This is a genomic window from Pirellulales bacterium (assembly GCA_019636335.1).
Lineage (GTDB): Bacteria > Planctomycetota > Planctomycetia > Pirellulales > JAEUIK01 > JAHBXR01.
This window is the reverse complement of sequence record JAHBXR010000010.1, coordinates 1-57671: the sequence shown is the minus strand read 5'-3', so window position 1 is coordinate 57671 and position 57671 is coordinate 1. Positions and strand designations below refer to the sequence as shown.

At 63.0% G+C, this 57671-nt stretch carries 40 protein-coding genes and 1 tRNA gene (1 of these 41 running past the window's edge); 23 read left to right on the top strand and 18 right to left on the bottom strand.

Features of this window, described 5'->3' with window-relative positions:
- The 5 genes from KF708_11725 to KF708_11705 form a co-directional block, all read right to left on the bottom strand.
- Window positions 1–240, bottom strand: partial view of a DUF1559 domain-containing protein gene (locus KF708_11725; GenBank protein MBX3413350.1) — the 5' end (the start) only. Its footprint begins 843 nt before the window's first position; only the first 240 of its 1083 coding nucleotides appear in the window; the start codon lies at window positions 238–240; its stop codon lies off the left edge, out of view.
- A 9-nt stretch (window positions 241–249) separates the two neighbouring features.
- The gene (locus tag KF708_11720; GenBank protein MBX3413349.1) at window positions 250–1263 is read right to left on the bottom strand and encodes a hypothetical protein; all 1014 of its coding nucleotides are present in this window, start codon (window positions 1261–1263) and stop codon (window positions 250–252) included.
- 535 nt (window positions 1264–1798) lie between these two features.
- On the bottom strand, window positions 1799–2344 hold the full coding sequence (locus tag KF708_11715) for a hypothetical protein (protein MBX3413348.1): 546 nt from the start codon (window positions 2342–2344) through the stop codon (window positions 1799–1801).
- 12 nt (window positions 2345–2356) lie between these two features.
- Entirely contained in the window at window positions 2357–3007 is a 651-nt protein-coding gene (locus tag KF708_11710) for a hypothetical protein (protein ID MBX3413347.1), read from the bottom strand.
- A gap of 4 nt (window positions 3008–3011) precedes the next feature.
- Window positions 3012–4841, bottom strand: a complete 1830-nt coding sequence (locus KF708_11705) for a glycosyltransferase family 39 protein (protein ID MBX3413346.1) — start codon at window positions 4839–4841, stop codon at window positions 3012–3014.
- Window positions 4842–5229: 388 nt separating this feature from the next.
- Here KF708_11705 and KF708_11700 point away from each other — a divergent pair, with 388 nt between their 5' ends.
- Window positions 5230–7263: a M48 family metallopeptidase gene (locus tag KF708_11700; GenBank protein MBX3413345.1), complete on the top strand. Its 2034-nt coding sequence runs from the start codon at window positions 5230–5232 to the stop codon at window positions 7261–7263.
- Window positions 7264–7273: 10 nt separating this feature from the next.
- On the opposite strand, the gene KF708_11695 is transcribed toward KF708_11700, so the two are convergent.
- Both KF708_11695 and KF708_11690 read right to left on the bottom strand, forming a co-directional pair.
- Window positions 7274–7753 (bottom strand): hypothetical protein, encoded by a 480-nt coding sequence (locus KF708_11695; GenBank protein MBX3413344.1) that lies wholly within the window; start codon window positions 7751–7753, stop codon window positions 7274–7276.
- A gap of 81 nt (window positions 7754–7834) precedes the next feature.
- A complete protein-coding gene (locus tag KF708_11690) occupies window positions 7835–8377 on the bottom strand; it encodes a DUF2007 domain-containing protein (protein MBX3413343.1) in 543 nt (180 codons plus the stop codon).
- A 261-nt stretch (window positions 8378–8638) separates the two neighbouring features.
- Between KF708_11690 and KF708_11685 the strand changes: the two genes are divergently transcribed.
- Window positions 8639–11173 (top strand): DUF1549 domain-containing protein, encoded by a 2535-nt coding sequence (locus tag KF708_11685; protein ID MBX3413342.1) that lies wholly within the window; start codon window positions 8639–8641, stop codon window positions 11171–11173.
- Between the two features lie 50 nt (window positions 11174–11223).
- On the opposite strand, the gene KF708_11680 is transcribed toward KF708_11685, so the two are convergent.
- From KF708_11680 to KF708_11670, 3 genes are all read right to left on the bottom strand, one after another.
- A complete protein-coding gene (locus tag KF708_11680; protein ID MBX3413341.1) occupies window positions 11224–12723 on the bottom strand; it encodes a HAMP domain-containing histidine kinase in 1500 nt (499 codons plus the stop codon).
- A 421-nt stretch (window positions 12724–13144) separates the two neighbouring features.
- Window positions 13145–14059, bottom strand: a complete 915-nt coding sequence (locus tag KF708_11675; protein MBX3413340.1) for an alpha/beta hydrolase — start codon at window positions 14057–14059, stop codon at window positions 13145–13147.
- Between the two features lie 148 nt (window positions 14060–14207).
- Window positions 14208–15212: an amidohydrolase gene (locus KF708_11670; protein MBX3413339.1), complete on the bottom strand. Its 1005-nt coding sequence runs from the start codon at window positions 15210–15212 to the stop codon at window positions 14208–14210.
- 131 nt (window positions 15213–15343) lie between these two features.
- Between KF708_11670 and KF708_11665 the strand changes: the two genes are divergently transcribed.
- The 4 genes from KF708_11665 (at window position 15344) to KF708_11650 (ending at window position 19339) form a co-directional block, all read left to right on the top strand.
- A complete protein-coding gene (locus tag KF708_11665; protein ID MBX3413338.1) occupies window positions 15344–16021 on the top strand; it encodes a sigma-70 family RNA polymerase sigma factor in 678 nt (225 codons plus the stop codon).
- Between the two features lie 88 nt (window positions 16022–16109).
- Window positions 16110–17450: a zf-HC2 domain-containing protein gene (locus KF708_11660; protein ID MBX3413337.1), complete on the top strand. Its 1341-nt coding sequence runs from the start codon at window positions 16110–16112 to the stop codon at window positions 17448–17450.
- A 112-nt stretch (window positions 17451–17562) separates the two neighbouring features.
- Window positions 17563–17781 (top strand): CDGSH iron-sulfur domain-containing protein, encoded by a 219-nt coding sequence (locus KF708_11655; protein MBX3413336.1) that lies wholly within the window; start codon window positions 17563–17565, stop codon window positions 17779–17781.
- Between the two features lie 154 nt (window positions 17782–17935).
- Window positions 17936–19339, top strand: coding sequence for a phenylacetate--CoA ligase family protein (locus KF708_11650; protein ID MBX3413335.1), 1404 nt, complete (start codon window positions 17936–17938; stop codon window positions 19337–19339).
- 41 nt (window positions 19340–19380) lie between these two features.
- Here the strand turns inward: KF708_11650 and KF708_11645 are convergent, their stop codons facing one another.
- Window positions 19381–19830 (bottom strand): hypothetical protein, encoded by a 450-nt coding sequence (locus KF708_11645; protein MBX3413334.1) that lies wholly within the window; start codon window positions 19828–19830, stop codon window positions 19381–19383.
- 322 nt (window positions 19831–20152) lie between these two features.
- On the opposite strand from KF708_11645, the gene typA reads away from it, so the two are divergent.
- Window positions 20153–21967 carry a translational GTPase TypA gene (gene typA, locus KF708_11640; GenBank protein MBX3413333.1) on the top strand — a complete coding sequence of 605 codons (1815 nt, stop codon included), beginning with the start codon at window positions 20153–20155 and terminating at the stop codon, window positions 21965–21967.
- A gap of 26 nt (window positions 21968–21993) precedes the next feature.
- Here typA and KF708_11635 read toward each other — a convergent pair whose 3' ends face one another.
- On the bottom strand, window positions 21994–26433 hold the full coding sequence (locus KF708_11635) for a trypsin-like serine protease (GenBank protein ID MBX3413332.1): 4440 nt from the start codon (window positions 26431–26433) through the stop codon (window positions 21994–21996).
- A gap of 500 nt (window positions 26434–26933) precedes the next feature.
- On the opposite strand from KF708_11635, the gene KF708_11630 reads away from it, so the two are divergent.
- A complete protein-coding gene (locus KF708_11630; GenBank protein ID MBX3413331.1) occupies window positions 26934–27752 on the top strand; it encodes a dienelactone hydrolase family protein in 819 nt (272 codons plus the stop codon).
- A gap of 30 nt (window positions 27753–27782) precedes the next feature.
- Here KF708_11630 and KF708_11625 read toward each other — a convergent pair whose 3' ends face one another.
- Window positions 27783–28904 carry a flippase-like domain-containing protein gene (locus tag KF708_11625; GenBank protein ID MBX3413330.1) on the bottom strand — a complete coding sequence of 374 codons (1122 nt, stop codon included), beginning with the start codon at window positions 28902–28904 and terminating at the stop codon, window positions 27783–27785.
- Between the two features lie 91 nt (window positions 28905–28995).
- On the opposite strand from KF708_11625, the gene KF708_11620 reads away from it, so the two are divergent.
- The 3 genes from KF708_11620 to KF708_11610 all read left to right on the top strand — a co-directional run bounded on the left by KF708_11620 (window position 28996) and on the right by KF708_11610 (window position 30760).
- Window positions 28996–29068: transfer RNA gene (locus KF708_11620), tRNA-Ala, on the top strand.
- A gap of 190 nt (window positions 29069–29258) precedes the next feature.
- On the top strand, window positions 29259–29951 hold the full coding sequence (locus tag KF708_11615) for a hypothetical protein (GenBank protein ID MBX3413329.1): 693 nt from the start codon (window positions 29259–29261) through the stop codon (window positions 29949–29951).
- Window positions 29952–30004: 53 nt separating this feature from the next.
- The gene (locus KF708_11610) at window positions 30005–30760 is read left to right on the top strand and encodes an SDR family oxidoreductase (GenBank protein ID MBX3413328.1); all 756 of its coding nucleotides are present in this window, start codon (window positions 30005–30007) and stop codon (window positions 30758–30760) included.
- Between the two features lie 72 nt (window positions 30761–30832).
- Here the strand turns inward: KF708_11610 and KF708_11605 are convergent, their stop codons facing one another.
- A complete protein-coding gene (locus KF708_11605) occupies window positions 30833–32485 on the bottom strand; it encodes a tetratricopeptide repeat protein (GenBank protein ID MBX3413327.1) in 1653 nt (550 codons plus the stop codon).
- A 356-nt stretch (window positions 32486–32841) separates the two neighbouring features.
- On the opposite strand from KF708_11605, the gene KF708_11600 reads away from it, so the two are divergent.
- The 3 genes from KF708_11600 to KF708_11590 all read left to right on the top strand — a co-directional run bounded on the left by KF708_11600 (window position 32842) and on the right by KF708_11590 (window position 36717).
- Window positions 32842–33852, top strand: a complete 1011-nt coding sequence (locus KF708_11600) for a hypothetical protein (GenBank protein MBX3413326.1) — start codon at window positions 32842–32844, stop codon at window positions 33850–33852.
- A gap of 132 nt (window positions 33853–33984) precedes the next feature.
- Complete coding sequence (locus KF708_11595) at window positions 33985–35562, top strand: glucose-6-phosphate isomerase (protein ID MBX3413325.1); 1578 nt, start codon at window positions 33985–33987, stop codon at window positions 35560–35562.
- Window positions 35563–35643: 81 nt separating this feature from the next.
- Window positions 35644–36717 carry an SGNH/GDSL hydrolase family protein gene (locus tag KF708_11590; GenBank protein ID MBX3413324.1) on the top strand — a complete coding sequence of 358 codons (1074 nt, stop codon included), beginning with the start codon at window positions 35644–35646 and terminating at the stop codon, window positions 36715–36717.
- A gap of 11 nt (window positions 36718–36728) precedes the next feature.
- Here KF708_11590 and KF708_11585 read toward each other — a convergent pair whose 3' ends face one another.
- The 3 genes from KF708_11585 to KF708_11575 are packed head-to-tail and all read right to left on the bottom strand — an operon-like array spanning window position 36729 to window position 42732.
- Complete coding sequence (locus tag KF708_11585; protein MBX3413323.1) at window positions 36729–38234, bottom strand: oxidoreductase; 1506 nt, start codon at window positions 38232–38234, stop codon at window positions 36729–36731.
- Window positions 38231–39622: an oxidoreductase gene (locus KF708_11580; GenBank protein ID MBX3413322.1), complete on the bottom strand. Its 1392-nt coding sequence runs from the start codon at window positions 39620–39622 to the stop codon at window positions 38231–38233. The genes KF708_11585 and KF708_11580 overlap by 4 nt, the downstream gene beginning before the upstream one ends.
- On the bottom strand, window positions 39619–42732 hold the full coding sequence (locus KF708_11575; GenBank protein ID MBX3413321.1) for a DUF2309 domain-containing protein: 3114 nt from the start codon (window positions 42730–42732) through the stop codon (window positions 39619–39621). Before KF708_11575 ends, KF708_11580 begins: the two co-directional genes overlap by 4 nt.
- Window positions 42733–43211: 479 nt before the next feature.
- On the opposite strand from KF708_11575, the gene KF708_11570 reads away from it, so the two are divergent.
- The 4 genes from KF708_11570 to KF708_11555 all read left to right on the top strand — a co-directional run bounded on the left by KF708_11570 (window position 43212) and on the right by KF708_11555 (window position 50597).
- Window positions 43212–45257 carry a SulP family inorganic anion transporter gene (locus tag KF708_11570; protein MBX3413320.1) on the top strand — a complete coding sequence of 682 codons (2046 nt, stop codon included), beginning with the start codon at window positions 43212–43214 and terminating at the stop codon, window positions 45255–45257.
- 82 nt (window positions 45258–45339) lie between these two features.
- On the top strand, window positions 45340–47214 hold the full coding sequence (locus tag KF708_11565) for a chloride channel protein (GenBank protein MBX3413319.1): 1875 nt from the start codon (window positions 45340–45342) through the stop codon (window positions 47212–47214).
- A 107-nt stretch (window positions 47215–47321) separates the two neighbouring features.
- Entirely contained in the window at window positions 47322–49616 is a 2295-nt protein-coding gene (locus KF708_11560) for a bifunctional SulP family inorganic anion transporter/carbonic anhydrase (protein MBX3413318.1), read from the top strand.
- Window positions 49617–49733: 117 nt separating this feature from the next.
- Window positions 49734–50597, top strand: a complete 864-nt coding sequence (locus KF708_11555) for a hypothetical protein (protein ID MBX3413317.1) — start codon at window positions 49734–49736, stop codon at window positions 50595–50597.
- A 960-nt stretch (window positions 50598–51557) separates the two neighbouring features.
- Here KF708_11555 and KF708_11550 read toward each other — a convergent pair.
- On the bottom strand, window positions 51558–51824 hold the full coding sequence (locus tag KF708_11550; GenBank protein ID MBX3413316.1) for a hypothetical protein: 267 nt from the start codon (window positions 51822–51824) through the stop codon (window positions 51558–51560).
- Between the two features lie 48 nt (window positions 51825–51872).
- Between KF708_11550 and KF708_11545 the strand changes: the two genes are divergently transcribed.
- Genes KF708_11545 through KF708_11525 form a run of 5 tightly spaced genes read left to right on the top strand, consistent with a single transcriptional unit; the run spans window position 51873 to window position 57650 of the window.
- On the top strand, window positions 51873–53363 hold the full coding sequence (locus KF708_11545) for a nicotinate phosphoribosyltransferase (GenBank protein ID MBX3413315.1): 1491 nt from the start codon (window positions 51873–51875) through the stop codon (window positions 53361–53363).
- On the top strand, window positions 53360–55351 hold the full coding sequence (gene nadE, locus KF708_11540; GenBank protein MBX3413314.1) for an NAD(+) synthase: 1992 nt from the start codon (window positions 53360–53362) through the stop codon (window positions 55349–55351). The genes KF708_11545 and nadE overlap by 4 nt, the downstream gene beginning before the upstream one ends.
- A gap of 19 nt (window positions 55352–55370) precedes the next feature.
- Window positions 55371–56060: an NUDIX hydrolase gene (locus tag KF708_11535; protein ID MBX3413313.1), complete on the top strand. Its 690-nt coding sequence runs from the start codon at window positions 55371–55373 to the stop codon at window positions 56058–56060.
- 29 nt (window positions 56061–56089) lie between these two features.
- A complete protein-coding gene (gene pncA / locus KF708_11530; protein ID MBX3413312.1) occupies window positions 56090–56689 on the top strand; it encodes a bifunctional nicotinamidase/pyrazinamidase in 600 nt (199 codons plus the stop codon).
- A 25-nt stretch (window positions 56690–56714) separates the two neighbouring features.
- Window positions 56715–57650, top strand: a complete 936-nt coding sequence (locus KF708_11525) for an ADP-ribosylglycohydrolase family protein (GenBank protein MBX3413311.1) — start codon at window positions 56715–56717, stop codon at window positions 57648–57650.
- Window positions 57651–57671: the final 21 nt, after the last annotated feature.

Genomic DNA, 57671 nt, shown 5'->3' with positions numbered 1-57671 from the left:
TTCCGAATTGCTCCCCAGCGGACCCTGCACCTCGACCGTAATCGCCGAGGGGAACCGCGTTCTCGCCGCCTCGAAATTCAACAGGCCCACCCCATACTGCCGCAGGTTGTTCTGGCACTGCGTGCGCCGCGCTGCCTCGCGAGTACCTTGCACGGCGGGAATCAGCAACGCAATCAACAGCGAGATGATCGCCACCGCGATCAGCACTTCAATCAACGTCATGGCCGGGCGGCGATGCATGGCGACTCCTCAAGGTGCGGGACGCGGCCGAAATTTTCGCCGCAAGATGACCGCCAAAACGGTACCCACCACCAGCAAGTTGATGCCAATGAGCAGCAACTTCCAGGGCGAGGGAGGCCCTTGCACGTTGATCCCCGGACAATCGGGCAGTCCGAGCGACGGCAGATAAAAGTCAGAGGACGGAATTGGGGCGTTTGACAATGCGGAAAAATCCACCGTGTTGGTCAGGTAGCCCGAGCCATCCTTGAGGTGCCATGCAATTCTGGAAATATTGGCCTCCTCGGCCGCGCCGTCGGAATAGGTGACCTCCATATCGGACGATACGGACTGGCCATCGCGCCGAACGTATTGTGATTCGCTGCGGACCACTCGCCAGTGGGCGTCTGGATCGAGCAGCAACGTGGCTGTTGTCGGGCCGGGGTGCTGCTCGGCAGCCAGGCCGATGGGATTGAACTGACACTTCACCTGCACCAGCTCGCGGCCTTCATGAGGCACCGAAGTGCATTTGAGAATCTTGAACCCTTCGCTTTGCACGATCTCCTGCAGCGTTCGGACATCGGACTCGATACCGAACGAACTTCGCACCAAGTTGATACCAGCAAACAGGATGATGTTCTCGATATCATCTCTCGTCTTTCCATTGCCGCACTCGGTGATATAGTAGTCCCCTCCTTGAACTGTCTGGGCTGCCTTGAACGCATAGTCTGGGTTCATGCCATGCACGCGCCGCGATTCCCATTTCCCCGACTCGTCCCAAAAATCTGTCACTACCTTTTTTGCATCGGGGGAGATGTGGAATTCCACAACTACCTTTATAGGGCGGTGTTTGCTGCTATTTCCTTTGTTGGGGATCGTATCGGACACCTCGACAAATGAGCCTGACAGCCGGCTTATCTTGCCTTCGAGCGCCTGCCATCCAAGCGGCGCCTCTGATTTAAAACTCGCCTCCAGAGCGTCTTGGCCGCTAGCGACACCGGCGAACGAAACCATCAGTAGAAATGTAGACTCACGTAATAGGATCATGACTTGCAGCCATTCACATTGTTGGTGTACGCATTGGAGACTCTTCGACCTTGTTTGCCGTGCGCGCAGCCAATGAGCCACAGTTTTTTTCGGACGTGCATTTACGCGCCATGGATTTCTATTGGTGCCCTCGGCTCATTGACTGCGCGGACCGGAGTTCAGGCGTAGTCATTCGCTGGACGACGGCGCGGCACTACAGATAGCACTGCTGCACGCCACCGCTTTTATTGCATGTACAGTTGTCGCATTGGCAATTCCCCGTGCATTTCGCATTGTTTTGCGTGCAACAAGGATCACAGGCTGCACTGCTGCACGGTCTAAGGATGTCTTCTTGCGCAATAGCGAGTGAAGACGTGAAGGATGCGCAGATCAGGAGTAAGCCGCACACCTGGAAGGATAGCGAAGCCAATCGGATCGTCGAGTACATCATCTCAATCTCCAATCAAAGGAAAAAGTGGGAAACAAACGGAAACGACAATTGCCGTTTTTAAACGTGATCCGTACTGCTGCCTTACTTCTCGAGTCAACGTCCACGTCAATCCTCCTGGCTTGGGAGGAGCGGGATCACCACGTTCACCGGGACTCTGGGCTGTACCGCATCGTCGGTCAAGAATTCGACGGAGGCCGTTCGTTCTTCGGATCCCGCTTTGCCCTCCACCACCAATGTCACCCGTTCGTGCGGGCGGATTACCAGTGGCAATCCAACGATGCGCACACAAAGGCACGGGTTGTTGTAGCCCACGATCCGAATCGCTTCATCCGAGAAATTGGCGATCTCGATGGTTCCCGACGCCTGGCGCGTTGCCGTGTCGCCGTTCCATTGAATCGGACCCGTTGCGGCTGCAAACAGGCGATCTCCGCGCAAGTAGGCGAGACCTGCGCGCATGGAGCCAGTTTTTTGCGCGGCCCAGAGGCACACGCCGGCGACCAATGAGATCGCGACGAGGGACGGTATGCCTAGGAGCTTAAGCATATATAGACTGTCGCGCGACGCGCGAGCCGCGTCACCGACGGCGGCGCTGTCCTGTAATGTGCCCACCGTATGATGAGCGTCCTTCAGAATGATGTCGGAGCCAGTCATCGTGTTATATCCTCACCAAGGGGCAAGCTTCTCGTGTTCAATTAATGAAGCGGATCGCGTGTTACTGAAAAAATACGACGGGATATCGCGACGAGCGCGATCAAGACGCGTCATCATGGGGTGTCCCGTTTCACGCTCCACACTTCGTGGGTCGCTGTTCGTTACGAGGAATGCGAACCATGCGCCGTTCGCGATCGAAATCGCGAGCATAGCAATGATCGGACGTCGCGATCGCAATCCCCACGTTTGCCCTCGAAAGCAATCTGTGCCGCGAGTGATACGCCACCCCAACGCTCCAACAGCGATCAAGTCCACAAGAAACATGGACCATGGGGAGACGCGAGCAGTCCCGAAGCATCCGCACGACTGCCGCCCCAAGAGACCCTCGGCAAAGGCCACGCATTGAAAGGCACAGAAGGATGCGAAGCACGCGGCCAGCGCCGTATCAAGATACACGCCTGAGATAAGCCACAATGCCAAGAGCAACTCGAACTCAATCGTGGCTAGCATGAACCACGGCGATGAGAAAAGAGTTGCGCTGGCCTCGATCTCGTTCGTCAGCAGAAGATGGTGTGCCTTGAATCCGGCAGCCACCAGTAAAATGGCAGTCATGCTGGCTCGCACGATGTCGAAACGCGCGAGAGCGCGGAAGTGCGCGATCATGATACTACATGTCAACAAATGCGTCGGAGGTGTTTTTCGTTTTCAGTTCGTAAATCCAGAACGAGTAGCCCGCGCGCGCCACAGGTGAGTGCGCGCGAAGTGTGCCAAGATCAAGCTCGGAAGCACGCTGGAAGTCCCCCATGCCGTCAGGGGTGAAGAGATCCGCACCCTTCAAAAAGTTTACGTCGATGGCATACCAGCCCGGCTGCTGGCCGTTACCTTGCGCATTCTTGACAGTGACAGAGGATCCCGACACTTCTTTCAGAGCGAATGGTGGAAGGCGGACGTGCATACCCAACTGTCGTGGGTTAATGCGTGTGGACGCGGCCAAATAGAACGGCCGTGCCTCGGGGTGCGCGTCGTGCCACTCCTTCAAGTACAGCAGGTCTTGCCCCCAGGCGATGCTGCTATCGAGCAGGTGTTCGTGACCATGTTCCGGGCCACCCACTAGCTCGTTAAAATACGAGAGGCTGTGCGGGTAGTACCACAAGCTAGACGCCACCGACCAGGCGAGCGCCACGACCGACATACCGACCAAGAGTGGCCGCCGCGCGGCTTGAACAAATGGCAAGGGTTCGCTCCACCGCTGCCCACTGCTCACTGTCCGCTGGCCACCGGCGAAGGCAAAGGGCTTGCTGGCCCAAATGAACAAGAACGGCAGCGCCGGCAACACGTAGCGAAAATGGACGCTGAAGCCGTTCTGCGAGCTGACCAGGACAATGATCGCCGCGCACGGCGCGAGTAGCGCGAGGTCGTCGCGCCATGACGCACGCCCCTCGCGCAAACAGATAGCGGCGAGCGCAGCCAGCCCCACGAGCGCCAGCGTCCCGAGCGGCAGCTTGATCCCCAGGCCGTAGAGGTAGTAGTACCACCAGCCGCGGTCGCTCCACTGGCCGCGCAGATAGGAGGGCATGCCGCGCTCGAAATCGAGTTTTTGCGCGTCGATGCCCTGCAGATAATCGCGCGGTAATGGAACGGGAAGAGCCGCGAGCGGCGTTTCCGCGAAACGATTGCCCGGCGCAAACGCTCGATCGTCGGCCGGCGCGCCCGTCAACAAATGGCTCTTGAACGTGTAATCGCGCAGCCGCTCGAAACTTCCCTCGAAGCCATAGCCGAGGTTGATGACGTAGAGGCCGACCACGAGCGAAGCGGCGAGCATGGTGGTTTCGCGCTGCCAGCGGCGCGGCTCGCGCGACCAACCTTGCGACCATCGGTAGGCGATCCACACGAGCGGCCAAAGCGGAAAGAACACGAGGAGCGTGGTCTTTGTCAGCTCGGCCACGCCCAACACGGCGCCGGCGGCGAGACCGCCGAACCACGTGGGGGATTGCAGCCAGCGCCAAAACAGATAACACGCTGCGGCCCCCAAGGCAGCCGCAGGCACGTCGGGCATCACCAGCGCGCCGTTCCCCAAGACGTTGGGGCAAAAGCACCACAGCGCCAGCGCCGCGAGTCCCGAGGCCGAACCATACAACGCACTCGCCCAGCGATAACAGACCCACGCGCCGATCAAGCTGAAGGGGATGCATGCCCAGCGTCCGAGCGTATAGAGCCAAAAGGTGCGCGCGCCATTGGCGTTCACAAAGTCGATGCCGACCTGCGTTTCGCTCCGCACGAGCGGGTCGGTGCTGTAGTGGTTCCAGTAGGTGGCCGGCCGCGCGTAGAGCACCGGCAGCGCGGCCACCATCCTGACCAGCGGAGGATTCACGCGATAGAGATCGAAGCGGCCGAATCTCCAGTGGCTGATGCCCGCCGGAAGATGACCGACCTCGGTATTCACCGGGCTATGGCGATAGGCGCTCCACGCGAGCAACGCCACGTGAACCGCGAGCATTGCGGCGACTAGGAACGACGCAGCGCAACGCGACTTGCCATCACCACAGCCTGCTAGCCGGCGTCGAAGCACGCCCAAGAGAAATAGGAACACACCGCGCCAAGCGACGCTGCCCCCGTACGAACCCATGCTCAGTGAGTTTCGCATGCCCATTGCCCTTCTTACCGAAGACGGTTGTACCCCCCCCCTTCAACTTGCATCAAGAAATAACTATGAAGTAGGCGGACGCCCGCCACCGCTTGGTGTTGACTTGTTGATGCGTGGCACGGCTGCCTCCCATAGAACTCGACGCCGGATCTGGTAGCCTGCCGTCGTCCGCATTGTCTTTGGGACGCGGAAAAATCATTTCTTTCGTGTCGCGATTTGCTGATTCGACGGTCGCCTTCGCATGGCCATGAACTTCTTCGAGCATCAGGATGTTGCCCGGCGTAAGTCGGGCCGGCTGGTGATGCTCTTCGTCCTGGCCGTCGTCTCGATCGTGGCCGTGATCTACGCCGTGGTGATGATCGCCCTGGGCACGACCGACGAGGGGTTGGCTCGTGCCACCGGCGTCAACGGAGTGTGGAATCCCTACGTCTGCGGCATCGTGACCGTCTCGACCCTCAGCGTGATCGTGGCGGGCAGCCTGTTCAAAACGATCGAGCTGGCGCAAGGGGGCGAGCGCGTGGCCTTGCTGCTGGGGGGGAGGCGGCTCGACTCCAACTCAAAGAAGCCGGCCGAGCGACGGCTCTTGAACGTCGTCGAGGAGATCGCCATCGCCTCGGGCGTGCCGGTGCCCTCCGTCTACGTGCTGGACCGCGAAACGAGCATCAATGCCTTTGCCGCCGGTTGGGAGCCGACGAGCGCCGTGATCGGCGTGACCCGCGGAACGCTCGAGTATCTGAACCGCGATGAGCTCCAAGGGGTCATCGCGCACGAGTTCAGTCACATATTGAATGGCGACATGCGGCTCAACATCCGCCTGATCGGCCTGTTGAATGGCATCTTGATCATCGCGCTGATCGGCTACTACGTGCTCCGGTTTGCGCCACGCAGCTCGGGGAGTAGCGATAGCAAGAAGGGGAACGGGATCGCCGTCGTCACGATCATCGCCCTCTCGCTGGTCATCATCGGTTATGTCGGGGTCTTCTTCGGCAAGCTGATCAAGGCGGCGGTCTCGCGGCAACGCGAGTATCTGGCAGATGCATCGGCCGTGCAGTTCACGCGTAATCCGGAGGGAATCGCCGGGGCGCTGAAGAAGATCGGCGGCGTTGCCGAACACGCGCGCATTGCCGATCCGCACGCGGAGGAGGCGAGCCACATGTTCTTTGGCGATGCCCTCGAGGGATCGTTCTTGAATCTGTTTTCGACGCATCCCCCGCTGGCCGAGCGCATCAAGCGGATCGATCCTGCGTTCAATGGGCGTTTCCCGCGTGCCGAGCAGGCAGGCGAGCAGGCTGCTGCGGCCACGGCCGGCGCTGCTGCCGCAAGGCAGGGGGCGCAGGCCGCGGCGATGGGGTTTGCCGTGGGAGCGGACGTAGCAACACACGCCTCGCGCAGCGCCGCGGAGCGTTCGCGGCAGGAGCTTGCCTCGCTCCGCGCACAGGCGAGAAATCGCCAGCTCGATCCCACGCAAGCGGTCGAGCAGGTCGGAACCATCAGCGCCGCGCAGCTCGATCACGCGGCCGCGTTCATCGCGGCGCTTCCGGCCGAACTCGATCGCGCCGCGCGAGAGCCGCACGGCGCGCAACTGGTTGTCTATGCCTTGCTGGTCGACCGGGATGAACAAGTGCGAGGAGCGCAGTTGAAGCTGCTCGAATCAGTGCTCGACGGAGCCTCGTGGCAGGAGTTTGACCGCTTGCTCCCCGAGGTCGATGCCCTGGGGCCTGGCTATCGCATGCCGCTTTTGGAGCTGGCGCAGCCGGCGCTCAAAGCACTGTCGGCGCGGCAGTACGATCTCTTTCGCGCCAGCGTCGAGCGTTTGGTGAAGGCGGACGAGCAGGTCGATCTGGCAGAGTACGTGTTGTGGACGATGATCGTGCGGCATCTCGATCAGCACTTTGGCCGCCGTCGGCCGCCGAAGGTGCAGTACCAATCGCTCGACGCGGTGGGCAATGCGGCCATCGGAGTGTTGGCGACGTTGGCTCACGTCGGCCATCACGACGAATCGGTGACGCAGGGCGCCTTCGAGGCCGGGATGCAGCGTCTGGGTAAAGGGGCCTCCTTGCCGCGGCGAGAAACCTGCACGCTGGCGGCGCTCGACCGCGACGTAGCCACCCTGGCGGCAAGCGCTCCGCAGGTCAAACGCCAGATGATCGAAGCCTGCGTGGCCACGATCGCGGCTGATGGGCTGACCAGTCTCGATGAGGCAGAATTGCTCCGTGCCTTGTGCGATGCGTTGGGGTGCCCAATGCCCCCCTTGGTGTCGCACACCACGGCGTAACGCTACTGAATCACGGGGCGCCGTCGGCCGGCAGAATTCGTACCACACCGGTCGGTCCAGTGACCGTGACGGTGCGCGTTTCGTGCGGCGCGGTCAGATCGACCTGCCAGTCGCTGGTGGCGGCGCCATCGGGGCGGAATTCAATTCTGGCCGGAGTGGCGCTGATCGAGATGCCAGCGGGAAGCGAAAACTCGCGCAGGGGCTCCTCGAGCGAGGGCCCTAAGGGACGAGAGATCGCGTAGTAGCCGGGCCCAGCGCTCGAACCCGGCATGATGGTCACGGCGAAGGTGGCCTGCTTCATGATCGCCTCGCGGTGGCAACGCAACAGATCGATCGCCAATTGGTCCGCCACGGCCTCGACGGCGGTGGGGGTCGGATGCTTGGGGCCGAGTTTCGTCCAGGCGATTCCAGCCAGGACGGTCACCAATCCCAGGACGATCAGGATCTCGAGTGGACCGATTGCACGACGACGAACAGCTTGCGACGACATTTCAGAAACTCAAAGCAACAGGCTGAGGCGGGACCCACGGGATGCGCTTCGAGTGCGCCAAGGTTGGCGCCCCACGCATCCCTAACTGTTGCTTAGCTTTTTCGAGCGCGCGGCGTCGTAGGCCATGATCATTTCAACCACTACAACCGCTATCACGATCACAGCCCACGGCGTGCGAGTCAGAAAGAGCAGCAGGGCAACCAGGAGAACGAACGCCCTGATCCAATGACGGTAATGAAACCGAGCCTCCACTTCGTCCTCTTCTGCTTCGGGGGCGGCTGGCCAGTCGAGGGGAAGCTTGCAGGCGGGACAGACGGTGCCCGCGGATTCGACTGGCTCGCCGCAGTGGTAGCAGTAGCGTTCATCCTCCGGCACCCACGGTTCGCGATCGCCGCAGAGGGTCTCCTCGTAACGTTCGATAACTTCGTGGGCCCGCTCGAGATCGGCGCGGTGAACCAGGATCGGACAGCTAGCGACCTGGTAGGGCAACTCGCCGGCGATGAACTCGACGCCGTTGCTGGCGACACGTCCCTGGATGCCTGCCTGTTCGAGAAGCTGGAGTATAAGATGGCCCTCGCGCGAGTTTCCCGCCTTGTACGCCGTGACTGGATCGAAGTTGTCCATCGTGTCCCCTGCCCTGCCGATCGAATAGCGAAGCTCTGGAGAGGCGATTGTACCACTCCGCGTTGACCCCTTCGCCAAGAGAGGATCGTGCGTCTCTTCCATCCTACGCGACATTCTCAAGCGGGGATTGAACTTACGACTCGCCGCCCAAAGGCACTTTTGCTTGCATTCCGAACGCATCAATGGAAGAATATGCGTTCAGTCCCCGAAGGCACGGCGTCCCTGGGACGGGACGTTACTTCGCGACAGGAGAAACGCCGCATGGCTTGGTTTCGAGTCTTTGCTCTTTCAGCTCTGCTGGTCTCCCTGATTTCGGTCCCGCGTCCCGCAGCAGCCAACGAGGCGAAGGATGCCTCGGTCGATCAGGTAGTCACACCGGCGGCGGCATCTCCCCCGGGATTAGGCGAGCCCGGCAAGCTCGAATCCATCACGATCGATTCCGGCCGTCCGGCCGACGTCCAGGCGATCCTGGTCGGTAATGACGCCCGGGAACAGTTGGTCGTGACGGGAAATTTCGACAGTGGCCAGACGCGCGATCTGACGGATGCTGTTACCTTTGAATTGACGCCCGCGGGCATCGTCCAGGTGGATGAAACAGGTCTCGTCACCCCCTTGGCCGATGGTGAAGTGACCGTTACGGCACGCTCAAGCGAGGGACCGGCCGGTTCGATCAAGCTGGCGGTGACGCACTTCCATGACGCGGTGCCGATCAATTTCGCTAACCAGATCGTGCCGGTCTTTACCAAGCTCGGCTGCAACAGCGGTGGATGCCACGGCAAGGCGAGTGGCCAAAACGGTTTCAAGCTTTCTTTGCTCGGCTTCGAGCCGGCGGAAGATTTCGAGTACTTGGTGAAGGAGGGACGGGGTCGGCGTCTCTTCCCGGCGTCTCCGGACCGTAGCCTGCTGCTGCTCAAGGGGACGAATGCCATGCCCCACGGTGGCGGTCAGCGACTGCCGGCCGATTCGCACGAGTATCGCTTGCTGCGCCGCTGGATCGCGCAGGGCATGCCCTACGGCAGCGAGAAGGACCCGGTCGTCACGCGGTTGTCGGTCTTCCCCGAAGAACGCACCATGCCGCTCGAGGGGCGGCAGCAGGTAACGGCCATTGCGCATTACAGCGACGGCTCGACGGAAGACGTGACCCGCATGGTCCAGTTCGAGCCGAATAACCCAGAACTCGCCGAATCGACCAGCACCGGTCTGGTGAACACGCTGGGGCTGACGGGGGATGTCGCGATTATGGCCCGCTACCAGGGGCACGTAGCGGTCTTTCGAGCCAGCGTTCCGTTGGGGATCAAGGTCGAGAACGTGCCGCAGGCGAAGGGAGTGATCGATGAGCTGGTCTTCAACAAGCTCGAGACGCTCGGCATTCCGCCTTCGCCCGTCTGCGACGACGCCACGTTCATTCGCCGCGTGACGATCGACGTGGCGGGGCGGCTTCCCACGCCGGATGAAACGGCGGCGTTTGTCGCCGATACGGATCCGGCGAAGCGGGACAAGTGGATCGATACGCTGCTGGCCGGTCCCGACTATGCCGACTACTTTGCCAACAAGTGGAGCTCCGTATTGCGCAACAAACGCCGCACGCCGAATCACGTGCGCGGCACGTTCGCCTTCCACTCCTGGATCCGGCAGAGTCTGTATACGAACAAGCCGTACGACGAATTCGCTCGCGAGATCATCGCCGCCTCGGGGGAGGTGGGGAGTCATCCGCCGGTGGCCTGGTATCGCGAAGTCAAGGACGCGAATCAGCAGGTCGAAGACACGGCACAGCTCTTTCTCGGGCTGCGAATTCAGTGCGCCCGCTGCCACCACCATCCCTTCGAGAAGTGGAGCCAGGACGACTACTACAGCTTTGCGGCCTTCTTCTCGCGCGTGAAGCAGAAGGGGGGCAAGCTGGCCGAGGAACCGCGGATCTTCCATGCCGCGGGGCAGGCGGTGGCCAAGAATCCGAAGACGGGACAGAACCGCCAACCGGCCGGGCTGGGGGCCCCCGCCCTCGACGTGCCTGCCGAGGAAGATCCCCGCCAGGCGTTGGTCGACTGGATGGCGGACGCGGAGAATCCTTTCTTCGCGCCGGCCCTGGTGAACCGTTATTGGAAGCACTTCTTCGATCGGGGGCTGGTCGATCCGGAAGATGACATGCGCGTGACGAATCCGGCCTCGAATCCGCAACTGCTGGGCGCCCTGTCGAAGGACTTCATCGACAGCGGCTTCGATCTCAAGCATCTCGTGCGTACGATCTGCACGTCGCAGACCTATCAGTTGAGTTCGGAACCCAACGAGTACAATCTGACCGATAAGCAGAACTACTCGCGCTATTATCCGAAGCGTCTGACAGCCGAGGTGCTGCTCGACGCGTTGAACCAGGTGACGCACTCGCGGACCGATTTCGGCGGCTTGCCGGCGGATACGCGCGCCGTGCAACTTCCCGATCAGGAAGGGGGTGGCTACTTCCTCTCGGTCTTTGGTCGTCCGCAGGCCGACACCGCGTGCGAATGCGAGCGCTCGCAGGAGGCCAACCTGGCCCAGAGCCTGCACTTGCTGAATTCGGCCGAGGTGCAAGGCAAGCTCACGGCGGGAGACGGTCGGGCGGCCACGCTCGCGGCCGATTCAGGGCGTTCGCACGAGGAGAAGATCCGCGAGCTGTATCGCTGGGTTTACTCGCGCGAGCCGTTACCCGACGAAGCCCAGGTGGCCCTGGGACACATTGAGAAGCTCGAAAACAAGCAGCAGGCCTACGAAGATGTTCTCTGGGCCCTGGTGAACACGAAGGAATTCTTGTTCAACCACTAGGCAGTCTCTCACTCTCTCGGTGAGACGCGTGTCCGATCGCCGACCGTCGCTTAAGCTTTGGCTAGTTCCTGTGCGAGTGCCCGAAAGATATCGCGGGCGCGATGCGCCGAGCGACGTCGCGCCGCCAGCGTCAATCGCAACGCCTGCACCGACACTCCGTCGAGCTGGTGACACTCGTCGCCATCGATGATCGCGCCGCAGAGACGCTCGACCGTGGACCAGTTTTCGTCGAGCACGGCCTGACCGAGATCCTCGAGACCGAAGCGGTGCCCGGTATGCTCGGCGCCGGCCGAGTCGCCTACCTGCTCGCAGACGTACGAGTCCGGCTCGCGGTTCGTAGCGGACGAAGAGGCAGACTCTGCAGCGCGCGCGACCGGTTGGAACACGGTCTCGAATTCGAAGGTGGCGCCTTTGCCCGGTTCGCTGCGCAGGGCGAGCTTGCCCCCCATCCTCGCGATGAGGCGCCGCGCGAGCGCCAGCCCGATTCCTGCTACATCGAAATCGCGCAGCCCTGCGCCTGTGCCCGATGGGTCTTCACCAAAGAGGAGCTTGCGCCGCTCGGGGGCGATGCCCACGCCGGTATCGCTAATGCAAAATCGCACGCGAAGCTGGGTGGCATCGCTGCCGGCGAACGCGACTTCGACCAGCACGCGCCCGCGCGGCGTGAATTTGACTGCATTATGGACCAAAGTGGTGAGGACATGTCTCAGCCGTTCCCGATCGCCGACGACCGCGGTGGGGACATCTTCCGTGATGAGATAGCGTATTGGCAGGTGTTTTTCGAGGGCGACCGGTTGCGCCGTGGTGACGACCTCCTGCACGAGGTTTCGCACGTCGAAGGTTTGTTCCTGCAGCTCGAAGTCACCCCGATCGAGACTCGCGTATTCGAGCATGTTGTCGACGAGTTCGAGCAGCGTGCGGCCGGCCTCGTGAACGTACCGCACCTTCTGCAGTTGTCGCTCGCCCAGCGGTTCTTTGAGCAGCAGGTGCGAGAAGCCGATGACGGCGTTGAGCGGGGTTCGCAACTCGCGGCTGACTCGCTGCAGCAGCGAGTGGCACGAGCCGTCGCGGGCCTCGGCGGCTTGTCTGGCGGCGAACTCGAGATGGTAGGAAGTGGCAGGATCGTCTGCCGGTCCTGACTCGCCGTGAGACCGGTTGTCGTAGTCGCTCGCCTCGAGCAGGGCTTGCGTCACGACGATTCGTCCTTGGTTCTCTCCATCGACACGGTGGACGCGTACGCGCAACCACTGCCGCTCGTCGAATTCGCCCACCGGCAGCACGGCCGAGAATTCGGGCAGCTCGCCGCCGATCACGGCGCGTATGCCGGCGGCCAGGGCCGACCCATGCTCGACCCCCGTCCCGACGGCGTCATGGCAGGCCTGCGCGTAATTTTCACCAACGTTGAAACGCAGACCGTGTTGCGCGGCAAAACGCTGCCATGCGTCGTTAAAGGCCACGACCTGGCCGTTGCCATCGAGGATAGCCACGTGCTCGGGCACGAATTGATCCTGAGGTGTTATGGATTCCGCAACGAATAATGTGGTCGACATGCCCTGCTCCGCGGACAAAAAAGACTTCCCCCGCGCAATCCTCGGACCCGGGTCGCGCAGGTGAACCTGCCCCTGCGTCCGATACCCGCCTGTCCAACCATACTTTGCCCCCCTACGGAGACAACCGGTATCGCAATTTGGCGGGTAACGGCAGTTATTCGCGAGCGCTGGCCGTCGAAGATTCGCAGCAAAAGCTCGCGTATGTTGCGTTCTGGCAACATTCCTCGGGGCCTGCCCGAGTGGCGGGCAAGGACACGGAGCCGACTCGAGAGCCATGACCATGCCGCGGACGGTCCGTGTCATGCTTTGAAAACAAACATGGCCACGACGGAGTACCGTTGTGGCCATGACACCCGACGAACGGGTTGTGATCGCCGACGTCGTTGCGTTCGCCCACCTGGGCCGCAACCTGGGGGGCGAGTTACTTCACTTCACCCTTGAGATGTTCGTTGAAGAACTCGAGGGCCGACTTTTGGGTGCGGGCCATCTCGTCTCCCATCCAGCCGTGGCCGGCGCCCATGATCAACTCGGCACGACCCTTGATGCCATGTTTCGTCATGGCCTCGGTCATCTTGAAGGCGTGATCGTACGGCACCAGCACGTCCTTGGTTCCCTGGAAGAGGAGCATCGGCGCGTCCCCCGGCCCGATGTAGGTGATGGGCGAGGCCTGGCGCAGCGCGTCCTTGTGTTCTTCGGGCTTGCCACCGACGAAGTTCGTCAGGATGCTGCGGACCATCTTTTCGTTGATGAGTTGACGTGCCGGATTGTCGCCGATCTCGGTTTCCGTCAGATCGACCGGGCCAAAGTAGCTGACCACGCACTGCACCTTGCTCGACTGATCCTGCCAGCCGCCATTCCCCTCGCAGCCGTCTCCCGAGTCCATCGTGCCCAAAAGCATCGACAGGTGCGCGCCGGCCGAAGCGCCGATCGCGCCCAGGCGCGTGGGATCGATGTTCAACTCGTCGGCGTGAGCACGCAGGTAGCGAACCGCGCACTTGCAGTCTTCGATCTGACAGGGCGTACGGAACTTGGGTGCGAAGCGATAGCCGACGGTCGCGGCGACGTATCCCTCGGAAGCAAAGTCGCGGATGGCCTTCTTGAAGCTGTCCTTGCTGCCGGCCTGCCAGCCACCGCCGTGGATGAAGAGGATCGCCGGAAGGGGTTCGCCCGTCTCCTTCGGCTTGGCGATATGCATCGTGAGCTTCACGTCGTCGCCGGTGCCGTATTCGACATTTTCCAAAAGGTCGACGGCGAGCTCTCCGGCCTGCGCGGCGGTAGAGAACGACGTGGCGAGCAAAGCGAGGGCGACGATCAACGAAGCGTAGCGGTGCGACATGCGAATGGTGTCCTATCCCCACGAGCGCCAGGAAGAAGCATGGCCCGCCAAGCGGCGGTCCGAGAATCGTGCCATTAGAAGCAGGCCGCAAAAGGCGTGCAAGCAAATCGGCCGAGAGACAACACAAACGGCGGGCCAAGCACGAGATTTACGAGAAAAAGTGCCGCTGGGCCGTGCCGCGGAGGATCGACTCCCGGTCGCTTGCGCTCAGGAAATCGCAGCGGTCGCGGATCAGTTCGATCGACTGGCTGTAGGTGTGGTCGACCACCTGGAAGGGACAGTCGGTGGCCCACATGGTGCGTTCCGGTCCGTAGGCCTCGACCACGCGGCGGATCATCGGCACGAGGTCCAGGTAAGGGGGCGTTTTCTTCCCCAGGGCATAGAACGCCGAGAGCTTGACCGAGGTATTCTTGTGCCGCGCCAGCTTGCAGAGCATGGCGAGATCCGTCTCGCGAATCTCGCCCTCGATGCCCACGCGGGCGAAGTGGTCGATCACGACCGGCGTGGCCGGGTATTGCTCGCACATGCGATCGACCGCGGGCAGCGCCTCGGGGTTGATGAGCGTACACATGGCGAGTCCCGCTTCGCCGCCGTAGGCCCACATTTGCCGTAGTCCCGCGTCGTCGAGCCAGCGATCGACCTCGACGTTGCGCGGGTAGATGCGAAAGCCGCGCACGCCGAGCTTCGCCAGACGCTGCATCTCGGCGGCCGGTTTCGCCACCAGGCGATCGTCGATGACCGCCACGCCCGAGAAGACGCCCGGATACTTAGCGATCGTGTCGAGCATGAAGGAGTTGTCGAAGCCGTAGAAGCTCATCTGGATCAGCACGATCCGCGCGACGCCGCAGGGTCGGGCCAACTCGAGCAGCCTGATCGGCTCGAAGCTGGGAGGACGCATTTCCTCGCGGCGGAATCCGGCGGCCAGCGGATAGTCGTGCGTGTTGACGGTCCAGACGTGGACGTGGGCATCGATCCAGCCGTCGAGCGGTTTTTCCTTCTCCTGCGCGGCGGGCTCGGTCGCGTTGCTCGTTCCCGGAGCGGTTTGCCAGAGGGCGCCCACGGCGGTTGCCGTGGCGGCATGCCGCAGCAGCTCGCGTCGCGAGAAGGGGCCGGCGACATTCGTCGTGTCGAGCGTGCGGTTGTCGTCACTCATGGCTGTGCTACTCTTGCGAAGCCCGCTCGGAGATCCGGCGGTTCTCGGTGTCGTGTTGACGAAAAGTTTGACTGCCGGGCATGATAGTCGCAGCCGAGGGCCGATTCCACGCGATTCCGGCCCTGGCGGGCATGCGTAAGTCGAGATTCGACAACCCCTTGGCGGTCGCCGGCGGTTTTTTGGCACTCCGCTACGATTTGCGGGGAACTTATTTTGGCCACCGGTCGTCCAATACGGCGGACCTATCCTTGGTAGACGATGCAGAATTGATCGCCGCGGCCCTGGCGGGGAAGTCCCCAGCCTTTGGCGAACTGGTCACGCGCTACCAGGATCGGCTCTACAACACGATGGTCCGCGTGGTCGGCTCGACCGACGAAGCGTACGACGTCGTCCAGGACGCGTTCGTGCAGGCCTTTGTCAAGCTCGAGACCTTCCAGCGGGCGAGCCAGTTTTACACCTGGTTGTACCGCATCGCCTTCAATCTGGCGGTCAGTCGACGACGACGGCAGAAGCCGGTGGCCTCGATCGACCGTGCCCGCGAGGAGACGGGAGATGAACCGGTCTCTGCTGGGCCCGATCCGTCGAGCGGCATCGAGCAGCAAGAACGCGCCGTACAAGTACAGCAGGCCTTGTCGTTGTTGAGCGAAGAGCATCGTGCGGTGATCGTGCTGCGCGAGATCGACGGCTTCGACTACGACGCCATTTCAGAAATGCTCGATCTGCCGGTCGGCACGGTCCGCAGCCGGCTGCACCGGGCACGTTCGCAGTTACGAGATCAATTGAAAGCGGTTTTGCAGGACGATCCTTGACATGGCCTGAGCTTTGTCAGGCGGACGAGCAACCTGAACTTTGTCAGGTACGGGGTACCTAGCCTACATCTGCTGATACCGAATAACCATGTATTTGTCAGGTACGGAGTACCTGACACATCTGACCATGACCGAACTATCCCGCGATGAACTGATCGGCGCCTACCTCGACGGCGAATTGTCGGCCGAAGAAAAGGCACGCGCCGAGCAATTGCTGGCCGAGAGCGCCGAGAGCCGGCAGGTGCTCGAAGAGCTGCGGGCGTTGCGGTCGAGGCTGCAGGGCTTGCCGCGCATGACGCTGCCGGCCGATTTCAGTCAGCTTGTGTTGCAGCGTGCAGAGCGCGAGATGGTGCTCGGCATGCCTGCGGCCGCGGCGACTCGTGCCACGGTGACGCGTTCAGAGCCAACGGGTCCGGAGGCTATATCGATGGGACACCGCTGGTTGCGTCCCCTGGTCTACGCGGGCTTCGCCGTGGCGGCTGCCTTGATGATCGCGGTGTTGATGCCGTCGCAACAGGATCAATCGGCGAGCGTTGCCGTGCGCAACTCAGAAGAAAGTTTGGCCACGGCGCCTGCGACCGCGCCGACCGAGCAACTTGCCGAACGGCGGCCCGAGATAACGGCGGTGCCGAAGAGTGCCCCCGCACCCACGATGACTGTCGAGGGTCGTTCCGTGCCCGCCTTCCGCAGTGCCGCGCCCGAGGCGAACAAGGCGGCCAGTCCCCCTCCTGCCGCGCCCGAGGCTGCCGACGAATATGGCGCGGCCGAGGACGTGTTGATCGTCGATTTGCAGATCACGCAGTCGGCCCTGGCGCGGAGTGAGTTTCAACAGTTGCTCGGCGCGGCCGAGATCGAGGTGGCCGGCGCCGCACCTGGTGCCAGGGGGGCCGGGGCAAGCGAAGCTGCCGTACGCGAAGAAACAACCGCGGACGCCGCCCCCCCCTCTGCCGGCGAGGCGAAATCCAGTGGCCGCGAGATGTACTATGTCGAGGCGACGAGCGCGCAACTCGAAGCGGTGCTTGCCTCGATCGATGCCAAGAACGCCGATTTTCCGGCCCTGGTTGTCGAGCCGGCCAAGGGAGAGGGGGTCCAGGAGACGTGGCGAATGGAATTCCGCCGCATTCCCGCCACCGAACAGACCTCGGTGGCCGCGGATGAACTCGAAGGCGAGCTCCGCCACGAAGTCGCTCAGGTGCTCGCCGGCACGACGGCTCAGAGCGAGACCCGCCAGGTGCAAGCCTCGGCGAGTTCCACCGCTCGTCGTATCGATACGGTAAGGGAAGCAGCCGCGGGTGCAGCCGCCACCGAAGCGGAGTCGGCTCCTACCCGTGACGCCGCGTCGCCGGCGAGAATTCGTGCGGTCTTCGTGCTGCGAGTGGTGGCCGACGAAGAACCGGCTTCCACGCAATCGACCGAAGGGGTCGATTGAGGCGCGTGCCCGCTTCTCATGCTCGAAGCTGACAAAGCGGACTTCGAGCGTTACACTTCCCCGTGGCGCGGATGTCGCGCGCCAGCCACCCCCACACGGAGGAAGCCAGATCATGTCTGAAGTTCGCATCCGCTGCCGGCCGAATGGTCCCCTGCTGGTCGAGGGGCCCGTGACGATCGTCGATCAACACGGCAATGCGTTTCCGATCAATCCCGACAAGCCGGCCGTCGCGCTTTGCCGCTGCGGTCAATCGTCGCGCAAGCCCTTCTGCGACGGTACGCACAACAGTTGCGGCTTTCAGGCGGCAGAAGAGGCGCCCAAGCCGGAGTGACGGAGTGGGGCAGTGGTTCGTGGTCGGTAGCCAGTTCGACTCGACTCTGGTTGTGTAAACCGCCTGCTCGCGCAGCTCGACCGGCTTATCACGCCCCCTTGGCGCCACTAAGATAGTCGTCTCTTCCTTGAGCAACCTGGGGGCGACGCGTCGCATGTCGGCATCATCGTATCCACCGTTCGATCTCACGTCGGCCATCAGCGGCGTCGAGTGGCCCGCCGTGCCCGAGCCGAATGCCTCGGTGCTGTTCGCGCTGTTGTTTCAGCTCGAGCAGACGCAGTGGTGGTCGCCCGAGCAGCTTCGCGCGCATCAATGGAAGCAACTGCGGCGCGAGTTGGAGCATGCCTACCGCACGGTCCCCTTCTACCACGAGCGATTCGACTCGGCCGGCCTGCGGGTGGCGGATCTGGAGGATCCCGAGGCGTGGCTACGACTGCCGATCCTCGTGCGCCGCGAGCTGCAGGCCGGGGGCGAGTCGCTGGTCAGCACGGCGATCCCGCGCGATCATGGGCGGACCTCGGTGCGGGTGACGGGGGGCTCGACGGGCGAGCCGGTGCGCGTGCTGGGGACGGCCATTACGGGCTTCGCCTGGCGCGTCTTCACCCTGCGCGATCATCTTTGGCACCGCCGCGATTTTCGCGGCAAGCTGGCCGTCGTCCGCTTCATGGAGCAAGAGGCGGCGCGACCACCGGCCGGTGCGCAGACGCACAACTGGGGGACCTCGACGCGCAACATCGCGACTGGCCCCTGTGCGATCCTCACGATCCACACCACGACTCAGGAACAGGCCGAATGGCTGGCTCGGCACGACCCCGAGTATTTTCTAAGCTATCCGTCGGCGATCGTGGCGCTGGCACGCTACTGCGACAAGCATGGCCTGAAGCTGCCGAAGTTGCGCGAAGTGCGCACGTTTGGTGAAGTCGTCGAGCCGCAGGTGCGCGAGATCTGCCGCGAAGTGTGGGGCGTGCCGGTCGTCGACGCCTACAGCTCGGAGGAGTTCGGCTATCTCGCGCTGCAGTGTCCCGAGCACGAGCACTATCACGTCCAGTCGGAGAACGTGTTGCTCGAGGTGCTCGACGACGAGGGACGCCCGTGCCAGCCGGGCGACGTGGGGCGCGTCGTCGTCACGAGCCTGAACAACTTCGCCATGCCGCTCGTGCGGTACGACATCGGCGACTATGCCGAGGTGGGAGAGCCATGTCCGTGCGGGCGCGGCCTGCCGGTTTTGAAGCGGGTACTCGGCCGCCAGCGCAATATGTTCACGCTGCCGACGGGCGAGACGCGCTGGCCGATGATCGACGCCCGCGACATCGCGGCCGTGTTCAACGAGGTGCCCCCGGTCACGAAGTTCCAACTGGTGCAGAAGTCGCTCGAAACGCTCGAGGCGCGGCTCGTCGTCATCCGGCCCCTGACCGACGAGGAGGAAAACACGCTGCGCAGTTACGTGCAGCAGGGATTAGGTCATCCGTTCGAGATCCTGTTCAACTACGTGGACGATATTCCCCGCAGCCCGCGCGGCAAGTTTGAAGAATTTCGCTCGGAAGTGCCGCCGGGGTAGTGGGGTCAGGGGTCAGGGGTCAGGGGTCAGGGGGTAACGATTTACCAGTCTTCGATGGCTGGTTCGATGGGGTTGGAGGCCAGCTTGAGGTGGGCTTCGAGTTCGAGCTTCTTTCTGGTCTCGAGCAGCTCATCGGGCATGGTGCCGGGGGTGATCTTGGCCATCACGGCCAGGGCCTGGCCCGGCCGATCAGCGTCGCGCACCAAGAGCTGGGCCAGCATCAGCCGCATGCGCGGGGCGCCTGTGGGAAATCGCCGCAGGTATTCGAGCATGACAGGAATCGCTTGCTCGACTTCATGCCGCGCGGCTAGACCGCATACGATCTGGACCAGTTCCGGGGCCGGCAATTGCCACTCGGGCAGTTCGCGCTGCAACCGCTGATACAGCAGATAGGCCAGACCAGGCTGATCTTGTGAAAGGAGGCTGCGTACCTTGGCCAATGCTTCATCGGGCGAGGGGCGTCGGGCCGAGGGTTCGCCGGAAGTGGGCATCGCGCTTGGGCTCGCACGTCGCCAGGGGCACGGTTCGCGACACGCCGTCACGATAACGCTGCGCGAGATTCTCGCCAAATCTTCATGTCTCGGTCGGGAGGGGCGAGATTTTGCCCAGTGGGAGCCAATGGCGCGGGGCCCTGCCCTACCCAGATCTGGCACGCCCGGATACGATGGAGCATCTGTCCCTGCCCGCCGCATCCCCGTAAGGGTACCAGATCGCTTTCGCCGGCACCTGGAGGTGCCGCGTGGGCCCTGCCTCTGGGACAGCATCTTACCCTGCCCTACCCTCGAGCCCGACCACGGACGGTTACGTTTTCTTATGCGTCGCGACGACATTCGTAATATTGCCATCATTGCCCACGTCGATCACGGCAAGACCACGCTGGTCGATTGCCTGTTGCGTCAGAGCGGCGAGTTCCGCGCGAGCCAGTTGGTCGGCGAGCGCATTCTCGACTCGAACGATCTGGAGCGCGAGCGCGGCATCACGATCCTCGCCAAGAACATCGCGCTGATGTATGGCGATATTCACATCAACCTGATCGACACGCCCGGGCACGCGGACTTCGGGGGAGAGGTCGAGCGCGTGCTGCGCATGGCCGACGGGGCGCTCGTGCTCGTCGATGCCGCCGAGGGGCCCATGCCGCAAACGCGGTTCGTGCTCTCCAAGGCGCTCGAGGTGGGGCTGAAGCCGATCGTCGTCGTCAACAAGATCGATCGCTCGGACGCCCGGGCCGAAGAGGTGCTCGACGAGACGTTCGAACTCTTCGTCGAGTTGGGCGCCGAGGAGGCACTGGGAGACTTTCCGTACATATTCGCCAGCTCGCGCGAGGGCTATGCCACGAGCTCGCCCAGCGAACGGAGCGAGTCGATGCAACCACTGTTGGACATGGTCGTGCAATCGATTCCGGGACCGGATGTCGAGCCGGACGCCCCGCTGCAGATGCTGGTGACGACGCTCGACTGGTCGGAGTACGTCGGTCGCATCGCGATCGGACGGATTACGGCTGGTCGGGTGCGAAAGGGCATGCCCGTGGCTTTGCTGAAGGCGGAAGGCGCAGAGCGGCAATCGCGCATCGTCAGTGTCCACGTCTTCGACAAGCTGGGACGCCGCGAGGTCGAGGAGGCCTCGGCCGGCGACGTGGTGGCCCTGGTGGGATTGGAAGAGATCGAAATCGGCGACACGGTGAGCGATTTCGAGAAACGCGTCCCGCTGCCCCGCATCGAGATCGATCCGCCGACGCTCGAGATGGTCTTTTCCGTGAACAGCTCGCCGCTGGCGGGGCGCGACGGCAAGTTCCTGACGAGCCGGCACCTGCGCGAACGGCTCTTCAAGGAGCTCGAACGCAACGTGGCCCTGCGGGTCGAGTCGGTCTCGGGCGCCGATAGCTACGCCGTCAGCGGACGTGGGCTATTGCACCTCTCGGTGCTGATCGAGACGATGCGCCGCGAAGGTTTCGAGCTTTCGGTCGGCAAGCCGCGCGTCATCTCGCGCCATCGCAACGGGGTGACCGAGGAGCCGTTCGAGACGCTCGTCATCGAAGTGCCGCACGAGCGATTGGGGCCGGTGATGGAAATTGTCGGCGCGCGGCGCGGACAGCTCTCCGAGATGCTCAACCGCGGAGAGTACGCCCACCTGATCTTCTCGATTCCGGCCCGCGGTTTGATCGGCATTCGCACCCGGTTGTTGAATGCCACGCTGGGCACGGCGCTGATTCATCACCGCTTCGAGTCGTATCGCCCGATGGTGGGGGAGATTCCTGCCCGGCAGAACGGCGTGCTCGTGTCGATGGTCGGGGGCAAGGCGGTGGCCTTCGGGCTCGATGGCCTGCAAGAGCGGGCGGAGATGTTCGTAGCCCCGGGCGACGAGGTCTACGAAGGGATGATCGTGGGTGAGAACGCGCGTGCGGATGACATGTCGGTCAATCCCACGAAGGAAAAGAAGCTCACGAACATGCGGGCCTCGGGGAGCGATCGCAACATCCTGCTCAAGCCGCCGCGCATGATGACGCTCGAAGCCGCGCTCGAGTACATCGAAGAGGATGAACTGGTCGAGGTCACGCCGAACAGCATCCGCCTGCGGAAGATGGTCCTCAGCGAAGTCGATCGTCGCCGCGCCTCTCGGCGCAAGGCGTAACTCCCCGTCTGCTCCGCGGAGCACGATCAGGCCGCGGTGTTGCTCGCGATTTCATCGTCCTCGAGGTCGTCGACGACTTCCGTGCCGAAGTCGAGCCAGTACCAGTCGAGCTCGCTGCCGCCGATGAGCGTATCGATGGCGCCATCGTTCAAGATCGTGGCGGTTTCTACGGGCGTGGTGGTAAGAATGTACTCGCCATTGAGGCCTCCAGCGGCCGCTCCGGTGAGATGGGCGATGCGCGTGGCGTAGTCGTTGGCCGAGGTCCACTCGTCTCGTATTGCGAGTAAGGCGCCAAGATCGAGATCGAGGAACATGGCGGACGCGATCAGCAGGTCTTCGTCGGCGCCGCCCTCCAGGACGTCGTCGTTGATGCCGCCGATGAGCACGTCGCGCCCGGCGCCGCCGATCAAATGGTCGGCACCGCGATGTCCGGCGATAATGTCATTGCCGTCGCCACCATCGATGAGATCGTTGTTCTTGAAGCCGAAGAGCAGATCGTCTCCCTCGCCGCCGAGGATCGTGTCCTGACCCCCTTCGAGGCCGTCGCCGGCATCGCCGAAGATCGTATCGGCCCCCTCGCCGCCGGTGATGTAATCGGCGCCCCCTTCGGACCCGTCGAGGCCATCGGCATAGATGAGGTCGTCACCGCCGTTGCCGTGAATGACGTCGCGGCCTTCGGCGCCGTCGCCGACATTGTGATCGGGGTCGCCGCGCAGCTGATCGGCCGCCGAGCCGCCGATCAGCGTGTCGTTGCCTCGTCCGCCATGCAGCGTGGAGGGGATGTCGGTTTGATTCTCGAGCCAATCGTTTCCCTCGCCGCCGAACATCTCGATCGCTTCGAGTGCGGTTGCGCCAATCACGCCACTGGCTGCCGTGGACGCCACGACGATCACGGCATTTCGCGCGGGGGCATCGATCACCACGAGCTTGTCGCCGGCGCCAGCCCCGCCGTCGACTTCGACGAGATCGGGCAAGCCAGTCGCGTCGAGCGGAATCTCGATCGTGTCGTCCCCTTCTTCGGTGCGAATGAAGATGGCCGCGGCATCGGTTGGCTGCAGGATGCGCACCCGGTCATTGCCGCCGCCCGTGCGGACTTCGACCTCCTCGAAGCCGGGATACGCGAAGATCGTGGGTGTCTTGATCTCGGGAGTCGGGCCAAGTCGGACCTCGATGGCGCCACCGGTTACGTCGACCAGATCGTCGGCATCGCTGGCGATGTCGAGGGTCAAGCGATCGGCTGGGTCGTCACCGGGCTTCAAATGGGGAGTAATAGCGTCAGCGCCCAGAATGATGCCGATATGGTCGTTGCCCGTCTGCCCCTCGATCGTGACGCTGCTCAGGGCCGAACCGTTCGCCGCCAGGTCGAAGCCGATCGAGTCATCTCCGCCGGCGCTCCAGATCGACAGCGATTTGATGGCGCTGTAGGCCAGATTCTTGATGGGATTGGCCTGGGGCTCTGGTCCGAGTTGCACGGCGAGCGACTGGCTCGTGCCCGACAGCAGATCGGCGGCATTGCTGCGCGTGTACAGATTCAGGCGATTGTCGCTGCCCGCGCCTCCGATGACGTGATAGGTGGTGGCCAAGGTGGCGCGTCCCAGCTCGACCTCGATCACGTCGTTTTCATCCTGCCCTTCAAGACGCACGGTGTGGGGAAAAGCGCCCACGGCCGGTTCGATCGACGTGAGCGTGTCGTTGCCGCCGCCGCTGTAGAGGCTGAGCGAATCGATATTGAGATAGTTGATCGTCTTCGTCGCCGCGTTGAGGGGATGGGGACCGAGCTTGACCAGCACGGCGGCGGAGTTCGCCGTCATGATGTCGTCATAACCGCTCAACGTATGCACGACGAGCGCATCGTTCGCGCCGAGGCCCGCGTTGATTTGGAACGCAGTGGCCACGCTGGGACTGCCGAGCATGATGGTGATGCTGTCGTCACCGGCGTCCGACTCGACCGAGACGCTGGTCGGAAACGTCCCCACGGGGGGCATTTGCAGCGTGATCGTGTCGTTGCCCCCCGCGGTGAGCAGGTCGAGGAATTCGACGCTGGTGTAGTTGGTGACCTTGTTGGCAGCGCTACCCGGGTTGGGTCCCAGCTTCAGCGAGACCGACACCCCCGAGGCCTGAATCGAGTCGTCGGCGTCGTTGCGGGTGAACATCCGCAGTCGATCTTGCCCGCCGCCGGCGTTCACTCCGTAGGCATGTCCGATGGTGGGGAGTCCCCATTCCAGTTCGATGAGATCGTCTTCGTCCTGCGATTCGATGGCCACGATGCTGGGGAAGGGCCCGCTCGCTTCCGGCTGTTTGACGGTGATCGTATCGGCGCCGCCGGCCGTGAGCACGCTCAGGATCTCGACGTTCGTGTATTGGAAATTGATCGTCGGCGCGAGATCGGGATTGGGGCCGAGCTGGACGGCCACGTGAGTGCCATTGACCTGAACGCGGTCGGCGTGGCCGTTACGCGTGAAGATGCTCAGCCGGTCTTGGCCCCCCGGACCGGTATCGACAAAGTGGGTGACGCCAGCGGTCGTTGGTTCGAGCTCGATCTCGACGAGATCGATCCCTTCTTCCGAACTGACCCACAGAACTGGGCGCAGGTTGCCGCTGCGCGCCTGGCGCACTGAGACGGTGTCGTTGCCCCCGCCCGCCAGGATGCCAAGATATTCGAATTCGACGTGATTGATCGTGAGCTTGCTGGCCGTCTGCGGATTGGGGCCGCGGCGGACGTCGACGCGCGAGCCGACCGCTTCGACAAGGTCGGCTTCTTCGCTGACCGTGTCGACGGAGAGCGTGTCGTTTCCGCCGAAGGGATTGAGTTCATAAAACTCGACGTTGCCGGCCACGACGTCGCGACCAGCGATGCTGACGACATTCAAGCCGACAATGAATGAGTCGTTGCCCGTGGTGCCACGAATCTGCACCAGATCGGCGACGCCACTGCCACCATCGAAGTAGATGCCTTCGAGCGTCGGCACGACCAGGCCCCCCGGTCCGTGATTACTGACGGTGAGCGTGTCGTTGCCGATGCCCAGCGCGACATTGATGCGCGAGATGATGCCAAGCGAAAACGTCTGATTGCCGAAGATGGCGGGCGCAAGATCGGTGAGGAATGGCCCGCCGTTATGACTGTACTCGACGATTCCCGAGGCATTCAGGCGCAGCTCGAGCGCATTCGTGCCGGGCGTGGCTTCGGCGAACGTAATGATGTACTTGCCGCTGTGGGCGGGATCGGCCGCATAGTCGACCGAGATGGTGCCCGGTCCTGCGGGGTTCACGGTGACGGTGAACGACTCGGCATCCGAGAGCGTCGGCGCCCCGTTGTCGGACACGATGACGGTGAACGTATACTGCCCCGGTGGCGTGCTATCGTTGGTCTGCCAGGTGAAAAGGCCGGTATTCTGATTAATCGAGGCGCCAGCGGGTGCCCCCGGCGCGAGCGTGTAGGTCAGTGAAGTGCCCGGGTTGGGATCGCTTCCTTGGGCGAGGAACGAAACCACGCCGCCTTGCGTCACTGTCTTCGCGGAAATCGCGGCCAGGACGGGGGGCATGTTGACGATGCTGTCGATCCAACTGGCAAAGGCCGAGACTCGGGTGTCGATCGAGTAGTCACCGAAACTGGCGTTCGACCCCGGCGAGGCGTCGGGGAGCGTAATCGTGCTCGAACCATACGACGTGATGCCGGCGATCTTACCGTTGATGAAATTCGGTCCGCCCGAGTCGCCGATCGCCGTCGAGGCCTCGACGCCGTGGCCAAGCCCCAGGTCGTAGATGCCGTACTGCACGCCGAGGGCATCATTTTGCGGTTGGCCGCTGTCGAAATCGTAGACCAGCATCGAAGCGGGACGCACCGTGCCGGCGGGATATCGCGTGCCTTCGAAGATATCGGCCAGCGCTTCGTAACGATTGTAGCCCGAGTGCTTGTTTCCGTCGCTCGAGCTTTGTTCGCCGACCGCGCCCGTTCCAATGTCGCCATAGCCGGCAAAGAAGACGACTTTGCCAACTTCGTCCGAGCCGCGATAGATGTCGTAGCGTTCGGCTGCGGCCGGCGCGGGGGTGGCCAGTTCGAGGATGGCAATGTCCGCTCCATGCGCGAAATCGCCGGTGAATTCTGGATGGATATAGACGTTCGTAACGTAGATCGGCACGGTCTGGTCGGGCAGGTCGAAGTAAGCAATCAGCCCCTCGACGTTGAAGTCGCCGAATGGATCGGTCACCACGTGAGCTGCCGTCAGCAGGTGGCGCCCGGAAGGCAAGAGCGCGGCGGTCGCGTAATACGATTCGTTCTGATTGGTCAGAACCGACAGCTCGACGACGCCGTCCAAACCTGTGCCTGGCGGCACGATGTGGTTGTGGGGATTGTCGGATGAGACGACTTTCCAATGATCCTCCTGTTCGCCCCCTGCGAAGAACACAGGAGGGGCTTGCCAGGAGGTCTCGACGAGACCTGTAGAGACCGCGCTGGGCGGGGCCACGGTCAGTAGCGTCCGCCACTCCAGCTTTTCGACGTGACGTTCTTGCCTGAGACGGTTTCGCGATCGGAGCGGACGTAGCACACGGACCTCGCAGGGATAAGGGCCAACGGCGAGGTCCTCGTGACCTGGGGCATACCGCGAACTCGTGGGCTGTGCGCGATCGTGAGAGCGTTCCACTGCCGGAACTGCAAGCACAGCCACTGCCTGTTGAGACGAATAGCTGCCCCTACCGTTCCAGCCCCCTTTAGTCGGCGTAACAAGCTCAGTGGATCTGATTTGCGCGTATGAGGCGCGCATTATTTCCTGGCGGCCATGCTAGTAGAACGTGCCGGTTGTGTCGAGTATTCGGTCGGCGTGAATAAATGGTCGGACCCGTGTTCCATTTAGGCGTTCTTTAAACGGGACGGCTCAAAGGTTGCGAGGGGCCTGGCGCGTCGGCAAGAATAAGGCCGTACGTGTTCGGCCTGCTTCTCCAACCCCACCTGCCGCGAGGTTTCTCGATGCTCCGTGCCTTTGTCCTGACTTTCGTGCTGTCGCTCGTTGCCATCCCAACGGCTCACGCTCAGGAATGGGCATCCGCGGAGCTCGACAAGTCGCCGCGTCACTTGGAATATGTCAAGGTGCGTAGCGGGACGCGTGACGTGAACTGCTTTGTCGCGTATCCCGAGGTGAAGGAGAAAGCGCCGGCCGTGCTCGTGATTCACGAGATTTTCGGGCTCACCGATTGGGTGCGACTGGTAGCGGACCAACTGGCGGCGGCTGGTTACATTGCAATCGCGCCCGATCTGCTTTCGGGCGCTGGTCCGGACGGTGGGGGGACAACCTCGTTCAAGAGTTCGGATGCGACTCGCCAGGCGATCTCGTCGCTCAACCCCGAGCAGGTGACGTCCGATCTGACCGTGGTGGGGCGTTACGTGCGTTCGTTGCCAGCGGCGAATGGCGCCCTTTCGGCCTGCGGCTTTTGCTGGGGAGGCGGACAGGTATTCCGTCTGGCGACGAACAACAAAGACATTCAGGCGGCCTTCGTGTTCTATGGCTCCGGCCCCGATAGCTCGGCCGAGATTGCCCGCATCCAGTGCCCGGTCTACGGGTTCTACGGCGGTAACGATGCCCGCGTAAATGCCACGATCCCCCGTTCGCGCGAGTTGATGGCAGCCGCCGGCAAGACCTACGATCCGGTGATCTACGACGGCGCCGGTCACGGGTTCATGCGTGCCGGCGATCCGGCGAATCCCGAAGCCACGCCCGCCAACACCGAGGGGCGCAACGAGGCCTGGAAGCGCTGGAAAGAACTGCTGGCGGGCATCAAGCCGCGTTAGCGCCGAGTGCCCAGCCGATCGCGTTTCGCGTCAGTTGAGCAGGCCCTCGTCATCCCCGACGGAATGCATCATGTCGCTCAGTTCGCGGCGGCTGGTGATGTAGATCACGGCGCCGATGATCGAGATCATGATCGTGATGATGCGGTAGGCGAAGGCGATCAGCAGGCACTGGCTGTTCGACAGCACCACCTCGGAGGGGACATGGTCGAAGAGGTAGCTGAGCGCTGCCTCGTAGGCCCCGAGCCCCATGAAAGGGAGCGGCAGGATGCCCGCCAGGTTGGCCAGCGGCACGACGACAAACTGCACGGAAAGCGGGGGGGAAGCGGCGAACAGCCCCCGCGCGATGCAGTAGGTGCCGATGGCGGCCCCCGCGTGGACGAACAGACTCATGATGAGCGTCCACACGAGCACGCTCCATCGCATGCGGTACATCCGCACGGCGGCGATGAGCTTCTTGATGATCGGGCCCACGCGCGGCAGGCCGCCGAGCCATTCGGAAAGTGCCCCCGTGGTAAAGCCGGGGACCAGCAGCACGACGATGCCCAAGAGCCCGATGACGGTGCCGACCAACGTGAGGCGGCTGATGTTGCGCGTATGGGCCGAATCGCTCGTGAGCAACTCGGGCATGGCCAGTACGCTGATGCTGGCCAACACGAACAGGCCATAGAGCCCGATGATACGGTCGATGACCACGGTGGCCACAGCCTCGGGGCGGTGTCCCGGTTGCTCGCGGGCAATAAAGATCGCTTTGAACAGATCGCCGCCGACGCTGCCGAGCGAGATGAAGTTCAGCAGGTAGCAGAGAAAGCCGAGTCGAAAGGCATCGCGCAGACGAAACGGTAGCTCGAGGGCGCGCACCAGGATGTGCCAGCGGAACATCGTGATGGTGACCGCCCCCAGGTAAAACAAGAAGGCGGCCAGGAGCCATGTCCAGGCCTCGCCCGTCGAGGGCAACTGGAATTCCTGGATCGTGGGGTCGCTCTTCGCCTGCCAGACGAGATACCCGATAATGCCAACGGAAATGGCGATCTTGAACAGGTGGGAGAGTATCTTCTTCAACGGATGGCCCGTGCCAGGACGCGAGTTGGTAACGGCGATGCCGGAGGTGTAGGGGAGTCGAATGCCCGCTTGCCCGGAATCCCCCGCGGCCATCGCCTTGACAGTCCAAGGTCGCAGTGATAACCTGCTGTGCTCGCGGGCGAAACCCCCAATGATATAAGGGGTTTGCGTCGCGACCGCCAACGGGGGATTAGCTCAGTTGGGAGAGCGTCTGGCTGGCAGCCAGAAGGTCAGGGGTTCAAGTCCCCTATCCTCCACTTGCAAGTCCAAGGGCAGGCAAAGCATAGGACACTCGCGCCGGGTCGTAAAGGCCACGTGGCGGCGGGGCTCTGGCGATCTTATGCTGTTCTCGCTCGGCCAGTTCGGCGCGAGCCTTTCACGGGGAATTCCGCCCGGGCTCCGCCCCTCTGCGGGCTGCTCGGCAGACTCTTTTGGGGAGCCTACGCGATGGCCCACTGGCAACACCGACCGGAGCCGGCCTGGCAACAGTTCCAGTTCAATCAGCCTTATGCCAAGGGGCTTCAGCGGCTGAAAGAGGAGGTGCTGGCGAAGACCGATTTCGACCCGGCCACGCTCTGGCAGTGGGGCACCATGCAGGCCATGGCGGTCATCGAGATTCTCAAGTCGTGCGAGCGGGCCTTCGGTCGTGACGGGCAGCAGGCGGTTTACGACGCCTTGCGCCGCGTCGGGCTCGATGTGGGCCGGCAGTTGCTGGCAGGCACCGAGAAGCCCGCCGAAATGACCGAGGCCGAGTTTCTCAGCTTTTATGCCACGGTGATCAATCGCATCTGCTACGCTTCGCTCGAGGATCCGAAGATCGACAGCGACCGGCAGGTCAGCTTCGATATTCTCTGGTGTCCGCATCAAGACCACTACCAGGCGTTCGATTGTCGCGTGCAGCGCTACTTCGTCGAAGGGATGATCGAGGCGATGCGCGAGTTCGGCGCGGAACACGGCTTCGACGTGCGGTTCGACACGACGATTCCCGCTGGGGCGCCGACCTGCCATTTCACCATGTGGCGTTCGAACGAACAGCCGAGCGAGGAGCAAACCGCCTGGCAGACGTACACCCTGCAACTGGACCAGAAGGCACTGGACATCGCCCAACGCGAAAAGGCGGCCAGCGGCGAGTCTCATTAAACTTTGAAGGAGCATCGCTCTGGCGACTCGATGGCGAGCCGGAGCGCCCAAGCATGAGCGAGCATTTTGCGGGCAAAGTTGCCCTGGTGACCGGTGGTTCGCGCGGGATCGGCCGCGCGACGGCCCTGCGTCTGGCCTCGGAAGGGGCCGATGTGGCGATCAGCTATGCGACACGCCGTGCGGACGCCGATCGCACGGTCGTCGAATTGCAGGCCCTGGGGCGACGCGCTTTTTGCCATCCCTGCAACGTGGCGAAGCCCGACGAAGTCGAGGCGCTGGTCGCGACGACGCGCGAGCAGCTTGGCCCGATCGATCTACTAGCGCATTGCGGCGCCATCAGCAACGTGCGCGACCACACCGAGCTCGATTACGAGACCTGGCGCGAAACGATCGACGTGAATCTGAACGGAGCGTATCTGGCGGTGTTCGCGGTCAAGGATGAGATGATCCGCCGTGGCTTCGGCCGCATCGTCACCGTCTCGTCGATCGCCGCTTTGCGGCCGCGCAAGATGCAAATTCACTATGCGTCGGCCAAGGCCGGCGTGATAGCCATGACGCGATGTTGCGCCGAGGCGTTTGCCCCGCACAACGTCCGTATCAATTGCGTGGCGCCCGGTCTCGTCGAGACCGAGATGGCACACGTTCTTTCCGCAGAGACGATGCGCCGCGTGATCGAGGAAACGCCCATGCAACGCATCGGCGAGCCGCACGAGTTGGCCAACGTGATTCGCTTCTTGCTGAGCGAAGAATCGAGCTTCATGACGGGGCAAACCGTGGTGGCCTCGGGGGGCCGGGTAACCATTCCCTAAAGGCGCAGCATCAAGACGCAGATGCCCAGGGCAGAACGCCCTGGCGACTTGCAGGCACAAGCTCACGCCGAGTTACTTTTCGTCCGCGGATTTTTCGGATGCGTCGTCTGCGCCGGCACCGGTGTCGCCGTCCGACTGGAGCTCGCGCCAGGGTTTGCCCTGCTGGTAACTAGCGAGTTCTTGCTTGATGTTTTCCTTCAATTCGGCGGGACTCAGGTCGACGGCCTTGGTCGACCATTCCAGGGCCTTTTCCATATCGCCCGCCTCGGCATAGCTGGCGGCGATGGTGCTCAGGATGTAGGCCTCTTTGAAATCGGTAAGCTCGCCCGCCTTGGTGGCCAGTTCGATGGCTCGTTTGCCGTCTCGCAACTTGTCGTCGGGTGAAGTGGCGAGCAGCCAGGCGAGATTGTTCAACAGATTCGGGCTCTCCTGGTGCAACTTCACGGCGGCGTCGTAGTCGGCCAGGGCCTCGGCCTGCTTGCTGATCGAGAGATAGGCGTCGCCGCGGCTGTGCAGCACAAACCAGCTTTCCGGTTCGTACTTGAGGGCCTCATCGTACAGCTCGATCGCCTTCGAGGCGTCCTTCTTCTGACGATAAAGGGCGCCCAATTGCAGTAGCGTCTCGATATCTTCCGGCTGCTGGGCACGCACCTTCTCGAGATCGGCCAGCGCATCGTCCACCTGGCCGTTGCTGGCCAGCAGCACGGCGCGGATGCGGAGCGCCGGCACGAACTCGGGCTGCATGCCGAGTGCCTCATCGATATCGGTCAAGGCACGTTCGATTTTGCCGAGCTGCTGATAGGCCAGCGCTCGGAGCAACAAGGCATCGGCCGTGGCGGGACGCGTCGTGAACACCTGGTCGATGTCTTCGACCGCTTCTTCCGGCTTGGCCTTGGCCAGCCGGACGCGGGCGCGCAGCAGGTGGGCCGACGGATCGTCGGGGGCGAGTTCGAGCGCGCGGTCCAGTTCGGCCAGCGCCTCGTCGAATTGTTGATTCAGGGCGAAGGCCATGCCGAGCAGTTCGTGATTGTCGGCTCGTTCTCTTTCCACTTCGACGGCCAGCTTCATCACCTCGATGGCCTTGGCGAGGTCGCGATGCTCGAGGGCGTGCGCTCCGCGGGCACGGAGGACTTCCGGATCCTCGGGAGCCAGCTCGAGCGCCGTGTCGAGCTCGGCGGCAATTTCCTCGGGCTTTTCTCGCAGCAGGGCCCTTACGACGTGGGCTCGGGCGGCGAGCAGCGTGTCATCGCCGGAGAGGCGGATAGCCTCTTCGGCGGCGGTGCGCGCCTTGTCGCGGTTGCCGTTTGACAGGGCATACAGACGCGAGAGCAGATAGTGGGCGTGCGGTTGTCGATCGTCGAAGGTCAGCGCGTCTTCGAGATCTTGCTGGGCCAGGGCCCGCATGCGTGGGATCTCGACGGCGAGCTGGGCCGGAATCGTGCCGCCAGAGAACAGCACGCCCGTGAGGAGCGTCGCGCGCTGAATCAAGGTTGAGGCGAGCAAGCCCTTGGCGAACTTTTCGTTGTCCGCATCGAGTCCGTCCTGGAGCGACTTCTTGCAAAGCTCGATGACTTGTGACAGCTCGCCCACATTGGTTGCCGAGAGCTTGAGCTCGAGCGCCTGGTCGAGCGCTGCCTGCCCTTCGTTGGCCGCCAGGGCGTGATCGACGGCCCCCAGCGCAAGGAACAGAGCCAGCAGAATCGTGAGAATTGAATGCCGACGCATCGTGTCGAACTCCGTTCTTGGCGGGCGTAATGGGGAGGGAGGGCCGCAAACCTTGGCTAACCCGCACACATTATGCCCATTTGCCCTCGGCGACGCTATGCGAGTCCGATCTGGTGGGGTTGCGCGGCTTGTTTTCGACCGGCGCGCCGCACATCCGGCGCGACCAGCAAAGCCACACGGTGCGCGCGGTTTTCGTGGCGGGCGGAGACTCCCCAGTTCCGCACGCGCGGCGTAGAATCGAAGCAGCGCATGGAAGCACGCGGTCCGCGCCGAGCGTCACGACGCAATCCCCCTCGGGCGCGCAAGAAACACCTGGGCAATCCTCGCTGATTGGCCGCGTTGCTGGGCTTGTTGTCTTGAATCGACATCGTCTTTCGATCCTCGTGCTGGGGCCCGTCCCCATCGTCTGTGCGTCGCTCGCGCTCTCGCGCTGGGCGCGCCCCGAGCTACCGCTCTCTCCGCTCCCCATGGCGGCCGACGTGTTGCCGGTGAATGCCGCGGAACCCTTCACGCTCGACGCGGCCAGCGCCGAGCAGACGTTCGCCGAGCGCACGGCCGGCGCGGTGGCGGCCAATCCGCCTTCTGACAAGCTGGTGACCCAATGCGAGGGCGTGGCGGACGAGTTGACCGGCCGACTGGGCGAAGGCTGCGCCGTGGTGGTTCACGCCCCCTTCGTCATCGGTGGAGACCTGAGCCGCGAGGAACTCGAGGAATGGCATCATCGGACGATCGGTCCAGCCTCGCGGGCGATGGCGAAGAGCTACTTCCGCGTGGCGCCCGATTGCCCGGTCACTGTGCTCCTCTTCCGCGACGAGGCAAGCTACAACCACTATGCCCAGGATCTCTATGGCGAGGCGGGCATCTCGGTGTTCGGCTACTACAAGCCGAGCCAGCGCGTGCTGGTGATGAACATCGCGACCGGGGGGGGGACGCTCGTCCACGAATTGACCCATGCCTTGATGGACTTCGACTTCCCCAAGGTGCCCGACTGGTTCAATGAAGGACTGGCCTCGCTGCACGAGCAGTGTCGCATTCGCGACGATGAGTCGGGCATCGATGGGCTGGAGAACTGGCGCCTGCCGATCCTGCAGCAAGCCATTCAGCAAGGACGCTTGCGGTCGCTGCAGTCGCTGATTGCCGACGATGATTTCCGCTCGGACAACGTCGGCCTGAACTATGCTTATGCGCGTTACTTTTGCCTTTACCTGCAGCGGCAGGACAAGCTCGATGAGTTCTTCCGGCGATTCCGCGCCGATCGCCGGTCCGATGCCCAAGGCGATCAAGCGGTGTTGGCCGTGCTGGCTCCACGGACCTGGGAGGAACTCGATCGAGAGTTTCAGGACTGGGTCATGCAGCTCAAGTGGTAGCAGCCTGCCGCCGCGTGGGCTGGTGTTCCCCGCACGCCATCCTCGCTCGCCCACGGCTCCGTTTGACGATCCGTGCCAGGCGTATTAGGTTACGCGCAATCACCAGCAGGCGTCCTCTGAGGAGACCACGGGATGGATTCGCGCGCATTGTGGCAGCGATACCAGCAGCATTTGTGCCAGTCGAGCGACTTGGATCTCTCGCTCGACATCAGCCGAATGACGTTCGGCGACGATTTCTTCCAGCGGATGGCTCCGGCGATGATCGCGGCCTATCGCGCGATGGACGCGCTCGAAGGAGGCGCAATCGCCAACCCGGACGAGAAACGCATGGTGGGGCACTATTGGCTCCGCGCTCCCGAATTGGCTCCCAGCAAGGAGATCGGCGCGGAGATCACGAGCACGCTTGACCGCATCGAGAAATTCGCCGCCGACGTCCATGCCGGGCGCGTTAAGTCTCCCCGTGGTGGCAAGTTTACCCGCGTGCTGTCGATCGGCATCGGCGGATCGGCCCTGGGACCGATGTTCGTACACGATGCCCTGGGGGATCCGGCCACCGATAAGATGGAAGTCTCGTTCATCGACAACACGGATCCCGACGGCATCGATCGCGTGCTGCGCCGGCTGGCGGGGCATCTGGACGAGACCCTGGCGATCGTGATCAGCAAGAGCGGCGGCACGCCCGACACGCGCAACGCCATGGTCAACACGGCGGCGGCCTACCGTGCGGCGGGACTCGACTTTGGCCGGCATGCGGTGGCCATCACGGGCGAGGGCTCGCACCTCGACCAGCAGGCCGAGGCCGAGCGTTGGGTGGCCCGCTTCCCAATGTGGGATTGGGTGGGCGGACGCACGAGCGAACTGAGCGCGGTCGGCTTGTTGCCCGCGGCGCTGCAAGGGATCGATATCCGGGGCATGTTGGCCGGCGCCGCGGCGTGCGACCAGGTGACGCGCCAGCACGACACCCCCCATAATCCCGCGGCCTTGCTGGCCCTGATGTGGTATCACGCCACCGACGGCCGGGGCAAGAAAGATATGGTCGTGCTCCCCTACAAGGATCGGCTGTTGTTGTTCAGCCGATACCTGCAGCAACTCGTCATGGAATCGCTGGGCAAGCGTTTGAATCTGCAGGGCGAACGCGTCGATCAGGGCATCGCCGTCTATGGCAACAAGGGCTCGACCGACCAGCACGCCTTCGTGCAGCAGTTGCGCGACGGCGTGAACAACTTCTTCGTGACCTTCATTCGCGTGCTCGAAAGTGGCGGCGACGCCGTCGAGGTCGAGCCGGGCATCACGGCCGGTGACTATCTGCACGGCTTTCTGCTCGGCACGCGCGAGGCGCTCTTCGGCAATGAGCGGCAGTCGATGACGATCACGATTCGGCGCGTCGAGGCGCGGACGATTGGGCTTTTGATCGCGCTGTTCGAACGGGCCGTGGGGTTTTACGGTTCGCTGGTCGGCATCAATGCCTATCACCAGCCGGGGGTCGAGGCGGGCAAGAAGGCCGCCGCGAGCGTGCTCGCGCTGCAGAACAAGGTGGTGGCGGCGCTGGGGTCCGAGGCCCAGACGGCCGAGCAGGTGGCCGCCGCGATCGGCGCCGCCGACGCGGTCGAGACGGTCCACGCCCTGCTCGAGCATTTGGCGGCGGATGGGCGCGCGAAGCTCGCTGCCGGTATCAAGCCGGGCGAACAAGCATTCGCGGCGATCTCCTGAGCGTCGAGCTCTTCTCGGATTAGGATGGACTGATTACTTCAAACCGTGCCGCGACGGCACACGCGTTTGCAGGAGCCATCCTTGTCCGAAACGGTGGGCGACCTTGTTGTCTTGGCCTTGATCGCGCTGGCGCCGGTCGTGCTCTTCGTGGCGTCGTGCGCGGCCGTGCGCTACTACCGGCGCAGCCAGGGAGGGCGCCGTCGGTGGGCGTGGCTGGCGGGACAGCTTTTCATCACCTTGTTTTTGCTCTCGCTGATCTTGGCCGGCGCCGAGCTGTATTACCGGTTTTTCTACGACGAAACCGACGTGCTCGACATGTCGAAGGCGTCGAAGCGCTGGCACGCGCGGCACTATCAGTTCAACAACCTCGGCTTCCGCGACAACGTCGACTATGCCAACCGCCCGCAGCCGGGGCGCTGGCGCGTCACCGTGCTGGGCGATTCGTTCACCGCCGCTGCGGGAGTGCCGCAGGTAGAAGATCGCTTTGTCAATCGTCTGCGCGCGATGCACCCCACCGACTGGGAGATTCATAGCTTCGGTGAAAACGGCGCCAACACGGGACGCGAGTGGTATCTGCTGCAAACGGCGCTCATCAAAGGCTATCGCACGAACTTCGTGCTCGTCGCGTATTGTCCCAACGATATCAGCGACTTGATGCCGGGCTGGGACCAAGTTGGTCTGCGGATCAAGCAGCGATACGACGAGCTCCCCTTCCTGGCCCGGCACAGTTACTTCCTCAACACGTTCCTTTCGCGGCGTATCGCGGCCACGGACCCCGACGCGGCCAGTTACTATCCGCAGATCGCCAAGGCATACGACAGCGATTTATGGCGCACTCACAAAGAGCGTCTGCAAGGGCTGCAGCAGTATTGCCTGCAGCGCGGCATGGGATTCGCCATCGTGCTGTTTCCGTTTCTGCACGATCTCGAGGACCCGGCGTTCGCGCGCATTCAGGACCAACTGCGCACAGAATTGGCCTTCGCCCCGGTGCTCGATCTGAGGCCGCTATTCCTGCAACAGCCAAGCGAGCATTGGGTGGTGAACGCCCACGACGCTCACCCGAACGAGGCGGCCCACGCCGTGGCTGCCCAGGCGATCGAGCAATTCTTGCGCGAACTTTGGCTGCCAGCGAGCGGCATGGCGCCGACACCTTGAGTGGCCGGGACCTAATCGTTGGCCGTGACGCTTGCCACGGGGATGGCTTCGTGCCGGGATGGCAGGGCCGAGTGGGCGTCGTGCTCGTCGTCGACGATTTCTTCCTCGGTGTCGTCGTGCCACTCCTCGAGCACCTCGCCCCGCATGCCGATCAACTCCTCGGCCGCGTGGTAACGCGATTTTACGCCGGGCTGCGGATAGAGTCCCCCCCCGATGATCAGCAGCGAGAGGGAGAGGACCGCGATCTTTTCCGGCAACTGGCTGCGCAGATTGATCGAGGTGACGTGCCGCGTGCCCGTGAAGATGCGGAAGTAGACCTGCAGCACGGCCAGGCCATTGAGTGCCGCCACGATCACCACGGCGCCGCCGATCAAGGGATAGGCCTGCACGGCGCCATCGACGAGCAACTCGGCGCCGATGAAGCCGATCGTGCCCGGGAAGCCAATGCTGGCCAGCCCCGTGAGCAAGAAGAAGACCGCCAGCATGGGCGTATGTTCGTACAGCCCGTGAAATTCTTGGAGCGAAAGACGACCCGTGCGTGCCTCGAGGCAGCGCAAGGTGAGCCCGAACCCCAGCAGCGAGAGCCCGACCGAGAGCCAGACGCACAGGGCGCCCGTCAGGCCGATCGGCGTGGCGATTTCGAGGCCGACCAGCACGAGCGAGGCATTGCTCAGGAACATGTAGCAGAAAAAGCGGCGCGCTTCGCGCTGCACGAGCGACATGCCAGCCGCGTAGATCGCCGTGACGAGCGACAGAATGGCGATGCTTTGCAGGGCCCACTGTGGAGCGATGGGCAGCACGAGACGCATGGCCGCGTAGGCGCCCACCATCGGCGTGACGGTGAGAATCGCCGTGCCGAAGCTGGCGTTCTCGAAGAGGTCGGTGATCCAGATGTGGACCGGCACGACACCGCTCCGCAACAACACGGCGGCCATCAGAAGCGATACGCCGGCAATCCAAGTGGGATCTTCGATAGCGTTTCGATCGACGAGCCACTGCCCCGCCACGAGCAGTGCGATGTACACTCCCATGTGCAATGCGTAGACGCGAATCGGCCGGCCGCGCTGAATCAATTCCCAGCCGGGTAGAAGCGTGCCGGCCGCCAGCAGGGCGATGACGGCCCAGGGATGCTGGCAGCTCAAGGTCGTCAGCAGGATCGCTTCGCCGGCCAGGGCGCGCGAGAAGGAAAATCGCTCCAGCTTGGTCAGGGACGTGGAGAGGATCGTCAGAAAGTAAAGCAACGCCGCGAGCGGCAGCAGCGGCGCGCTGAACTCGTCGATGACGATGATGTCGTTGCCGGCAAAGTCGGCCACGAAGTCCCCCAGGTCGTGCGCCTCGAATTGCTCGAGGATGCCGAAGTCCTGCCAGGCGCCGACCGTACACAGCAGCGCGAAGCCCGAGAAGATGAGGGCCAGGCGCATCGCTTTGTTCGGTTCGCGCAGGCGGTTGACCCAGACCGAGCCGATCACGAGCGAGACGAGCGTCAGCTCGAGCCAGGGAAGATGCAACTCGATCATTTGGATTCCTCTTCCCAGGCCGCGGTGGCAGGCACGAGATCCGACTCGCGCGACTGTGCTCCGGAGAGTAGATCGGTCCAGCGACGTTCCGCGGCGTCGCACCAACGAAAGACATGCACGAAGGGGCGCACGATATAAGCGTCGAGCAAGGCATCGAAGTAGCCTCGTTCGAACGATAGCCGATAGAGCCGCAGCCGCAGTGCGGGGGACAAACGTCCCGTCCACGAAAGCTGGCTCTGCGGCAGGTGAGCGCCGATGGCATTTTCAATGCTACGGTAATCTCGCAGCAGGTTCGGGGCCCGTAGCAATTGCAACGTTCGCAGGCAGGCATGCCCGATGATGTGAATCAGGGCGATATAGCGGAAGCCGAAGCCGATCTCGGCCGTGATAATGCCCACTTGCGTCAGCGACGCGAAGGCCAGTGCGCTCTTGACATCGGACTGCACGCGGCCGATCAACGTGCCGAACAACGCCGAGGCCAGCCCCAGCACGACGACCGCGGCGCTCAACAGGTACGATTGATCGAGCAGCGGCGCGGCCCGCAGCAACAACAGCGCCCCCAAGTGTACGGAGAGGGCGCCGTAGAACACGGCGCTCGAGGGAGTCGGGCCTTCCATGGCACGCGGCAACCAGCCGGAGAAGGGAATCAAGCCCGACTTGCCCGCCGCCGCGATGAGCAGCAGCAGGCCGATGACGAGGGCCTGGTTGGAATTCAGTGCGGCCTGGCCTTCGGGCCAGGCGCCCATGCCCATCAAGGCGCTGAAGTCGCCTTCGCCGGTGACGTGGTGCATGGCGACGGCGGCGATCAGGAAGGCGGCGTCCGCCACGCGGTAGACCGACCAGATGCGCTGACCGTTGAGCACCGGCGAGGGACGCTCGTGGAAGTAGGCCACCAGCAAGGCAGATGAAAGGCCGACGAGCTCCCAGCCGAGGAACAAGGTTTCGATCGTACCGGCCAGCGAAGCGACCACCATGCCCAGCAGGAACATCGCATAAAACAAAAAGAAGCGATGGTATCCCTGCTCGCGATGCAAGTAACGGTTTGCAAAGGCGCCGACGGTTCCCACCAGTGCGTACGAGAGAATCAGGAAGGGAACTGACAGCCGGTCGAAGACGAATTTGAGGTGGAAGTGAAAATGCTGCTCGGGAATGACGACGAGATTGCCGAGATCGACCGGCACGTAACGCGTGTCCCACCAGAGCATCAGCACGAGCATCAAGGTCGAGGCGAGAAGCCCCGTGACGACGGCCAACTCGGTCGAGCGCGAGGTGATGCGTTCCGTCAGCGGGCGTCCGGCCATCGCCGTTCCGCCCAACAGGGCGAATAAGGCCGCGGGGCACAGCACGACCACGTAGCCAATCGCGGTGTAGAGCGTTTCGTGGTTCATGACTGGGCCTCTGTCGGACGAGTGGCCAAGGGCGTGGGTTCGATCGACGCGAAACCCAAGTGGTCGCGCCAACCGCGGTACCAGTCGATCGAGTGCTGCACCTGGGGCAGTTCGGTCGATTCGACGGAATAGGGCTCGAACTGGCCGTGGTGATAGATGAGAACCGAGCCAGATTCGGGGTGGATCAAGGCGAGCTGAACCCATTCTCCGCGCACCAGGCGATCGATGGTCGGATGCCGCGACATGATCGAGAGCATGGCTTCGGGACTCGTTTCGATGACGAACAAGATCCGCACGGGTTCGTGAATCTCGATCATCTGCTGTGACAGGCCCGTTCGCAGGTCGCTCGCGGCCCCTTCCATCACGCCCAAGAGGGACGTGATGTTATGGGGAAGCTTCGATCCGCAGCCATACGCCCGCGTGTCGACGCAGGAGAAGTAGTATTCAAGACTGATTCCGGCACAGACCGGAATCGCCGCGTGCAAGATGCGGAGCAGAATCGTGGTTTGCTCATCGTCCTGAGCGGGATCGTAGGAGGTGAGAAACACGCGCCGGTCGACAAAGAGCCCGCGACTCCAATCGCGCCGCCCGACGAAGCACAGGGCGTTGCTGGCGTGATTGTATTCCGGGCGGGCTTGCGACAGATCTTCGGAGCGGGCCTCGACGTGGCGCAAGGCGGCCTCGGGTGTCAGCGTCAGATCTGCCGACTCGAAGCGGCGGCAGCGTTCGTGGGCGTTGCGGCGACGCGCCTCGTCGATAACCTGCCGGGCGTGATCGAAGTCGTCGCGGTGGGAGTTCGGCAGTCGATCGAGATCGTGGTACTGGAGGTTGTCGTCGCACGTGTTGTGAAACGCGCCGATGAAATACACTTCGGGCGGAACCAACAATCCGTTCCGCGCCATCAAGGCCCGCACGCGTGGATCGTTAGCCATTTCGGCGAAGGCGCGTGCATTCGGTCCGCCGCGACCGCCGCTGCAGGCGCCGCAGTTGTAGGCCGATTCGTGCGGGTTGTTGAGACTCGATGAGCCGTGCCCCGTGATGATGATCAGCCGAGCCAGGCGCGACGTCAGCCCGATGTCGCGCAGGATGCGTTCGACGATTTCCGCCATCTCGGCGACACTGTAGCCGCAGTGGCCCGGTTCGGGGCTGGGTGGCTCGGCCGAGCGTTCGATGACCAGCCGCGTGATGGGGGGCGGTTGTACGAAACGACCAAAGGTCCGGGAAATCTGGGCCGTGAGGCGCGGCAACAAGACGCGGGCCACAAGCGGGAACGAAGCAAAGGAGCCGATGATCGCCGTGAGCACACCGCCGAGAAAACCGCGGCTGCCCAGGTGAAAGCGATGCGAGGCGTGCCCCAGCACGCGACGCGTTTCGGCGCGGCGACGATTCGACTGCTCGAACGAATAGGCAACTTCTTCGCGGACGAAGTGCTTGGGCTTGATGATGACCGGGCAGAGGGGCAAATCGTGCGCGTCGGCCAGACCGCGGTAGTACATGGCGACGCCATAGAAACCGGCCGCCGAATAGGTTTCGCAGGCCGGTTCGACCTCTTCCAGATGACGGCGGAAAGATTCTTCACGGTCGTCGATGCAGGTGACGATTTGAAAACGCGGCTGTTCGAGGGGGGGCGTCAAGCGCGTGGAATGGGCAATCAGTGCGTCGAGCGCGCGATTGCGATAGCGACGCTCGTACGCCAGATGGTAGATACGGCGTCGTTCGATGCTCGAGAAGTCGTCGACTTCGCGCACCAGTTGCGTCCACTCATTGCGCGACAAGCGCCATAGTTCCTCGGCACTCCAGCCACGCACCTGCGCCAATTGAAACAGCATGAACGCGCGGCGATCGATGCCCAACTGCGGCAGGGGTTGCACCTTGGCTCGCAGGATCGTCTCGAGCGATCGCAAGGGACCGCGGTACCCGAGGGCGTTCTGCGCGGCGTAGGCCAAGGCCAGTCGCTCGAGTATCAGACGCACGGCCAGGTAGCCCACGAGTGTGCCGGCCGGCGCGGGATGGACCGTCCATTCGGCGTTCGTCTCCATCTGCCAGAGCATGCCGGCCCAGCCGGGCAGCGCGAGCAACGTGGCCTGGATGTACTCGTCCATATCCGCCAGGTCGACGCCAAGCAAATCGAGCGATTCGGCGATCGACTCCATCGGGGTCGTGCCGGCGCGCGCGAGTCGCTGCAACTCGGCAGGCAGGTCTCGCATCCATTCGCGGACCGGTCGACTGTCCTGGTAGAGCGCGGTGAACGCTTGGAAGAATCCTTCGTCGCGATGGGGCAGCAGCCAGGTGGCAAGGCCCTGATCGAGAAACGCGGCGCAGAAACGTCTGAGGATTTTATTGACCAGGCTGTCGATGTCTTGGCCGGCGACTTGCCACAGCAGATCGCGTTGGCGGACGAATCGCTTCTCGTGACGCGTGTTGCGCGGCACGCTCTCGACTCCCTGACGACAGATGCGCCACAGCAAGTGCAGGGTGAAGGCCTCCCAACGCGTTTCATTCCATAGCTGGATGTCGTCGGCACGGAATTGCTGAAACAATCCGCCGACGAGTTCCTGCAAACGTGGGTCTTGCCTCGTGTAACCGTTGCGCAGGTCGCGCATGGCCCAGTGACGCGTCTTGCCTACGGCACGCAAGCGTTGTTCGGGGCGGACATCGGCCATGAAGTGCCACAGCGCTTTCGACGCAGCCATATACCAGCGCATTTCCGATTCTGTGCCTTGTTGCAGCGGATGCTGCAGCATCGCCAGTCGGAGTTGAAAGCGTGTGCCAAGCATGCCGATGAGACGATCGCCATCGTCGTCGAGGTCTTCCAGCAGCACGGCGGCAAGATCTTGTGGCAGGATGCGGCCCCGAGCCAGCTCCGCGCGGTAGCGGCTCTCGGGCAAGTAGGCCTCGCCACCGTAAGTGACGGTACCGTGCGCGACCGCTTCATCAAAGTGGCGATCTTCAAAAGCGTGCAAGGTGTTGTGATGGACGAAAACAGAAATCGGGCCTTGCGAGGGCAGCAGATGGCTCGCGTGATCGAGAGCGTGGCGAACCGCGTTGAGGCGGTCGTGGAACTTGCTGTGCGCGCGAGCACGCTCCTCAGAGGCGGCAACATGGGTCACGGCCAGTACCTTTGATGGAAAGTTTCGGACCGCGATCGAAGGGCGGATCGCGTCAGTCTGCCAGAGGTGGCGGAGTCGAACCAGAAGGCATGCATGGCACCACGAACTTCGACAATCGAACGAGACATTTCCACGCCGCGTTGAGTGGTTGGTTCGACAGACAACGCGACGAGCGAAGCGGCGGGATGGCAGGTGGGAGTTGTCTTCTAGTATACGTCTCTTCGGCCTGCTACCGAATGGCGCTCCTGCTTACAAATCCTTAATCTCGATAGCGTGCGGCGCAGAGCGTCGATGGAGCTTCATGTCGGCGCGCGTGGCGCCGCCGAAAGTGGCGGAAATGTCGCATAAAAAAGGTGTTTTCACGCGCTTCGTAGCTTGCGGATTTGTAATCAACTGCGCCCTTTCCGTGATGCCGTTTGAATGAGATTATTGAGGCGCGGGCGGACACTCCAGCATCCTCTTGTCGGTGGTCTACTTTCATGGTCGATCAAAGCATGACGGTTCCTCGCGGTGATGCGCAGGGCTTCGGGAAATACTTTCGCCAAGACTTTCTCTCTGGCTTTCTGGTGTTTCTCATCGCCCTGCCCCTCTGTCTCGGAATTTCGCTCGCTAGTGGATTTCCACCGTTGGCCGGCATCTTTGCGGCGATCATCGGATCGATCCTGACCACTTTCATCAGCAATTCGGAAATGACGATCAAAGGTCCCGCCGCGGGCTTGATCGTGATCGCGATCGGTTGCATCGAAGAGTTCGGCGGCGATGGCATGACCGGCGGCTTTACGGCGGCCGACATGTCGGCCTACAAGATGACGCTAGCCGTCGGCGTAGCGGCGGCGGTGTTGCAGATTCTGTTCGGCATCTTCCGCGCCGGCGTTCTCGGCGAGTTCTTTCCCGTCTCGGCCGTACACGGCATGTTGGCGGCGATCGGCATCATCATCATCAGCAAGCAGGTGCCGGTGGCGTTGGGGGTCGAGGCAAAGGGCGATCCGCTCGATCTGCTTGGCCGTATTCCCGAGTTCATCATGGAGGCGAATCCGGCGATCGCATTGATCGGCGGCATCAGCTTGATCGTCATGTTCGTCTGGCCGCTGATTCGCGGTCGCTTGGGCTTCTTGAAGGTGGTTCCCTCGCCGCTGATCGTGCTGGCCGTGGTCGTGCCGATGGGCTGGGGCTTCGACCTGCTGCACGACCACTCTTATTTTCTGCAGGGCCACAAATATCAACTCGGCGAGCAGTACCTGGTGCGGATGCCCAGCCGCATGTTCGGCATGTTCGACGAGATCGCCTTTCCCGACTTCTCGGCGCTGAAGCTGCCGGTGGCCTGGAAGTGGGTGATGATGTTCTTCATCGTGGGTAGCCTCGAATCGCTACTCAGCGCCAAGGCCATCGATCTGATCGACCCCTGGCGCCGCAAGACGAGCATGGACCGTGATATGGCCGCCGTAGGCGTGGCCAACCTGGCCGCCGCGATGGTCGGGGGGCTACCGATAATCTCCGAGATTGTCCGCAGCCGCGCGAATATTGACAACGGCGCCCGAACGCGATTCGCCGACATGTGGCACGGCGTGTTCCTGTTGGCGTGCGTCGCGTTGATTCCGACCGTGCTGCACATGATTCCGCTGGCGGCCCTGGCGGCGATGCTGATCTACACCGGCTCGCGTCTGGCGCATCCGTCCGAGTTCATGCATGTCTATCACATCGGGCGGGAACAACTGGTCATCTTCGTGACGACGATCATTGCCGTGCTGGCGACCGACCTGCTGATCGGCATCGCCGTCGGCATCGCGATGAAGATGTTCATTCACATTCTGAATGGCGTTCCGATCGGCTCCTTGTTCAAGCCCTACCTCGACGTGACCGACGTGGACGAGAGCACCTGCATGATCTCGGCCCATCACTCGGCGGTATTCAGCAACTGGATTCCCTTCCGTCGCGAGATCGAGCACATCGGCTTCGTAAAGCGCAAGAATCTGATTGTCGATCTCTCCGAGACGAAGTTCGTCGATCATAGCGTGATGGACAAGCTCATCACCATGCAGCGCGACTTCGAACAGGAGGGGCTATCGCTCGAAATCACCGGCCTCGAGACGCACCGTGGATTGTCGGATCACGAGGCCGCCGCGCGCAAGCGGGGCGTGGCCCGCGTGCGGCGCGTTACCGTGACGACCGATGCCAAGCTCGAGCGCTGGCTCGAGGACGAGTTCGTCCAACGCGGGGCAACCGGCTATACGGTCATTCCCTGCTCGGGCGCCGGTCGCCGGCTCATCGCCGGTGGCGAGCCGCCGGTGAACTCCCAGATGCGGATCGAAGTGATCTGCACCAACGAGGTTTGCGAGCGGATTCTCGCCTTCCTTCGCAAGGAGGTTCAGCCCGAGCACCACGTAACGGCCTGCGCCGAAGTGGTCGAGGTCGTGCGGTTGGGGCAGTTCCTCAGCGATTCCAACGGCTACACAAACGGCTCCCTCAGCCAAAACGGCAGTAGCAATGGCCACGCCAAGACGGCTGAAGTGATCCAGCAATGTTAGACGTTCCAGCCATGGAACTTTGACGTCTGACGGCGTCTGCCCGCGTTTTCCCACCACGCGGGTGCCGCCGGCGCTAGGCTCGATGCAAGAACATCCGCTTGCTCAATCTGCAACGGTCGATGGCCTGACGATCACGCCTGCGCTGAATACGGTGCTCGAGTCGGTACAGTTGCCGGCCCAGCACGCGGCGATCGATCGCCGTGCGGTGTTCATTTGCGGGCTGGCCGCGCTGTTGGGATTCGTTGCGGCCTTCGTGGCGCAGGCCCTGCTGTTACTGATCGCGCTGGTAACGAACCTGGCCTTCTTCGGACGACTCTCGTTCGTCGACGTCGTGCCTGCCGCCGCCGTGCCGAATCTGGGCTGGTGGGTCGTGCCGATTCCCGTGCTCGGAGCGCTGGTCGTTGGTCTGATGGCTCGCTTCGGTTCGAAGGCCATCCGCGGTCACGGTATTCCCGAGGCCATGGAGCAGGTGCTGACGAATGAAAGTCGCATTCCGGCCCGCATGACGTTTCTCAAGCCGATCTCTTCGGCCATTTCGATCGGCACGGGAGGCCCGTTTGGCGCCGAAGGGCCGATTATTGCCACGGGAAGCGCGCTGGGGTCGGTGCTGGGCCAGGCGATTCACGTGTCGACCTCTGAACGCAAGACGCTCTTATCGGCCGGAGCGGCGGCGGGCATGGCGGCCACGTTCGGCAGCCCCGTGTCGGCGGTGCTGCTGGCGATCGAATTGTTGCTGTTCGAGTATCGTCCCCGTTCGATCATCCCGGTGGCACTGGCGGCAGTCATGGCGACGGGGGTGCGCGGGATCTTCGAAGGGATGGAGCCGGTCTTCGCGATGCCGAACCTGGCGCAACCCAGCATCGCGGCCCTGCTTGCCTATGTGTTGATTGGGGCGTTGATGGGGATCGTGGCCGTCGCGGTGACGCGTATCGTTTATGCCATCGAGGACGGTTTCGAGCGACTGCCGCTGCACTGGATGTGGTGGCCCGCCATCGGCGCCGTCGCTGTGGGAATCGTGGGCTATTTCGAGCCCGATACGTTGGGCGTGGGCTACTACAACATCCGCGATCTGCTCTCCAATCGCCTGCCGGTGGCCACGGTGATCTTCCTGTGCGGAATGAAGTTTCTGTCCTGGTCGATTGCTCTGGGTAGCGGGACGTCGGGGGGGACGCTGGCCCCGTTGTTCACGATCGGCGGTGGCGTGGGGGCAGCGCTGGGTTCGGCGATCGCACTCGTGGCGCCCGCTCTGGGGGTCGACCCGCGCATGGCGGCGCTGGTGGGCATGGCGGCGATGTTTTCTGGCGCCTCGCGTGCCATGCTGGCCTCGGCAGTCTTCGCGTTCGAGACGACGCTGCAACCGCTGGGCCTGCTGCCGCTGATGGGAGGCTGTGCGGCCGCTTACCTCGCGGCCAGCCTGGTGATGCGCAATTCGATCATGACGGAGAAAATTGCGCGGCGCGGCGTGCGCACTCCGCACGAATACCTTGCCGATCCACTCGACCAGATCCTGGTGCGTGACGTAGCCGTGCGGCAGGTCGTCTCGTTGCTCGTCTCGGACCGCGTCACCGACGTGCTCGAGCGGATGCTGGTGCGGGCCGATCATCTTCATCCGGTCTACCCGGTGCTCGACGCACGTGGCGTGCTGGTGGGGGTCGTCGCGCGAAGAGAGTTGTTGAACCCCGATTATCAAGGCACGTCTACCGTGGCCGACCTGATCTGCCGCAGCCCGCGTTTCGTCTACGAAGATTGCAGCGTCCGGCAGGCGGCCGATCATATGCTGAATCATGGCGTGGGGCGCCTGCCAGTCGTCACTCGTGCGGCGCCGCACCGCCTGGTGGGGATCGTGACCCGGCGCGATATTCTCTCGGGCTACCGTCGCCGTTTGCGCGAAACGGTACACGACCGTCCCACCCTGCCCCTGTTTGGCCGTGTGCCCCGGCCGAACGGCCCGGGCTGACCGTTGTTGCCCAGTCGGATCTCAATTTGGGGTGAATCGTTCGATTTCTGGCCGAGTCTCGGCAAGCAGCATTTCCCCCTGCTGGCGTTGCCGTTACCCTGTCAGGCATGAGCACTTCCGCAACGACGCCGAATCCTGCCGGTCCGCTGAACCCCAGTTCGATCGTGCGCGATCTGCTGGCAGGGACGGTGGTGTTCCTGGTGGCCTTGCCCCTGTGCCTGGGGATCGCGCTGGCGTCGAACGCGCCGCTGATCTCGGGGATTATTGCCGGGATCGTGGCGGGCATCGTGGTGGGGTTGGTCAGCGGCTCCCAAGTCAGCGTTAGCGGACCTGCCGCCGGTTTGACCGCCGTCGTGGCTGCGCAGATCGCGGTCTTGGGGTCGTTTCAGGCGTTTCTGCTGGCGGTGGTCATCGCCGGCGTGATGCAGATCGTGCTGGGACTGATGCGGGCCGAGTTTATCGCGGCCTTTTTCCCCACCAGCGTCGTCAAGGGATTGTTGGCCGCGATCGGCCTGCTCTTGATCTTGAAGCAGTTGCCTCACTTGCTGGGTGACGACACCGATCCGGAAGGGGAAATGTCGTTCTTCCAGCCCGACATGGAGACCACCCTGACCGAGGTGCTGGATCTCCCTTTCCATATTCACCCAGGCGCGACGGCCATTGGTCTGTCGTGCATTGGGCTGTTGATTTTGTGGGACCGCTGGCCGGCCCTCAAGCGAATGACCTTGCCGATTCCGTTGGCGGTGGTTGCGCTGGGCATTGCCATCAGCGTGTTGCTCGATCGTATCGGCGGCAAGTGGGCCATTGGTCCCGAGCACCTGGTGCAGGTGCCTGTGGCGCAGACGCTTTCCGATTTTTTTGCCTTTCAAGAGCTGCCCGATTTTTCGCAGTGGCGCAACCCGGCAGTCTATCTGGCCGCGTTGACGATCGCGTTGGTGGCATCGCTCGAATCGCTGTTGAATCTGGAGGTGATCGACAAGCTCGATCCGCGCCAGCGCACGTCGCCGCGGGGGCGCGAGCTCGTCGCCCAGGGGGTGGGCAACGTGACCACGGGCCTGCTGGGGGGGATTCCCGTCGCGACCGTCATCGTGCGCAGCTCGTTGAGCATCAACTCGGGAGCGCAGAGCAAGCTGGCGACGATCTTCCACGGCGGGTTGCTGTTCGTCTCCGTGATGGCGCTGCCGACGTGGCTGAATACCATTCCGCTCGCGTGCCTGGCGGCGATCCTGATCGTCACGGGGGCCAAGCTTGCCAGCCCCCAACTCGTGCGGCAGATGTGGGCGGCCGGCCGGTACCAATTCGTCCCCTTTGTGGTAACGGTCGTGGCGATCGTCTTCACCGATTTGCTGACGGGCATCCTGGTCGGCCTGGCTGTGAGTATCAGCTTCATTCTCAATAGCAACCTGCGGCGGCCGTTGCGCCGCGTGGTCGAGAAGCACTTGGGGGGGGACGTGCTGCACATCGAGCTGGCCAACCAGGTCAGCTTCTTGAATCGAGCCTCGCTCGCCAAGGCGCTCGACAACGTGCCCCGCGGCGGGCACGTGCTGCTCGACGCCCAAGGGACCGACTATATCGATCCCGACGTGCTCGACATGATCCGCGACTTCAAGTTGAAGAAGGCCCCCGCGCGCCAGATCGAAGTCAGCCTGGTCGGGTTCCGCAACAAGTACCAATTGCAGGACCAGATTCACTACGTCGACTACTCCACGCGCGAACTGCAGAAGAACGTCACGCCGGCGCAGGTACTGCAGATCTTGAAGGAGGGGCACGAGCGCTTCCGACGAGGCCGGCGTTTGAATCGCGATCTGGGCCGACAAGTGTTAGCCACCGCGGCCGGTCAGCATCCGCTGGCCGTCGTGCTGAGTTGCATCGACTCGCGCACGCCGGCGGAGCTCGTGTTCGATCTGGGGGTGGGAGACATCTTCAGCGTGCGCATCGCCGGCAACGTCACCAGCCGCAAGATTCTGGGCAGCATCGAATATGGTTGCGCCGTCGCCGGAGCAAAGCTGATCCTGGTGATGGGGCACACCCGTTGCGGCGCCGTGTCGACCGCTGTGAATCTCTACGACATCACGCAGCCGGTGGCCGATGTGACGGGTTGCCAGAATGTCGAGACGGTGCTCGGCGAGATCCAGAAGTCGATCGACCGCGATGAATTCGCGGCGCAAAGCAGCGGATCGGACGCGGAAAAAGAGGCCTACACGAACGGCGTCGCGCGCGCCAACGTGCGACATTCGGTGGCCAGCCTCGTGCAAGAGAGCGAAACGCTTGCCGAGCTGGTGCGCCTGGGGCGGATCGCCATCGTCGGCGCCATGTACGACGTCACCACCGGCGAGATGCATTTTTTGGACGACGAGCCCGAGGGAATGCTCGGCATGTTGACGAGCCACCAGGCTGGCTGAAGCCGTCGGGCGTTTCTTCGCCCGCTCCCCCACTCTATACTCGCAGGCAGACCCGCCCTGGCCGCGCAAGGTCATGTTCGACCTGCGCCGCGTCTTTTGTTCTAGGGGAGCCCTGTCATGCTCGACCGTTTCATTACCGTGGCGATTTCCGTCGCGGCCACGCTGGGAGTGATGTACTTTGTGCCACCGCGTATGGACCAGCTCGACGTCGATCGGCTCATCGTGCGCGAAGAGCTGATCGTGTCGGATACCGGTGAGCCGTGGGAAAAAGGATTCGAGGACCAGCAGATCGCCCGCGGCGTTTATGCCCGAGCGCTGCACGATGGTCCGGGCGGTTTATGGGTCAGGAGTCGCTTGATCAAGGGCGAGATCGACGATCCGTTCGACGATCGCTTCCACGCCCTCGAGCGCGATGGGACGCTGCGCACGGCGCCGGGACACATTTCGTGGAATGTGTGGCTCGATGGCAACTGGCGACAAATGGCCATCATCCAGGGAGAGGGGCTCGAAATGTCCGAAATTCCGCTCGAACAATGGAACGGCGGCACCCACCCCGGGCGCCTGCGATTCCAGACCTTTCGACCAGGTCATACCGAGCCCCTGACGGATGCGCTGATTGGCCAGGGCAAGATGGCGATTGGCGGTGGCGGATACGGCGGAGGCGGTCTTCCATACGCGACCGACGTGTTGCAACTTGTCGGCGGCGAAGTGCGCCACGTACCGCTCGAGACTCCCTCGGCTCCGCGCGTGGTGCAGGACGACGGACGTGGCGAGCACCGCTACTCGCTTGTGGCGATCGGCGCGCAGGGCCATCGCAGCGCGCCATCGCCGACGGTGAGTTCCGGCGGACGCGCACGGCTGGCCTGGGATAGCGTCGCCGGGGCCGACGCCTATGTCGTGCTGCGCGATGGAAAGGAAGTTGCAGGGCCGCTGCGAATCGAAGGATCCGAAAAAATATGGCAGGATGCGACGTCCCCGTAACGCCACGCTTCAACCCCGGGCGCGTGGGGCGGTCTGAAGGAAACCAGTTTGGTCGTCACTTGGATCGGTGCTTGGTCGTTGAGAGACCGGCAGCGGGCGAAAGCGGGCTTTTTAGCCGGTATCGCAGGGAAAATACCGGGCCCGTTGCCGAAATCGAGTTTGGCACGCAGCTTGCATTAGCAAAGAAGCGGTGACTGTGAGGCGTCGCCAGAGCGAATGCTCGCCCGAGCGTCTATCCCAGTTCGATAGACCACGGAATCGCTCGATCGGTTTGGGAAAAACTGCTCACGCAGAAAGACCCAAGTAGATCGAAAGAATCCGTAAGAAAGAGAACTGGGATAGACTTTCGGGCGAGTTCGCTTTTGTAGGCAGTCCACGCGGCAAGCTTCCAGACGCTTCCTGTCCGCGCCCAAAGAAACGCACCCGGCAGAACGTCTTGTTCCGCCGGGTGCGTGCATTTCTACAGCAAGCCGACTAGCCCTGGGGAGCTGCCGGAGCAGCGCCAGCATCGCACGTCCCGCAGGAATCGCCACACGAGGTGGTTCCGCAATTCGTCGGTGTACACGAGGTCGTACGGTGGCAACGCGCGACATGGCAGCGCGAACGCTTGCAGCGACCACGACGGCATCCAGCTTCGGCTTCGCCGACCGGGACCAGGGTCGTCAGCGTTACGGCCAACAGCATGATTGCCACAGTGAACCATCGACTCATCGAACTCTCCTTCACAAACAACTCCGTTGAAAACTGGACGCGTCCCGCACCGCTTCGCCAGAAGCAGCCGCCTCTAAAACGAGAGACTCTGATCGGCGATGCGATCAGAGAGAGCGCCGCATGCCGCGTCGGCAGACCGACGTCGATCGGCCCCCGCATGATAACGGCGTCGACTCGCATTGCACATGACGTGCCGGCGGCGGATTGCCGACGATATTTGCGTACCAACACTGTAGAAGTTCGCCGATGTTACAGCGAGGGGCTTTGCGTGTTGACCAATTCGGGCAATGTTACCGCGGGACGGGAAACTTCCTGCTCGAGCGAAGGACGCATTGGCTTGATAGGGGGATTGACAGATACGGCTCGTCCCTGTTTTGCCGATTCATACAACGCTTCGATGATCTGCACGTCGGCTAGACCTGCCTGGCCGCACGGTTCGGGACGCGCCCCGGTGAGCACGCCATTCGAAAAGTAAATCAGCTCGGCCGCGAACTGATCGCGCCAAAGACTTGACATTTCGATCGCCAAGTCTTAGTGTATAAATAACACTAACTTGGGCGTCCCATGCTTGTCGAACTCTACCGTCCGTCGTTGGCCCTGCTGACCGATCTCTATCAGTTGACGATGGCCTACGGCTACTGGAAGCTCGGCCGCGCGGATCAGGAGGCGGTGTTTCATCTCTTCTTCCGTCGGGCGCCCTTTGGCGGCGGTCTGGCGGTGGCGGCGGGGCTCGAGCCGGCGCTCGACTATGTCGCGGGCTTCCGTTTCGACGAAGCCGATCTGGCCTACCTGTCCACGCTGGTGGGGAATGACGGCGCGCCACTGTTCGAGCAGGGTTTTCTCGAGTATCTCGCCGGCCTGAAGCTGACCTGCGATCTCGACGCCCTGCCCGAGGGGACCGTCGCGTTCGGGCAGGTGCCGCTCGTGCGGGTGCGCGGCTCGTTGTTGCAATGTCAACTGCTCGAAACGCCCCTTTTGAACCTGGTCAACTTCTCGACGCTGGTGGCGACGAAAGCGGCACGTGTCGCTGCGGCCGCCGCGGGCGAGTCGGTGCTCGAGTTCGGCCTGCGTCGCGCGCAAGGCATCGATGGTGGATTGACCGCCAGTCGCGCGGCGTATCTTGGCGGGTGCGATTCGACCTCGAATGTCCTGGCTGGCCGTTTGTACGGAATTCCGGTGAGTGGCACCCACGCCCACAGTTGGGTCATGGCGTTCGACAGCGAGCTAGAGGCCTTTGAGCAGTACGCCGAGGCGATGCCGAACAACTGCGTCTTCCTCGTCGACACGTACGATACGCTCGAAGGGGTGCGTCACGCGGCGCGCGTGGGGCAGCGGTTGAAGGCGGCCGGCCATCGCATGATCGGCATTCGGCTCGACTCGGGCGATCTGGCTTATCTGAGCATCGAGACGCGGAAGATCCTCGATGCCGCGGGTCTGCACGAGGTGGCGATCGTCGCGTCGAACGATCTCGACGAGCGCATCATCGAAAGCCTGAAGCAGCAAGGCGCGAAGATTACCGTCTGGGGCGTCGGCACGAAACTGGCCACCGCGTACGATCAGCCGGCCTTGGGAGGTGTCTACAAGTTGGGGGCGATTCGCGACGACGACGGCACGTGGCAACCGAAGATGAAGCTTTCGGAACAAGCGGCCAAATCGACCGTGCCGGGCATTCTTCAGGTGAGGCGATTCGAGGGGCGCCAAGGCTTCGTGGCCGATTTGTTGTACGACGAGTTGGCCGGGGTCGATCCCCGCCGCACGATTGTCGATATCAAGGACCCACATCGTCGCAAGCAACTCGCCAGCGAATTGGACGCGACGGACCTGCTGATTCCCTACGTGCGACAGGGAGAGATCATCGCGCGGCGCGAGTCGCTCGACGAGATACGCCAGCGCGTGCGCGATCAACTGGCCAAACTCCACCCCAGCATCCGCAGGTTTTTGCATCCCCACGAATACCCCGTGGGGCTCGACATCGGTCTGCACGAGCGTCGTGAGGCCATGATCCGCGATCTGCGCCAATCGCTGGCCGCTGCCCGTTCGAAGGAGCCGACATGAAGCTGATTCGCGTCGCGGCCGCTGCGCTCAATCAAATACCGCTCGATTGGGACGGCAACGCCGCCCACATTCGACGCGCGATCGAACTGGCGCGGGCGCGGCAGGTGAGCCTGCTCTGCCTGCCCGAGCTTTGTCTGACGGGCTACGGATGCGAAGACGCGTTTCTTTCGGCCGCGGTCGTGCGGCGCGCCGAACGCGTGCTGGCCGAGCTTTTGCCGGACACCGAAGGCATGGCCGTCTCGATCGGGCTGCCCGTGATGCAGGCCAGTGCGCTGTTCAACGCCTCGGCCATGCTGGTCGATGGCCGGCTCGTGGGCCTAGTGGCCAAGCAACACCTGGCCGGCGACGGTCTGCACTACGAGCCCCGCTGGTTCAAACCGTGGCCCGCTGGCGTCGTGGTCTCGGCCAAGCTGGCGGGCAGCATCTGTCCGTTTGGCGACGTGCTTTTCGATTTCGACGGCGTGCGCATCGGTTTCGAGATCTGCGAAGACGCCTGGGTCGCCGACCGCCCGGGGGAGCACCACGTCGCCCTGGGGGCGGACATCATCTTGAATCCCAGCGCGAGCCATTTTGCCCTGGGCAAGACGGCCATGCGGCAGCAACTCGTCTCCGAGGCCTCGCGTGCCTACGGCGTGTCGTACATCTATAGCAACCTGCTCGGCAACGAGGCGGGGCGCGTGATCTACGACGGCGAGACGATCGTCGCGTCGGCCGGTCACGTGCTGGCCCGCGGACCAAGGCTGGGCTACGACTCGGCCGTCGTCACCGATGCCGTGATCGACCTCGACGGCACGCGCATGCGACGCGCGCAGTCGGCGAACTACCAGCCTGCTCTGGCTGCCGATACGAGTCGCGTGGTCGATGTCCGATTCTCGCTGCCGAATTGCTCTCCCGATCCACCGGTGGTCCACGCACCGACGTGGGAGAATGTCGCCGAACCGTTGAACGAAGAGTTTGCCCGGGCGATTGCCTTGGGACTGTTCGACTACTTGCGCAAGAGCCGTTCACGAGGGTTTGTCGTCTCGCTCAGTGGTGGGGCCGATTCGTCCGCCGTGGCGTCGCTCGTGGCGATCATGGTGCGACTGGGTGTGGCACAGCTCGGACGGGACGAATTCTGCCGTGCGATCGGCTTTCGTGCGGAAACGCCGCCGGCCGACGACGAAGTTGCGCCGCTCGTCCACGAATTGCTGACGACCGTTTACCAAGCGACGGGCAACAGCTCGGACACGACCCGCAACGCGGCGCGCGACGTGGCCCGCGCGATCGGCGCGACGCATCTCGAGCTCGACGTGGACGACTTGTTCCGCGGCTACGTGTCGAAGGTCGAAGCCGCGCTCGGGCGAACGTTGACTTGGGAGCGAGACGATCTGGCGCTGCAGAACATTCAGGCCCGGACGCGGGGGCCCTCGGTGTGGCTGATCGCGAACGTGAAGGGGGCGTTGCTTTTGGCCACGAGCAATCGTTCGGAGGCGGCGGTCGGCTACGCCACGATGGATGGTGATACCTGTGGCGGTATCAGCCCTATCGCCGGCATCGACAAGGCGTTTATCCGTCGCTGGCTGCGCTGGCTCGAAGTCGAGGGGCCGTTCGGCGTGGGACCGGTTCCGGCGTTGCGGGCCGTGAACGTGCAGGCTCCGACGGCCGAGCTTCGTCCGCCGGCCGAGGGTCAGACCGACGAAGCCGATCTCATGCCGTACGATCTGCTCGATGCCATCGAGGATCAGGCGATTGGCGAACGGCGCTCTCCGCAGGAGGTGCTCGACACGATCGCGGCGGCGAACCCGCAATACGCACGCGAGCAACTCGCCCGCTGGGTGCGACGCTTCTTCGAACTGTGGAGCCGCAACCAGTGGAAGCGTGAGCGATATGCCCCTTCGCTCCACGTCGACGACAAGAACCTCGATCCGAAGACCTGGTGCCGCTTTCCGATCCTGTCGGGCGGCTTTCGCCGCGAGCTGGCCGAGCTCGACGACCACCGACGCGAATGAATGCCAAGGACCGATCCGCGTGCCTTACACGTACGAATATCCCCGCCCTGCCCTGACGGTCGATGTCGTCGTCTTTGCGCTCGACGAACGGGATCTGAAGGTGCTGCTGATCGAGCGCGACCTCGCTCCGTTCGCGGGTCGTTGGGCGCTGCCCGGCGGTTTCGTCAACCTGGATGAGACGCTCGACGCCGCGGCTCGGCGCGAACTCGAGGAAGAGACCGGGCTGCACGATATTTTTCTCGAACAGCTCTACACGTTTGGCGCGGTCGATCGCGACCCGCGCGAACGGGTTGTCTCGGTGGCCTATTACGCGCTGGTCAACCTGTCGGAGCATCAGGTGCAGGCGAGCAGCGACGCGCGGAACGCGGGCTGGTTCGCGCTGGCCGACCTGCCGCGACTCTCCTTCGACCACGAGGAGATTCTCGCCGCGGCGCACGAGCGGCTGCGGGGCAAGGTCCGCTACCAGCCGATCGGTTTCGAGCTGTTGCCCGAGCGCTTCACGCTGCGACAGTTGCAGCACCTGTACGAGGTGATTTTGGACCGGGAGCTCGACAAGCGCAATTTCCGCAAGCGGGTACTGGCGATGGGCATCGTTCGCGAGACGAACGAAATCGAACAAGACGTGGCGCACCGCGCGGCGCGACTGTACCGCTTCGACAAGAAGCAATATGACCGGCTGACGAAACGCGGGTTTCATTTCGAGATCTGACGCACCAACGTGCGATATTTGAGTTCGCCATGAAAGCCCTTTTACTGATTGACCTTCAGAATGACTTTTTGCCTGGCGGGGCGTTAGCGGTGCCGCGCGGCGATGAGGTGGTGGCGGTAGCGAATCGGCGGATGGCGGAGTACGAATTGGTCGTGGCCACTCAGGACTGGCATCCGGCGGACCATCTTTCCTTTGTCAGTCAGCACTCGGATCACAAAATAGGAGATGTGATCGAGTTGAACGGATTGCCGCAGATTCTGTGGCCCGAACATTGCGTGCAAGACACGCAGGGCGCCGAGTTCGCGCCGACGCTAAACCAGGTCCCCATCTCGTATGTCGTTCGCAAGGGGACCGACCGCGCGATCGATAGCTACAGCGGCTTCTTCGACAATGCCCGGCGTAAGGCGACCGGGCTGGAAGAGTACCTGCGCGCGAAGTCAGTCGACGTGGTCCACGTGATGGGTCTGGCGACCGACTACTGCGTGAAATTCACGGCACTCGATGCCGTTTCCCTCGGCTTCCGCACGGTGTTGCTGGTCGAAGGCGTCCGCGGCGTGGAACGAAAGACAGGCGATTGCCGGCGCGCGATGGAAGAAATGCGCGCGGCGGCGATAAAGATTGTCGAGTAGATTGTTCGCGGAGGAAACGTCGATAATGCCGACTCTAGAAGATCGCTTCATCGGCTGCTTGCTAGGGCTCGCCGTGGGGGATGCGCTAGGCGCGCACTTTGAAGGGCAATCTCCGGAGCACATCGCCGCCAGATTCCCATCCGTCCGTGCGCTTATCGAAAACCGGCCGCCGGGCGAAATCTGGTACACGGACGATACCCAGATGACGATCGGCGTGGCCGAGACCCTGCTCGCTTGTCGTGCGATCAAGGAAGCGGTGCTGTGCCAGCGCTTCGCGGAAAACTACTTGCCGCAGCGCGGCTACGGGCGCGGTGCTCGCGTCGTGATCGAAGCCATGCTCAAGGGGCAAGATCACAAGTTCTGGGCCGAGGAGCTCTTTCCCGGAGGTTCCTTCGGCAATGGGGCCGCCATGCGAGTGGCGCCCGTTGGACTTCTCTTTCGCCGCGATCATGACGAACTATGGCATCAGGCACGACTCTCATCGTTGCCAACGCACGTGCATCCACTCGGCATCGAAGGTGCGCAATTGATTGCGAACGCCGTTGCGTTGGCGACGATATCGCATCCCTTCGAGCGAGTGGAATACTTCGAGGCATTGGCCTCGCGTTGTCAAAGCGTGGAGTTCTCTGGTCCGCTACGCCGCGCTGCGCAAGTGAAAACGGCCCTGGATCTCGCGCTATTTGGCAACGGGATCCAGGCGCAGTCTTCGGTCGTCACGGCCATCGCGTCGTTCGGACTCACGCCCGACTCCTACGAGCAGACCATCGGCAACGCGATCCTGCTGGGAGGAGATACCGACACCATCGCCGCTATGGCCGGCGCCATCAGCGGTGCTTACCTCGGATGGCAGGCAATCCCTGCCGACCTGTTGGAGTCGCTGGAAGATCACCACCAGGGGCGATCTTACCTGCGCCAACTTGCCGTCGATCTGCACGAACTGCACGTCGCGATGGGTACGTAACGCGCTAGTGGCGAGTCTGCT

Excerpts from the sequence above, each read along its gene's own strand:
- KF708_11720 (MBX3413349.1), bottom strand. The coding sequence starts at position 1,263 with ATGATCCTATTACGTGAGTCTACATTTCTACTGATGGTTTCGTTCGCC.
- KF708_11715 (MBX3413348.1), bottom strand. The coding sequence starts at position 2,344 with ATGACTGGCTCCGACATCATTCTGAAGGACGCTCATCATACGGTGGGC.
- KF708_11710 (MBX3413347.1), bottom strand. The coding sequence starts at position 3,007 with ATGATCGCGCACTTCCGCGCTCTCGCGCGTTTCGACATCGTGCGAGCC.
- KF708_11705 (MBX3413346.1), bottom strand. The coding sequence starts at position 4,841 with ATGCTCGCGGTTCACGTGGCGTTGCTCGCGTGGAGCGCCTATCGCCAT.
- KF708_11700 (MBX3413345.1), top strand. The coding sequence starts at position 5,230 with ATGGCCATGAACTTCTTCGAGCATCAGGATGTTGCCCGGCGTAAGTCG.
- KF708_11695 (MBX3413344.1), bottom strand. The coding sequence starts at position 7,753 with ATGTCGTCGCAAGCTGTTCGTCGTCGTGCAATCGGTCCACTCGAGATC.
- KF708_11690 (MBX3413343.1), bottom strand. The coding sequence starts at position 8,377 with ATGGACAACTTCGATCCAGTCACGGCGTACAAGGCGGGAAACTCGCGC.
- KF708_11685 (MBX3413342.1), top strand. The coding sequence starts at position 8,639 with ATGGCTTGGTTTCGAGTCTTTGCTCTTTCAGCTCTGCTGGTCTCCCTG.
- KF708_11680 (MBX3413341.1), bottom strand. The coding sequence starts at position 12,723 with ATGTCGACCACATTATTCGTTGCGGAATCCATAACACCTCAGGATCAA.
- KF708_11675 (MBX3413340.1), bottom strand. The coding sequence starts at position 14,059 with ATGTCGCACCGCTACGCTTCGTTGATCGTCGCCCTCGCTTTGCTCGCC.
- KF708_11670 (MBX3413339.1), bottom strand. The coding sequence starts at position 15,212 with ATGAGTGACGACAACCGCACGCTCGACACGACGAATGTCGCCGGCCCC.
- KF708_11665 (MBX3413338.1), top strand. The coding sequence starts at position 15,344 with ATGCGTAAGTCGAGATTCGACAACCCCTTGGCGGTCGCCGGCGGTTTT.
- KF708_11660 (MBX3413337.1), top strand. The coding sequence starts at position 16,110 with ATGTATTTGTCAGGTACGGAGTACCTGACACATCTGACCATGACCGAA.
- KF708_11655 (MBX3413336.1), top strand. The coding sequence starts at position 17,563 with ATGTCTGAAGTTCGCATCCGCTGCCGGCCGAATGGTCCCCTGCTGGTC.
- KF708_11650 (MBX3413335.1), top strand. The coding sequence starts at position 17,936 with ATGTCGGCATCATCGTATCCACCGTTCGATCTCACGTCGGCCATCAGC.
- KF708_11645 (MBX3413334.1), bottom strand. The coding sequence starts at position 19,830 with ATGCCCACTTCCGGCGAACCCTCGGCCCGACGCCCCTCGCCCGATGAA.
- typA (MBX3413333.1), top strand. The coding sequence starts at position 20,153 with ATGCGTCGCGACGACATTCGTAATATTGCCATCATTGCCCACGTCGAT.
- KF708_11630 (MBX3413331.1), top strand. The coding sequence starts at position 26,934 with ATGCTCCGTGCCTTTGTCCTGACTTTCGTGCTGTCGCTCGTTGCCATC.
- KF708_11625 (MBX3413330.1), bottom strand. The coding sequence starts at position 28,904 with ATGGCCGCGGGGGATTCCGGGCAAGCGGGCATTCGACTCCCCTACACC.
- KF708_11615 (MBX3413329.1), top strand. The coding sequence starts at position 29,259 with ATGGCCCACTGGCAACACCGACCGGAGCCGGCCTGGCAACAGTTCCAG.
- KF708_11610 (MBX3413328.1), top strand. The coding sequence starts at position 30,005 with ATGAGCGAGCATTTTGCGGGCAAAGTTGCCCTGGTGACCGGTGGTTCG.
- KF708_11605 (MBX3413327.1), bottom strand. The coding sequence starts at position 32,485 with ATGCGTCGGCATTCAATTCTCACGATTCTGCTGGCTCTGTTCCTTGCG.
- KF708_11595 (MBX3413325.1), top strand. The coding sequence starts at position 33,985 with ATGGATTCGCGCGCATTGTGGCAGCGATACCAGCAGCATTTGTGCCAG.
- KF708_11585 (MBX3413323.1), bottom strand. The coding sequence starts at position 38,234 with ATGATCGAGTTGCATCTTCCCTGGCTCGAGCTGACGCTCGTCTCGCTC.
- KF708_11580 (MBX3413322.1), bottom strand. The coding sequence starts at position 39,622 with ATGAACCACGAAACGCTCTACACCGCGATTGGCTACGTGGTCGTGCTG.
- KF708_11570 (MBX3413320.1), top strand. The coding sequence starts at position 43,212 with ATGGTCGATCAAAGCATGACGGTTCCTCGCGGTGATGCGCAGGGCTTC.
- KF708_11565 (MBX3413319.1), top strand. The coding sequence starts at position 45,340 with ATGCAAGAACATCCGCTTGCTCAATCTGCAACGGTCGATGGCCTGACG.
- KF708_11560 (MBX3413318.1), top strand. The coding sequence starts at position 47,322 with ATGAGCACTTCCGCAACGACGCCGAATCCTGCCGGTCCGCTGAACCCC.
- KF708_11555 (MBX3413317.1), top strand. The coding sequence starts at position 49,734 with ATGCTCGACCGTTTCATTACCGTGGCGATTTCCGTCGCGGCCACGCTG.
- KF708_11550 (MBX3413316.1), bottom strand. The coding sequence starts at position 51,824 with ATGTCAAGTCTTTGGCGCGATCAGTTCGCGGCCGAGCTGATTTACTTT.
- KF708_11545 (MBX3413315.1), top strand. The coding sequence starts at position 51,873 with ATGCTTGTCGAACTCTACCGTCCGTCGTTGGCCCTGCTGACCGATCTC.
- nadE (MBX3413314.1), top strand. The coding sequence starts at position 53,360 with ATGAAGCTGATTCGCGTCGCGGCCGCTGCGCTCAATCAAATACCGCTC.
- pncA (MBX3413312.1), top strand. The coding sequence starts at position 56,090 with ATGAAAGCCCTTTTACTGATTGACCTTCAGAATGACTTTTTGCCTGGC.
- KF708_11525 (MBX3413311.1), top strand. The coding sequence starts at position 56,715 with ATGCCGACTCTAGAAGATCGCTTCATCGGCTGCTTGCTAGGGCTCGCC.